The organism is Pseudoalteromonas sp. 2CM39R (assembly GCF_023161845.1).
Genome location: NZ_JALNTM010000031.1, coordinates 1 through 57,671 on the forward strand (window position 1 = coordinate 1; position 57,671 = coordinate 57,671).

The following is a 57,671-nucleotide window of genomic DNA, read 5'->3' on the forward strand; positions in this document are numbered from 1 at the left end:
TGTGAAAGTAGGACATTACCAGGCTCCAAATAAGAGAAAGCCCGATTCGAAAGAGTCGGGCTTTTTTACGTCTGCAGGAAAGTGAAAGTATTAGCCGTCAGCCGTCAGCCGTCAGCCGTCAGCTATCAGTTGCACTGCGTTAACCTGACCATCGTAGCGTGGGACGGATAAATGAACACGAAGAACACGACAGAGTATGAGAGCGTAGCATTTGTTATGTGGCTCTCTCCATCGCTGTGGGCACTAAGACATTCTTCTGCGTAGCGCACCGACTCCAATTAGTCGGTATTTACTTTGAGGTTTTTTATGATCATTAAAGCGAGCTTAATGGCGTTAGTGACTGAGAAAAATATAATTTTGCTTTGTTAGTGGCTTTGATTTAGGATCAAAACAGTTTAAAACCATGAATGATTTGCCTGTGTATAGATTATTAATTAGCGCCTTATCCATTTTCTTTTGTGTTTCTGTATCAGCAGTTGAAGTAACTGATCTATATCAAGATATTTTGGTCGTAGAAGATAAATCTCGTGATACTCGTTTAGACGCTAGCCGCAAAGCGTTGCTTAACGTATTAGTAAAAGTGAGTGGTGACAAAAGCGCAGATGAAAATCGAGTCGCTAAGCAACGCACTAAAGATATATCCGATTATATGCTGAAATTTGAATATGATGAGCGTATCCCCGGAGAGCTTAAATTATTAGTTAAGTTTGAAGCACGAAAAATCGATGCACTAATCAAAGAGCTTAATTTGCCATTATGGGGAATGCAACGACCACTGGTTGCAATCTGGTTAGGGATTGAAGATAACAGGCAACGAGAGCTAGTAACTCAAGAAAGTTACCCACAGTTAGAGCAGCTCATTTATGATAAGGCAAGCCGTCGTGGATTACCTGTCGTTGTACCTTTGCTTGATTTACAAGATAGACGCCTTGTTGGTGTCCCTGAGGTTTGGGGGAACTTTTCTGAACCAGTAGAAGAGGCATCTAAACGTTACAGTGCTGAGCGCAGTATTACTGCTAGAATGTATCAAGAGTTTAACTCCGATAATTGGGTATTAGATTGGCGTTTTACTAATGACGAAATGTTTGAATCTAACCGAATTATTGGCTATAGACAGCAAATCGTTGCGCAAATGATTGATGATTTAGCGCAAGGTTTAGCTGGCGAATATGCGATCGATCCGAATGCGTATTATGAGCAACGTACTGCCAATTTGACCTTAAAAGGGACAGATAATTTTGTGGATATAGAGTTGGCAAAGCGCCGTCTACTCAACTTAAGTGTTGTCACCCAAGCGGTTATTATACGTAAAACTCCCGATTCTGTTGAATTTAAGCTAGATCATACCGGCACTGTAAACGATCTTAAAAAAGCCCTTGGTCTTGATAATGCCTTTAAAGATTATGTCGACCCCCGTGCTTTTTATCACATAGTTGATAAGCAAAGCCTAGAGTATCAATGGGTTGAAAACTAATGCTAACTCAAGAGCCAATGCAAATGGCGCTACCGGTTACTTTACCGGATGATGAAACATTTGCCTCTTATTTTGGGGGAGAAGACTCATTAGAGGTTAACCACCTTAAAGATAGCTTTTCTAAGCTATCTCAAGCTTTTCAGTATACTTATTTGTGTGGCTTAGGAGACTCAGGTAAATCCCATTTGTTATACGCCACCTGTATTCAAGCCCAGGAGCGCGGCTTATCGAATATGCTGCTATCAATGCGAGAAGTTCTACATTTTGGCCCGATGGTTTTAGATGGTCTTGAGGCGCTAGATGTATTATGTATTGATGATGTTCACTTAGTAGCGGGTAATGATGCATGGGAAAAAGCGTTATTTAATTTCTTCAACCGCTTTAATGAGCCTAATAAAATGCTGGTAGTAACTGCTGATTTACTGCCAAATATGCTTAATATTAGCTTGCCAGATTTAGAATCACGCTTGAAGTGGGGTACCACCTTTCAAATTCGCTCCATGAGTGATGATGATAAAGCACAAGCGCTAGTAAAGCGGGCAAACATGCGCGGTCTTGAACTGAGTGACGAATGCGCGCGGTTTTTATTAACCCGTTTAAGTCGTGATATGCGCGCATTATTGGATGTATTAGACAAATTAGATCACGCATCCATGGCTGCACAGCGAAAATTAACTATTCCTTTCATAAAATCAACGCTAAAGCTGTAGTAGGTCTAGAATCTAGACCCCGCTTTCAGTTATCATTAGCTAACTAAATTGTAATCACCTTCTTTGAAAGATCAGGTATCGAATGAACTTAGAAAATATATTAGCGCAAGCACTTGAGGCAGTTGCCAGTGCCAGTGAAATCGCGCAACTAGAAGAGATCAGGGTTAACTACCTTGGTAAAAAAGGCGAGATCACCAGCTTACTTAAAACACTGGGTAAAATTGCTCCTGAAGAACGCAAAGAAGCAGGCCAGGTAATCAATCAAGCTAAGCAAGATGTGCAAAGCGCAATTAATGACAAGCGTGAGCTGTTAGCGAGTAAAGCACTTGAAGAAAAACTAGCTGCTGAAACTATCGATGTAACTTTACCAGGGCGCGTTATGCCTTCTGGTGGCCTTCACCCAGTAACACGTACAATTGAGCGTATTGAAAGCTTTTTTGGTGAACTAGGCTTTGAAGTTAAATCAGGCCCTGAAGTTGAAGATGATTTTCATAACTTTGATGCGCTAAATATTCCTGAGCACCATCCTGCTCGCGCCGACCACGATACCTTTTACTTTAATCCTAAGTTGGTGTTGCGTACTCAAACTAGTGGTGTGCAAATTCGTACCATGGAAACAGAGCAGCCACCGCTTCGTATAATTTCACCAGGGCGTGTATATCGTAATGACTACGACCAAACACATACACCTATGTTCCATCAGGTGGAAGGTTTAATGGTCGACACCGACGTTAGCTTTACTGAGCTAAAAGGTATTTTACATGACTTCTTACGTAACTTTTTTGAAGAAGATATGGAAATTCGTTTCCGTCCTTCATTCTTCCCTTTTACAGAGCCCTCAGCCGAAGTTGATGTAATGGGTAAAGATGGTAAATGGTTAGAGGTATTAGGCTGTGGCATGGTTCACCCTAACGTACTTAAGTCTGTTGGTATCGATCCTGAAAAATACACCGGTTTTGCCTTTGGTATGGGTGTAGAGCGCTTAACTATGTTGCGTTACGGCGTAAACGATTTACGTGCGTTTTTCGAAAACGACTTAAAATTCCTAAACCAGTTCCGTTAAGAGTGAAGAAATAAAATGAAATTTAGTGAAAAGTGGTTAAGAGAGTGGGTAAATCCTGCAATTGATACGCAAGCTCTTTCGGAACAGCTTTCAATGGCTGGTTTAGAAGTAGATGGCGTAGAGCCGGCAGCAGCCAAATTCAATGGTGTTGTTGTAGGTGAGGTGGTTGAATGTGGCCAGCACCCTGATGCAGATAAACTACGTGTAACAAAAATTAATGTTGGTGGTGATGAATTGCTTGATATTGTTTGTGGTGCACCAAATTGCCGCCAAGGTATTAAAGTTGCTGTTGCCACTGTTGGTGCAGTATTACCAGGCGATTTTAAAATTAAAAAGGCCAAACTTCGTGGTCAACCATCACACGGCATGTTGTGTGCGTTTGATGAGCTAGGCATTAGCGAAGAAGGCGATGGCATTATGGAATTGCCGCTTGACGCGCCGATTGGCACAGATTTACGCGAATACTTAGCGTTAGATGACAATATCATAGATGTAGATTTAACCCCTAACCGTGGTGACTGTTTAGGTATTAAAGGCCTAGCTCGTGAAGTTGGCGTACTGAACAGCATTGATGTTAATACATTAAGTATTCCTGCGGTAGCACCGACAATTGAAGATAAAGTATCAATAGAGTTGGTTAACGATGAAGCTTGTCCTCGTTATTTAGGGCGTGTTATCAAAGGCATTAACCTTAATACTGAAACACCTCTATGGATGGTTGAAAAGCTACGCCGTAGTGGTGTGCGTTCAATCGACCCGGTAGTTGATGTGACTAACTTTGTGTTATTAGAGCTTGGTCACCCAATGCATGCATTTGATTTAAATGCTATTGAGGGTGGAATTAAAGTACGTAGTGCAAACGCAGGTGAAGAATTAGTTTTACTTGATGGTAACACTGCAAAGTTAAATGAATCGACATTAGTGATTGCCGATCATCATAAAGCGCTAGCCATTGCTGGTATTTTTGGTGGTGAGCAATCTGGCGTTACTGAAAAAACAGCTGATATTCTGTTAGAAAGCGCATTCTTTAACCCTGTTGCCATTGCTGGTCAAGCACGTAGCTACGGTTTACACACCGATGCATCTCATCGCTATGAGCGTGGTGTAGACTTTGCTCTACAACATGATGCAATGGAGCGTGCTACAGCGTTACTGCTTGAAATTGTTGGTGGTGAAGCGGGTCCTGTTGTTGAAGCTGTGGCTGCTGATAAGTTACCAAAGGTAACTGAAGTAAGTTTACGTCGTTCACGTTTAGACCGCGTTATTGGTCATCATATTGAAGATGCGAAAGTAACCGATATTCTGACGCGTTTAGGACTTGATGTTAAATTTGACAATGATAGCTGGAGTGCTGATGTACCAAGCTACCGTTTTGATATTCGTATCGAAGAAGATTTAATTGAAGAAGTTGCACGTGTATACGGTTATAACAGCATTCCTAATGTTGCACCAACTGCAAAACTGAAAATGACCACGCATGATGAGTCAACTGTTGCCCTGAGCCGTTTTCGTAATGCCTTAGTAACACGTGGCTATCAAGAAGCCATTACTTACAGTTTTGTTGACCCTAAAGCGCAAGCTATTTTACACCCTGAGTGTAATGCATTGGTATTGCCGCACCCAATTTCAATTGAAATGTCAGCGATGCGTGTAAGTTTAATGCCAGGGTTGCTTTCATCTGTTGCGTATAACCAAAACCGCCAACAACCTCGTATTCGCTTATTTGAACACGCCCTTAAGTTTATCAGTGATGAAAATGCTGAAAATGGTGTATACCAAGTGCCTGTTATTGGTGGCGTTATTACTGGTTTGGTTCATGGTGAGCATTGGGTTGAAGAAAAACGTAACGTTGATTTTTATGACCTAAAAGGGGATGTTGAAGCATTACTTGCAATTACCAACGATGTTAGCCGCTTTGAAATTAAAGCTGAGCAATCGGATGGTCTTCACCCTGGCCAGTCTGCCGTTATTTATGTTGATGGTAAAAAAGTAGGTTTCTTTGGTGCATTACATCCTCAAGCGCAAAAATCGTTAGATATCAACAATGCTACTTTTGTGTTTGAAATTGAAATGTCGGCATTAGAAAAAAGAAATTTACCTCAAGCTGTAGGGGTGTCTAAATTCCCATCAAATCGCCGCGACATCGCGATTTTAGTACAAGACAGCGTTAAAATTGGTGATATTTTAAACGTCATCGGAAAAGTTGGCGGAAATCAATTGGTTGACCTAAACTTATTCGATGTGTATAAGGGCAAAGGTATTGAGCCAAATTATAAGAGTTTGGCGATTGCTCTAACACTGCAGGCGGTTGATAGAACACTCGAAGAGAAAGATATCAATCAGGTAGTTGATAACGTGGTGGCCGCACTGGCCGAACAGTTTAATGCATCGTTGAGGGACTAGATATGGCGCTTACTAAAGCCGACATAGCTGAACACCTATTTGAAAAGCTCGGGATCAATAAAAAAGATGCCAAAGATTTAGTTGAAGCGTTTTTTGAAGAAATCCGCTCAGCGCTTGAAAAAGGCGAGCAGATTAAGCTCTCTGGATTTGGTAACTTTGATCTTCGAGATAAGAAAGAAAGACCGGGACGTAATCCGAAAACGGGAGAAGATATTCCAATTTCAGCGCGTCGCGTAGTTACTTTTAGGCCGGGGCAAAAGTTAAAGACCCGTGTCGAAGTAGGCACAAGCAAAAAATAAACAAAAAGGCAGCGCAAGCTGCCTTTTTTGTATCTGTTGTATTATTTCCGGGGAGAAATAAATTTTCCTTGGTTTATTTGGTGTAATGTTTGCTCGGCGAGGGCATCTAAACTGTCTAAATTCTTTTCTTGTGCTATTAATTGCTGCTCAATTAATAATATATCGATATTTTTTATACCAGAGAGCTCTGCTATTTTGGCAAAAATGTACGCGTGCTTATATTGGTGGTGCTTATAGAAAAGGCTAATTAAAGAGGTGTATATTTCTGGATCAGGTATTTGCTTAGCTTGATTTAATGCCAATGTGTTGTATAAAAAATCAATTGCTTTTTGCTCATCAACTTTAATGTAATAAGACGCTAAATAAAATTGCATTTCAGCACTTGTTTCCACCTCGGGGGTATTTTCTAGAGCAAGTAGCCGGGTGAGTGCCGTTTCATCATTGTTTCTTGACCAATGGTAATAGAGTAGGCCAGGGTGAGTGGTTACTTGTGTTTGCTGATAAATACGTGCCATTTCTCTATTACTGGTGAGGTAGGCTCGTCGACGGGCAGTAGTTTTACCTTTTAGTTTTATATGCTGAATATTAGCGGCTAAGCCAATACATTGGTTGTAATGCTCAAACGCTTTGAGTAGTTGATATTTGTTCTCATCGGTTGGTTGTAAGGATTCGAGGTAGCGATAAAAGATTGTATGTTCTCGTTGTGCTTTACAGTTGCCATCTTGGTTAAGATCATTGCACATGGCGGGTGATTGCACACAAATATCTTCAACGGTAAAAGATTCTTCACATCCTGCAAGCAACAATACAAAAGTGAGGGTTATGTGCTTAAAAGCCATCCGAGTCTCTCAATTATCAATAAAGTATTATTCTAGCCTAAACTTTAGTCTCTAACAGTAGAGAATAAAATGAGATTAAATTAGAATAGGCCTGCCCGAAGGAATGTGTTGCTCTCAAAATTCGATACATTCTTAGGCTATCCGTTCAAAATTGTTTAATTAGGTAAAAAAAATGACCTCATCTCACGAGTTAGAATACACAAGTAGCTGGCAAGAACGTCAAGATTACGCTGAAAGCATGCAACCAATTATTGGTAAATTGTACCGTAATCGTGGTATTGAAATCGCTGTTTACGGCCGTCCATTAGTAAACTCAAGCACTATTGATATTATTAAGTCTCATAAATCAGTAGCCCAGTTTGAAGGAACTAAACTTCGCCTACGTGAAAGCTTCCCATTCTTAGAAGCTATCAGCAAAATGGAATTAAATTCTGCCCGTATCGATATTGGTAAATTAGCATACAGCTATTTATACACAGATGCTGCGAATGGCCGTTCAGTAGAAGAGTTTGTTAAAGACGAGCTAGCTGAAATTGTTAATTCTGAGCCTAAAGCGCCACGTGACGTAGTTCTTTACGGCTTTGGTCGTATCGGCCGCTTATTAGCACGTTTGCTAATTGAAAAGTCAGGCCCATACGCCGACTTAAACCTACGCGCTATTGTTGTGCGTGGTGGTAAAGATGGCGATTTAGAAAAACGTGCAAGCTTATTGCGTCGTGATTCTATCCATGGTCCGTTTAATGGTTCAATTACCATTGATAAAGAACGTAATGCTATTAAAGCTAATGGTAGCTACATTCAAGTTATCTACGCTAATTCGCCAAGCGAAGTTGATTACAGTGCCTACGGTATCGAAAACGCACTTGTTGTTGATAACACAGGTATTTGGAAAGATGAAGCTGGCCTTGGTCAACACTTAGAATCTAAAGGTGCTGCAAAAGTATTATTAACAGCGCCAGCTAAGGGCAACATTAAAAATATCGTTTACGGTGTAAATAACCAAGATATTTTACCTGAAGATAAAATTGTATGTGCTGCAAGTTGTACAACTAATGCAATAACACCAACATTGAAAGCATTAAACGATCAGTTTGGTATTAAGAATGGTCACGTTGAAACAGTTCACTCATACACTAATGACCAAAACTTAATTGATAACTACCACAAAGCAGAACGTCGTGGTCGTGCTGCGGCACTTAACATGGTTATCACTGAAACAGGTGCAGCTAAAGCGGTATCTAAAGCATTACCAGAGCTTGAAGGTAAACTAACAGGTAACGCAATCCGTGTACCTACACCAAACGTATCATTAGCTATCTTAAACTTGAATCTTGAAAAGAGCACGACGGTTGAAGAACTTAATGCGTTTTTACGTGAAACAGCACTTCACTCAGACCTACGTGATCAAATCGATTACACAGCATCAACTGAAATCGTGTCTACCGATTTAGTGGGTAGCCGTTACGCAGGTGTTGTTGATTCTCAAGCAACGATTGTTGATGAAAACCGTGTTGTACTTTACGTATGGTACGACAATGAGTTTGGTTATAGCTGTCAGGTAGTTCGCTGTATGCGCGATATGGCAGAAGTCTCATTCCCAAGTTTACCTCGATAAACACTTGAGCAATTAAAAAAAGCCAGCACTTGCTGGCTTTTTTAGGTCTGAAGATTTTTAAAGTGTAGTGGTTATGGTACGCTTTATTAAATTGAGTACGTAGTAATAACCGTTTAAAGTGCATTAATACGTACTTACCTCTTGGCTAAATCCTTTGGTCAAGACACACAGTTAACTAATAGGTTTGTTGTAATGAAAATCAGTAGCAATTTTGACAGTGGTAATATTAAAGTTATTGAAGCCACCGATCCGTTAAATATTCAGTTAGAAATTAATAAAGATCATCAGTCTGAGTTTTATCAGTGGTTTCACTTTCGTCTTGAAACAACGCCTTATCAATTACATCAGTTAAATATTAATAATCTTGATAAGTCTGCATACCCAGATGGTTGGGTAGACTACCAAGCTGTTGCCTCATACGACCGTCAAACATGGTTTCGTGTACCGTCTTCGTATGAAAATGGCACACTAACATTTGAGCTTGAGCCTGAGTGTAGCAGCGTTTACTTTGCCTATTTTGCTCCTTACAGCTACGACCGCCATTTAGACTTATTATCATGGGCACAAAGCCAAGAGCTTTGTCAGTTAGAGACGCTAGGTCAAACCCTTGATGGCCGTGATATGAGCGTGCTTAAAATTGGTCAGCCAAGTGCAGATAAAAAAATCATCTGGGTCACGGCTCGCCAACACCCGGGTGAAACTATGGCAGAGTGGTTTGTAGAAGGCTTATTACACAAGCTGCTTGACGATGAAGACCCACATGCAGCAGCCTTACTATCAAAAGCGGTATTCTATGTAGTGCCAAATATGAATCCAGATGGCAGTGCACGTGGTCACTTACGTACTAATGCTAAAGGGGTTAACTTAAACCGTGAATGGCAAACACCAAGCATGGAAAATAGTCCTGAAGTTTACTTAGTGCTTAATAAAATGCGAGAAGCAGGCTTAGATATGCACCTTGACATTCACGGGGATGAAGCCATTCCATATAACTTTGTTGCCGGTAGTGAAGGCATACCAAGTTATGATGCACGCCTAAAAGGCCTTGAAGACAGCTTTAAAGCCGCGCTTTTAACTATTACTCCAGAGTTTCAAGATACGCATGGCTACGATAAAGACGAACCAGGTCAAGCTAATTTAACAGTAGGTTCATCAGCGACCGCTGAAGAATTTAAAGCGCTTACTTACACCGTTGAAATGCCATTTAAAGATAATAATGACTTACCTGATCCAGATTACGGCTGGTCAGATCGTCGTTCATATCAATTTGGTCAAGATACCTTAGCAGCCATTGTTAATGTTGTAGACAACTTAAGATAAAACGCTTGTTTTAAAGGGTATCAATAATTTTGATACCCTTTTTATTTTAGGCTAAACCGGCCGTATCAAAAAATAAAAATCATTTCCCACCATAACACTAAAACGTTTCAATACACCTTCTCGACAGATTTAATGACCTATAATTTTAATCAATTCCCACTCAGTTAAACGTTGTCTTAGCAGGCTCAATATAAATAAACAATAAGTTGTTTTGAAAATTAACTGTTAACAAGGTTGAGTACTTAAGTTAATATCGATTGAACAATAAGAAAGACGATAAAGATTAACCCCTTATTTCGTAAAGCTTATGACAGGTATTCTGAGTAGCAGAGTATGGTAATTAATAATAATAAATATAACTGTGAGGATGTTCATGGAAGCTTTTGTAAGCGCCGTTAATGATGTTGTTTGGAGTAATGCACTCATCTATTTATGCCTAGGCGCAGGCTTATTTTACTCCGTACTAACTCGATTTGCTCAAGTTAGACATTTTAAAGAAATGTGTAAGCTACTATTTAGCCCTAATACCTCAGAAAAAGGGATCTCATCTTTTCAAGCTCTTGCTGTTTCATTGTCTGGCCGAGTAGGGGTTGGTAATATTGCCGGTGTTGCAGCCGCAATCGGTTTTGGTGGCCCTGGCGCTATTTTTTGGATGTGGGTTGTTGCTTTTTTAGGTGCAAGCACTGCATACGCTGAGTCAACATTAGGTCAAATTTATAAACTAGAAGAAGACGGGCAATACCGCGGTGGTCCAGCCTATTATTTTGACCGTTGTTTAGGGCAAAAGTGGCTGGCTGTTTTATTTGCTGTGTCGGCAATTATAGCCTGTGGAGTTTTTCTGCCGGGCGTGCAAGCAAATGCTGTGGGCAACGCATTCACTCAAGTATTTGGTGATGGCACTATGGTCTCTACAACTTTTGGTGACGTAGGCAGTTTTAAACTCGTTGCATTAGCCATTATTCTAATCGTTTTAGCGTTTATTATCTTTGGTGGTATAAAGCGCATTGCTAATTTTACCCAAATTGTAGTGCCATTTATGGCGCTTGGTTACATCGTATTGGCCTTAATTATCGTATTTTTAAACATAGACAAAGTACCAGGCATTTTCTCGCTTATTATTGGTGATGCATTTACAGCTCAAGCAGGCTTTGGCGCTGCAATTGGCTGGGGTGTTAAGCGTGGTATCTATTCTAATGAAGCCGGTCAAGGTACAGGTCCTCATGCAGCGGCGGCAGCAGAAGTTGATCACCCTGCACAGCAAGGTTTAGTGCAAGCTTTTTCTGTTTATGTTGATACACTTTTTGTATGTACAGCAACGGCATTAATGATCTTAATGACGCAGCAATACAATGTAGTCGGCACTTTGCCAGAAGGACAATTCATTATACAAAATGTTGATGCGGCAACTGAAGTGGGGTCAGCAGCATTTACCCAAATGGCGTTGTTTAGTGTATTTGGTAGCTTTGGAGAAGCGTTTGTAGGTATCGCTTTATTCTTCTTTGCTTTTACCACTATACTTGCTTATTACTTCATTGCTGAGACTAATATCGCGTACTTAAATCGCTACTTTAAAGGAAGTATTCCGCTTGTAGTGGTAAAACTTATGATTATGTTTATGGTAGCCTACGGCATGGTTAATAGCTCAGGTTATATTTGGACTATTGGCGACATAGGCGTTGGCTTAATGGCGTGGATAAACATATTGGGTATATTAGCTATTTTCTTTGTCGCTAAACCGGCCTTAACATGTTTGAGTGATTATGAAGACCAGAAGAAGAAAGGTGGAGAAATCACGTTTGATCCCGTTAAATTAGGGATTAAAAATGCTACCTTCTGGGAAAAGCGCCTTGAAAAGCAATCAAAAGACGCTGAATAAACAGACCCTAATAACCTAATATGAACTATTGGGTTAAATTCAAAAAAGACAAAGAGCAATAAAACAAGTACAATGAAAAGCGCCGAAAGGCGCTTTTTTTATGCGTAGTATGGAGAGAGATGTATGGCGATTATTCGTTGCCCCAAATGTGCAAAATCAATTTCAGATAAACATCCGCAGTGTCCACATTGCCAAAGTAACGTTGCTGAATTAAATGCCGAGCAAGTTCAACAACTTCAACGTGAGCAGCGAATTAAAAAGCAGCAAATGTTTATGAACCACTCCTTTTTAGCGCTGATCTTATTTTTAGGTGGCTTCTTTTGTTTGTACTTCCTACAACCTCAAGAAAAAACACTTCAGTGGTATGCGTATACCTCAGCTATAGGCATTGGCTGTATTTGGTACCTTATTAACCGTATTATTTTAGTGACTCTGAAAAAGAAAAAATGACATGAATATTGACAACTTAGTACAGAATATTACTCCAGAATTATTTGAGCGCCTACAATATGGTGCATCAACAGGAAAGTGGCCAGATGGCACACCTTTATCAGATGAACAAAAACAACAAACAGTGCAACTTGTGATGTTGTATCAAGCAAAAGTAGCACAATCAAACGAGCAGTTTACCATTGGTGCAGATGGAGAAATGATCCAAAAAACCAAAGCGCAACTACAAAAAGAATTTAAATCAGATAACGAAATAGCTAGGTTCAGTGAAAATGATCTTTAAACACCTTTTTACACCAAAATGGAAACACCCGAAGCAACAAGTTCGTTTAGATGCGATTGAAAAACTTGATGTAGCACGCGACGTAACAATTTTAAGCACCTTAGCGCTTGAAGACTCATCGGCTGAAATTCGTCGTAAAGCACTGCAAAAAGTAAACGATTTACCGCTTTGGTGGAAAGCTTACAAGCAAGATCAGGCATTAAAAGATGTGGCTGAGCAACAAATTTCGTCTGCTGTATTAAACAGTGAAAGTAGCTTATCGGCACAGATTAAAAATGAGTATATTGAACGCTTTGCACCGATTAAAACCCTTGAAAAACTAGCATTTGCAGAAAAAGAACTGCAAGTGAGAGTTAAGCTCTTAAAACGCCTAGCGAACCCTAAACTGATTGAAAAAGCCTTTAAAGAAGCCAATGAAGAGCTACAAAAGCAGTTAGTTGATTTAGTGATTACTCAGCAGTTAACTAAAGCTTTGTTAAAGCATGCTCAAGGTGAAGCTAAAGTAGCGCTTGAAAGTCATCTTGAAAACGAGCGTTTAGCACTTGAAATGCCATCGCAAGTTGAAAACGCAACCCGTGTTATTTTAGCCAAGCTTAATGCATTGCGTGATAAAAATGACTACGCCATTGTTGACCCACAAGCCGCAGAGCTCATGGCACAATGGCAAGCTCTAGAATTAAAATGGCTAAGTGAAGAACATGTAAAAACCCTTGATGCTAAGTATATTTTAATTACCGATAAGCTTGATGCTCACATTGCCATACTAAAAGCGCAGCACGAAGTAGAGCAGCAACGTTTAGCTCAGCAACAGCGCCAAGTGTTAGCGTTAGCTACGTTAGAAGCATTAAGTGAAGAAATTGAGAATGCATTACAGTTAGGGTTAGAAACGCCAGAGCAAATTCAGCAAGACTGGCTTAATGCAAAAGTAGCGCAAGCGAAAGACACGCTAGATAAAACGGAACTGGTGGCTGATCAGCAATCAAAACAAGTGATTAATAAGCTTGAGCAATTATTCTCACAAGTTGCTAAGTTGCCTGAGCTAACTGCGGCGATTAAAGAATATAAAATTGCCTACAATGCGCTTAGTGAAATAAAACCTGCAGAGCAACTTAGCGATTACGATCAACAGCTAACAGCATTCAATAATACCTTTAAAACTGCACGCAGCCACTTAAATTTACTTAGCGCTGATTTACAAACGTCATTTAAAGCTCAGCTTAATACGCATAAGAAGCAGTTCTTAGCTGCAATGAGCGAACTCACTAAGCCGCTAGAAAAAACTCAAAGCCAAGCTAAGCGAAAAGCGCGTGATGTTAAACGTTTAATTGAAGAAGGGCGTTTTAATGTTGCATTTGGTGTATTTAAAGGCTTCGAAGAGCTATTTAATGCCCTAACTGAGAAATACCAACAGCCGCTGGTTAACTTAAAAGCTGACCTAGAAGCGCAGCTAGCTGATGCTAAAGATTGGCAAAAGTATGCAGCGGCCCCTAAACGCACTGCACTTTTAGAAGAAGTAACACTGTTAGTTGATGAGCCTTGTAACGATCCGCAACAGCGTGCTGACCAAGTTAAAGTATTGCGTAAGCGTTGGAATGAACTAGGTCGCCTTGATACAGAGCAAGAAAAGCAGCAAGGAAATGAGTTTGATGAAAAAATTGAGCTATTGTTCGCACCTTGTCGTAGTTATTTCGCAGAGCAAGAAATCCAGCGTGAAGCGGCTAAAGTAGAGCGTGAGCAACTAATAGCGCAAATGCATGCACTGCATTTACAAGCGACAGAGGATGCTGATTTAGATTGGAAACAATTTGAAAGCCACTACAACCGATTACAAAAAGCATGGCGTAGTGTAGGTAAAGTTGATCCTAAAACATACCGAATTTTAAACGAGCGTTATAAGGCAGAACAGCAGCTAGTTGTATCTTCACTTAATGCGTTTCATAAAGGCAATGCCGCACTTAAAAATGAGCTCGTTGAGCAAGCGCAACAGCTATCTCAAAGTGAAAACCTAGCAGAGGCGTGTCAGCAGTTAAAGCAGTTACAGCAACAATGGCAGAGTATAGGGTTTGCAGGCTTAAAAGCTGAGAATGCACTATGGCAAAAATTCCGTGAGTTTAATGATGCAACATTCACTAAACGCAGCGAAGAGTTTGAGCAGCAAAAACGCGAGCAAGGTGAATCAGATAAGCTAGCAACAGCCGAACTAAATGAGCTCGAAGCGGCTTTAAATAGTGTTGAAGGTAAAGCCCAATTACTTGATCTGCAAACCAAAGTTAAAGGGTATATGTCATTTAAATCGTTAACGCCTAAAGTATCCGCTTTATTGTCAGCTATAGATGAAAAGCTAACCGGATTAGCTGCCAAAAACGAACAAGCTAACTTAAACGCATTATTTGTTGCGCTTGAGAATAATGAACCAGTGCCAAGTCAGTTCACTGGTGTGGTAAAAACGTCATTAAGTATCGAGCAGTTGCTAACGCGTATGGAAATACTAGCCAACGTGAGTTCGCATGGCTCAGCGCAAAGAATGGTTGAGCAAGTGGCAATGCTAGATGACAAGCACCGTGGAGACCACGCTGATTTAAACTATTATTTAAAGCAATTAATTGCACTCAGCGAAGGTTCAGTCACAACTGACACACTAGCAAGGTTAAAAGTTATTTTTGCTGTAAACTAACTTTTATCAACTAAAATAAAAAAACCGCTATTAAAGCGGTTTTTTATTATGGCTACTTACTGCCAATACGATTAATGAATAGGGTTTTGTATGAAAATTTTTGTTTTTATTTCACTATTATTTTTAACTGCCTGTAACAGCACTCAGGGTATTTCGGTTTATTCATTTACAAATTCAGAGGTTGAGTCGTTACTAAATAAAGAGTTACCTAAATTAAGTGAAAAAGTTAGCCTGATGGGCTTACCTGTGCAGTTTGATGTAAATGATTTAAGCGTTAATATTGGTCCCGACAACAGTGATTATGTTTTATTAGGTGCTGATTCGAGCGCCGAGATTAATGCCTTTGCATTAAAGTATCCTGTGCGTTTAAAGTTACAAATACAAGGCACGCCTTTTTATGATAGCGAGAAAAAAGCCGTATTTTTACGTAATGTTAAGTTACGCGATTCAAGTATCGATGCTGGGGGGTTTAAAGGTAATTTAGAAGTGTTGGATAACGAAGCGATGGATGTCATGAATGCATTTTTAGCGGTTAACCCTGTTTATAAGTTAAATATGAACGACCCTAAAATGGCACTGTTAAGTAATTTACCCTTAGATTTAAAAGTAGTCGAAGGCGCGATTAAGCTAGTACCTCGGTTATAATTTAGATCTAATAAGCGTAATAAAACGTATTAATTGACCTTATTATTAATAGATTAGGTTAATTATGGCTAATGAGCGATCCGTTCCCACCTCTCGACTTTCACGATTTGCAAAGTTAGGCTCATTGGCCACCGGCGTTGCCACAAATATGTTAGTGGGCGGTGCCAAAAGTGCGCTTAGTGGTAAAGGTTGGGATAATAAGAGCTTATTACTCCAGCCTAAAAATATTGAAAACTTAGCCACTCAGCTGTCGCATCTTCGCGGTGCGGCAATGAAGCTTGGGCAGTTACTTTCAATGGATGCTGGCGACTTATTAACTCCCGAGCTTGCGCAGTTACTGTCTTTGTTACGTGCCGATGCCAACCCAATGCCACATAAGCAATTAGTGAGCGTGCTAAAAGAGCAATGGGGGGATGACTGGTTATCGCGTTTTTCTCATATTGAACTAAGACCGTTTGCAGCTGCATCAATTGGGCAGGTTCATTTAGCTTATATAGAAAATGGTGATCAATTAGCCGTTAAAATTCAATATCCAGGTATTGCTAAAAGTGTGGTAAGCGATGTGGATAATGTGATCACTTTACTTACTTTATCGCGATTATTACCTAAAGAATTGGATATAAAACCCTTAGTTGAAGAAGCCAAGGCACAGCTATTAGCAGAGGCCGACTACACTCGAGAAGCTGAATATTTAGCATGTTACAAAAACCTGTTAGCAAATAACGCGCATTTCAAAGTCCCTAGCGTGTATCCTCAGCACAGTACTGCGCAAGTGCTAACCATGGAGTATGTAGATGCCAAGCCTATAGAGGGCATTACATATTTACCACAATCAGATCGAAGTCGGGTTGCTGAGCAATTAATTGATTTGTTTTTTAAAGAAATGTTTGAGTTTAAGTTAATTCAAACCGACCCTAACTTTGCTAATTACCATTACCAACCAGAATCACAAAAAATCGTGTTATTTGATTTTGGTGCCACCCGAGAAATTACAGCTACCCTAAGTGATGCCTATTTAGCCTTGTTTAAAGCCGGCAGTAATAATGATCGTGAAGGTGTGCTCAATGCCGCCACTGCAATTGGTTACTTTAAAGACGCTTTAAAAGATGGCTATAAAGAAAGAGTGATTGATTTATTTTTAATGGCTTGCGAGCCACTTCGCTATAATGGCGAGTTTGATTTTAAAAACAGTGAGCTTGCTAGCAACATCAAAGATGCCGGATTACAGTTAAGCGCACAGTCGCAGCAGTGGCATACTCCACCTGTGGATGCATTGTTTATTCATCGTAAATTAGCCGGCTTATATTTAATTGCAGCGCGCTTAGAAGCCAAAATAGATGTTAAGGCGTTATTTAGTCATTATTAGGTGTTAAAGCAGGAGAAAATTGGCATAATGATCGCGATATTTCGCGAGGTCGTATTATGATAAAAAACTTTTTAAACGATCCTACCTTATTGCTCAATGCGGTAGGTGAGGGTATATACGGATTTGATTTGTCCGGTAATGCGGTATTTGTAAATCCAGCCGCAGAGCGAATGACTGGATGGACGGCCGATGAATTATTAGGAAAAAAAATACATCAATATCATCATCATAGCCATGCCGATGGCACTCCTTACCCTGCCGATGAGTGCCAAATTTATTGCACTATGTTTGATGGCAAACGCCGCGAAGTAAAAAACGAAGTATTTTGGCGTAAAGACGGCAGTGCCTTTGCCGTTGAGTACACTTCCACCCCCGTTTATAAAAATAATCAGCTTATTGGTGCTGTGGCAGTATTTCGCGATATATCAGCACAACAGCAAACGCAAACCCAGTTGCACGAAGCGTTAGCTCAAGTAAAGCACCTAAGCGAGCAGCTAAAAGATGAGAATGATTACCTTATTGCCGAGCTTAATGAGGATTGGCAAGATTCAGGACTGGTTGGCCACAGTGCTGTATTCCAACGCATGTTAGATCAAATACAGTTAGTGAGTGAAACCGACAGCACCGTACTCATTCTTGGTGAAAATGGTACTGGCAAAGAGCTGGTGGCACGTAACTTACACCGTCTCAGTAAACGCAACGAACAAGCATTCATAAAAGTAAATTGTGCGGCATTCACTCCAAGTTTATTAGAGTCAGAACTTTTTGGGCATGAAAGGGGCTCGTTTACTGGCGCTAACGAGCGTCGTAAAGGACGTTTTGAACTTGCCGATCACGGCACTTTATTTTTAGATGAAGTCGCAGAGCTGCCGTTAGAGTCCCAAAGTAAGCTATTAAGGGTATTACAAGAGCGTGAGTTTGAACGTGTTGGCGGTAGTCAAACCCTAAAGGTTGATATTCGCATCATTGCTGCAACCAACCGTAACTTGTGGGAAATGGTACAAGCAGGTCAATTCAGAATGGACTTATATTACCGTTTAAATGTGTTTCCTATTCACGTGCCTGCACTTAAAGAACGAAAAGAAGACATTCCTTACTTGTGTCAAAACTTAATTGCACAAATAAACAAGCGCTTAGGTAAGCAATTGCAAGGGTTAAGTAAAAAAGCGATCAGGCAATTACAAGCCTATGACTGGCCAGGTAACATTAGAGAGCTACAAAATGTACTCGAACGAGAAGCTATTTTATCTAAACACTCTACATTACAGTTAAGTCAGTCGCTTACAGCGGGCGATGATAACGCTATAAACCCAACGCTTACACTTGATGAAGCACAAAAACAGCATATAAGCAGCGTATTAGCACTGTGTAATTGGAAAATTGCAGGTGAACAAGGCGCGGCAAATAAGTTGGGCTTACCAGAGAGTACCTTACGCTCAAAAATGCAAAAGTTAGGAATGCGTCGCCAGAGCTAATTCGTGATATATCGCGATAGTCGCTAAATATCGCGATGTTGTAGTCCGGTTTTATTATTAAAATCATTTAATATCAATGTTTTAAGTTATCTTTCAGTGTGGTCTGAAAGTTGCAAATACTTGCTTAATACCCGTCACTATGAAGTAAGTAGCATGAAGTTTGATATTAAAGAAGAAGACATGATCATTAAGCCCTATAAAGAAGAGGGGCCAATTTATATACGCGAGCAAAAAGGTTTTTTTCAACGTATACGTCGCAATTTAGGCTGGTTGTTAATGCTGAGTTTTATTGCCATTCCATGGATTCAATATAACGGTCAGCAAGCGGTTTTATTGGATGTGGCCACCCAAAAATTTACTATTTTTGGCCTTACCTTGCTCCCTCAAGACTTTATGATTTTAGCCATGCTGTTTATGGTGGGAGCGTTTGCCCTATTTTTTGTTACCAACTGGCTTGGCAGAGTATGGTGTGGTTATACCTGCCCACAAACCATTTGGATGTTAATGTTTTCTTGGGTTGAGCAACGTGTAGAGGGTACGCGTAACCAGCGTATTAAGCTTGATAAGAGCCCATGGGATATTACCAAATGGCGAAAAAAAATCACTAAGCACAGTGCTTGGCTGGTTATTTCGGTACTCACGGCGACCTCATTTTTAGCGTATTTTATCCCCGCTAAAACCTTGTATCTCGAAATGTTAAATTTAGAGTGGTCTGGGATCACCAGTTTTTGGGTATTTTTATTTGCGTTTTGTACATATGGAAATGCGGGCTTTTTACGTGAAAAAATGTGTACTGTGGCGTGTCCGTATTCGCGCTTTCAATCGGTGATGTTTGATAAAGATACGCTGGTGGTTACTTACGATAGCGAACGGGGTGAAAATCGCGGCCCACGTAAACGCAAAGCTGATCCTAAAGCGCTTAATTTAGGTGATTGCGTAGACTGTAACTTATGTGTGGAAGTATGCCCTGCAGGGATTGATATTCGCAATGGCTTGCAATATGAATGTATTAACTGTGGTTTATGTATTGACGCTTGTGACGACACCATGGATAAGTTTGGCTACGAAAAAGGCTTAATTAAATACGCCAGTGAAAAGCAAATGGCAGGGCAAAAAACGAATCCATTTAGGCTTAAACTTGTAGGCTATGGGGCGTTAACTGCGCTATTAATTTTATCTATGTTTGCATGGATGTTACAACGTACCCCTATAGAAGCCTCAGTACTTAGAGATAGAAACGCATTGTACCGGGTAAATTACGAAGGCTTAGTTGAAAATCCTTACACGCTCACTATTATCAATAAAACTCAGCAACCGCTGCATTATTCAATTTCAATTAGCGGTTTAGAGGGGGCTACATTGCAAAGCCCAAATGCTATATTGGTAGAGCCTGGGCTGATGAAAAGTGTGCCGGTAACGGTGACTGCAGACGGCTACGATTTAGCACGCAAAGTGAGCAAGCTGAGTTTTGTGATAACTTCGCAAGAAGACCCTGCAATTACTATTACCAAAGACAGCCAGTTTTATAAAAATTAATAAAGTATGAGTCCTAGCCAGTTAACAACCTGACTCGGCTAGGGCTAGCTGCTTAATTACAAATTTTTTGGCGCTTTGAAAATCAGCAAACAAGCATTCTTGCAAATGAGCATCACGGCCAGAGCTGTGCATAATCCGCTGCAATTGCCTTATAGCAATAGGCGAGGTGAGGACAAACGCACTGATCAAACAGTTATTAATCCCCATTGTTTGGCTTACATCTATCATGTTTTTTTCAGCATCGGGGGTAGCAGCAATCACCTCAGGAGAGTAGCTAATATAACCCCAAGACAAATGTTTAAATGGTTCAATGCTATTTAATAAAGCGGCTTTAAAATGATTTAATAACTGAGGGTTTAAGTTACCTTTAAACTGCCCAATAACTATATTACCTTCAACACGCAAGCTATAACTGCCGTAGTTATTTTCAAATTTCAATAGCCGCCCCTTTTATTCATTATCTACTGCATTGGTCACTTATTAATAATGTAGTCTAAGGCACCTGAAATTGCAGCAACTTGCGCTAATATACACTCTTCAGGGTTAGCCGTTGCACTGTCTGGATATACTTCAGTGGTGGTGACATACGCAGCTTCAGAAAATCCCATGCATAGGCCTAAATCACGGGCCGCGTAATTAATTACCCCAAATTGCGCTTGTGGTACACCAATTAATTGCTGATTTTCATCGCTAGGTGCAATATGCGTTACTTTTTCAACATGTTCAATAATTGCTTTTTGAAAAGCAGGCTCTGGTTTGTTGCTATCAGCCACTAAATAAAAGCCATCTGGAATATTCCAATTGGTGTTTACTTTGCCTTCACGAGCCGCGAGTGCTGGTCTAAATTCACTGTTATCAGAATTTGTTGTTTCATGTAAATCGATATGTGCAATTAAACGCGTATTTAACGATTGCGCATAGTTCATTACTGCCGCTGATTCTTGTGCTGGACTGCCCTGATAAAAAGAGCGGTTAGGGTCTACCGCATCTGGGTTCCAACGATTAATCGTTTCATAACCCCATGGGCTAATACAGGGGGTAATTACAATATTAAAGTGCTCAGCGTACTTATTTGCCAATGTTTTAGCGAATCTTAAAGCGCCATGAACACCACTGGTTTCGTAGCCATGTACGCCGCCAGTAATTAAAACAGTGGCTTTGTTTGTATCAAAATCAGTGGTTTTTAACGCGTACAAAGGGTAGCTACCTGCGGCATAATTAAGCTCACCGTATTGCTGTACTTCTAGAGTGCTTTTAAGTTCATCAATTAATGTTACGACTTCTTGTTGATAGCTTCGCTTGATACTTTGGCATGCCAGCCAATGCGCTTTATCCTCGTGATTCCATTGCTTGCCGGGTGTGCCAATAGGATAAGTAGAGTGAGTCATGTAAAATCCGATTTATTAAAATATTGCAGCAACTATACCTAAATTGCTAAAAAATACGAGTGCAAGTATCAAACTCGATTTTGCTATAAACGATGTTGTTAACGAAGAAACGCCCGATTAAAAAGTGCGCGCATCGAGGTTTAATTAACCATTAAAAGTAAGCCCTCTAAATAAAGTTCCCTAAAAAGAACCAAGCGCACAAAAAGTGAACGCTAGTTTTTGAGCGTTTTTAACATTATTGATTAAAAATAAAGCTTTTATATTTATATAATATTATCAAGAGGTTAATTTGGCTTGTTTTTTTTTATGGTGTTTACGTTAATGCTGGGTTCGTAAATCTATTTTTACAAAAAAAATCATTTTAAATTAGCGTGTTACCAATAATTATTCATAAAAAAAACATAAAAAACTTATCTTTAACATTTGACACATTATTGGCTGGTGAGACTCAACTTTATTCCTGTGTTAAAAATGCTGATAAATTACATTTGGTTACATTGTAAGGCATATATTTAACGTTCATGTAAATAATGGCTTAGCAAAAGTAACTTTTCCTCAGGCTAACTAGCAGAGATCACAAACTAAGTCACTCTGTAAAAAGAAAGGTGTTATGTTGAAAAAAATAAATCTTATCGCAGCAGCAGTTAATACAGTACTTGTAACAGGTGCTATTGGCGCATCGAGTGCATTCGCTCAGTCAACAGCAGATGCTAAACCAGTTGAACGCATTCAAGTGACTGGTTCAAAAATTAAGCGCTTTAACCTAACCTCGCCAACGCCTGTGACTGTGATCAGCGGCGTTGAGATGGAAAACCAAGGTATTACTAACGTTAATGATTTGCTTGCAGAAATGCCACAAGCGACGGTTGGCCTATCACCAGAAACAACGACTAACACTATTTATGCGTCAGGTCTTAACACAACCGATCTTCGTGGTTTGGGATCAGAGCGTACATTAGTGCTTGTTAATGGCCGTCGCTTTGTGCCTGGTTCTGTGGGTGACACTGCAGTTGATTTAAACAACATTCCTACCACAATGATTGAGCGTATCGAGATTGCTACAGGTGGTGCTGCAGCCGTTTACGGTGCAGATGCTGTAGCTGGTGTTGTAAATATCATTACTAAAAAATCAATGGATGGGATTGAACTTGATGTTTCTACTGTACGTCCAGAGCAAAGTGGCGGCGAGCAAAACAACTTCTCAATTACAGGTGGTATGGAAGGCGATAAACTCTCTTTTATTGCTTCATTTAATTACACAGAAAACAAAAGCTATGGCAAGCTGAGCCGTGATTTTTACCGTAACCCTGTGAACTCATTCGCAAACCCTGCAAATACAAGTGGTGACGACGGTATCCCTTCACGTGTTGTTTTAGGTCAACCAACTGGCCTTGCTTACTACTCAGAAGGTGGTGACTTTTTTACCAAAGACGCCTTTGTTGATAACGGCTATGACAATCACCACTACACTTTTGATGCAAATGGTAACCTAAAACCGTTTGACTATGGTTTAGGTCGTATTCCAAACCCAGGAGTTGGGCGAGACGCTACAGGCTACTTCCAAGATGGTCAAAATCAAGGCGATGGTGTTTTTGGCCACGGCTATAAAGAGTACTTTCAAACGCCACTAGAGCGTATGATTGCTTCAGCGTATGGTACTTATGAACTTAATGACGACCATGCACTTACTTTTGACTTTACTTATTCAAAAACTGATGCAACCACAGAGAGCTCTCCAGCCTTCTTCCGCCATACAATACGTCGCGACAATGCATTTATAAAAAGCGATATGGCTAAAGTAATGGACGACAATGGGCTGACATCAGTCACACTTCGCCAAGCTAACGAAAACTTATGGGGCGATCGTGCATATAACCAAGAGCGTGAAGTATTCCGTACTTCAATAGGCGCTGAAGGTATATTAAGTGATGACTGGGGCTACTCTGCTTACGCACAATTTGGTCGCATCGAGCAAGATACTCTTTGGACTGGCGAAGTATTAACGCAAAACTTGGCTAACTCTATTGATGCCGTTGAATACCAAGGCAATGTAGTATGTGCTAAGCGTAATGCAGACGGCGAAGTTATTGGGGCTATCTCTGGTTGTACACCATTTAACACAATGGGCGCGACTTCGGCAACACCAGCACAGTTAGACTATATAGCGACTGATGCAACGCGCTTTGCACAACACGATCAAGCCGTGTTTGCTGTTACTGTAGATGGCGCCTTATTTGAGCTACCTGCCGGTTATGTTGCAGCTGCATTTACCGCTGAGCACCGCCGTGAGTCAGCAACTATTACACCGTCTGAAAATATGCAAAAAGGCTTAATTTTTGGTAATTCAAGCCTTCCAATGGATGGTGAGATTGATGTAAATGAGCTCTCAGCTGAAATTTCAATTCCATTATTAGAAGAAACCTTCCTAACAACGGATTTAACCCTTGAAACAGCATTTCGTTACATGGATTACTCGGTAACGGGTGAAGATAATGCCTGGAAATTAGCCCTAAACTGGGGTGTAACTGATGAGTTACGTATACGCTTAAACCGTTCTAAATCAGTACGCGCTCCCAACCTAGGGGATTTATTCACGCCTAACTCAAAAACGTTTAGCTCAGGTCGTGCGGATGTATGTAGAGCTGACTCTATCGCTGAATCAGGCAGTAAATATAAAGATAATGTAATCAAAAACTGCCAAGCCGCAGGGCTTCCTGAAGGCTGGATGCCATCAGATGAATGGCTTTCAGGTGGGAGCTTACCAGGCTATATTCAAGGTAACCAAAACCTTGAAAATGAAACATCTAACGATTACACCATTGGCTTAATTTATACACCTGAGTTCGTGGAAGGGCTAGATATAACGCTTGATTACTGGTCATTCGAAGTAGAAGGCGCTATTGAATACTTTGGCCGTAACAGTGTTGAGCTTTGTTATGAGTCATCATCGTTAGATAACCCTTTCTGCAGTAACGTTGTGCGTAATAAAGAAACGGGTGAAATTGAAAACTTCTTTACTCGTCCTATAAATGCCGCTGTTATTAACAAAAAAGGCGTAGATGTTGAATCTGCATACCGCACTGAGTTGTTCTCTGGTGACTTAGCATTGAAACTAACAGCAACTTACCTAATAGAGGACAACAATAACTCTACAGGCCGTGCTGAAGATTTTAGAACTGATGTAGGCGAAACAGCTTCACCTCGCTGGAAGGGACGTTTTAATGCCGTTTATTCTCATGATGACTCAGCGTATGTGCTAACCATGAACTACCGTCATGCAACTGTTAATGATAATGACTGGACCATTGAAGACAACAACTACAATGATATCCCGTCTTACACTACGTTTGATTTCATGTACAAAACTTATCTAATGGATGAGCTACAGTTACGTATTGGTGTTAACAACATCCTAGACCGTGAGCCACCACGTAACCCGTTCACTTACGACGATGGAGAATTTTTCGATGTTAAAGGACGCCGCCTATCTTTAGGTGCAAAATATACTTTTTAATTTAAGCGTATAACACTAAAAACGCCTTAGTTTATTAAGCTAAGGCGTTTTTTTATAGGTAAAAGTAACTTTCAAAAACGAGTATTGTTAAAAACTGCGTTATTATTAGTCTAAATCAGATTGAGGCTTTGCTGTAATTGGGCCCATTTTTATTAAAAACATAATCGTTTCTGTAACGATATAATTAACTACTAATACAACGTAATTACTATTTTCTAAAATATGGCCTTAAGCTTTAAAGTCCTGAGTCATAATGGCGAAATTTAGCTGCCACTTTAATGCTGACTAAAATAGCGTGCAAGTATATGCGTTAGTCACTGCATTAGTTAATGGCTGAGCTTGAATGCGGATAGTGCCTTTGTTGCATAAAGTCTTCCAAAAACCATGCGGCAAACTCATGTCTGCCCTCTACATCCGCTTTACTATATATATCTGAAGCTTGTTGGCGTACTGTTTTTTCTTTAGTGCTTCTAAGCGCGCTAATTTCTTTAAAGCTAAGCCCTTTGAGTAATAGCATAGCTACTTCCTGCTCGCTACGAGTGAGTGTCCACTGAGAAAATTGAGTTTGTATAACACCACTATATTGATGGCGCGCGTCTTTCATTTCCTGCGATATATTGTTTAGCTGAGTCACAGAGTTGTTTAACTCGCGCTTGAGGTTATTAATTTTTTTGGTTCGTGCGTTAATATCTTTAATTAAATACAGAGCACCTAAGCCAGAAATAACCACAATTAAACTCTCAGTAAAAATATGCCACTGCGGCACTCCTAATTTTAAATCCATGATCACGTCAAAAAAATTTAACACCATGATCATCAATAGTGTTGCTGCAATTATTTTATCTCTCATTAAAGTCTCTATTATCAGTAAGTTAAATTTACAATGGACATATGTACTGTGATACAAAAATTAAGGTTTATTGGCATGTTAAGGCGTATGCCTGATGCGATAACCCCGTAAAAAGGGCATGGTTATTCTATAAAATTAATCACATGCGGACAAACCAAATGCAGTTAAATTATACAAAAATACGATGTAATTTTGTGCAACACTCTAACGCGTTATTATTTATTGCTGTGCTGACCTGTTTAACTATTAGCCGTGTGTCAGCCGCGCAAACGCTTGCTCCCATTCCGATTAGCGAGTTAAATGGATTTGATACTCAGTTTGCCAATATTCACGCCACCGATTTTATTAACGCTCAAAGTGTAATGGGGAAAGTGAGTTATAAGCCGGGTGTAAATTACACGGTATTGTTTGCATTTGATGTCGCGCAAATTAATTATTTGTACGCTAATGGGAGTCATGTAAAAAAAGGCGCTATTGTGGCAACTGTTCAAGGCAGTGATGTTCAGCACTTTTTAGACACTTATCAATCAGCAAAAGACATGCTTAATGTAGCTAAGAGCCATTATGATATAAACAAGGTGCACCTTAAAAATAAAATTATTAGGAGCTCTGAGTGGGTCACTATTACGCAAAGTTACTATGCAGCTAAACTGAGCTTTGAGCATTTAAATCACCAAATGCGCTATTTGCAGGTTGATGAGCAAGAAAACGTGAGCTTGACCAGCCCAAAAACAGGGATATTACAATTTCCTACTCAAGCGGCAAATCGTATGTTAGGCGAACGAGCATTCGACATTCTTGACCCTAATAGTATTGAGGTTAAGTTTACTGTTCCTATTAGCTTGGGCAAAGGGGTATCTTATTTTAGGGTTTCTGATCAATGCCAACTCAAAATTAAAAGCGTAGACAATATTGCTAATAAGTACCATCAAACTATTTGGGCATCACCAAGCTCTGCACAATGTAACTTAACCATTGGGCAGAGTATTAAAGCGGTTCCGGTTAAAAAAATAACGGGTTACAGCGTTGCCAAATCGGCATTATTTGAGTTTGAAAATACCAATTATATTGCCATTAAAGCTGACGAACATCTCGAGTTTGTGCCTGTACAGTTAATTGGTTCACGTAATCAAGATTTTATTTTTAGCGCCAATATCCCCTTAAATAACCGACAAGTATTAATTAGCTCAGTAAGTGCATTGCAGGGAATGCTGTTGCATTTAGGGAGAGAGTAAATGTTAAACCTGCTTATTAAGTTTTCACTAACGCAGCGATTGTTTGTTAGTATTTTTGCCATTATTGCTATGGTTATAGGGGCTCGCTCGTGGTTGAGTATTCCGGTGGATGCATTTCCTGAAATATCGCCTACCCAAGTAAAAATTGTTTATAAATTACCGGGTATGAACGCCCTTGAAATTGAATCCCAAGTAACGCGCATTATTGAAACCGAACTACTGGGCATTCCTGCTCAGCAAATGCTGCGCTCTACCACCAAGTATTCGATTACCGATATTACCATTGACTTTAAACAAGGTACTGACATTTACTGGGCGCGCCAGCAAGTAAACGAGCGGCTGTTAAATATTTTACCTAGCTTACCTACCAATATTAGTGGTGGTATGGCACCAATGAGTACGCCGCTGTCTGAAGTGTTTATGTTTACCATAGAAAGCCCTAACTTATCGCTGATTGAAAAAAGAGAGTTACTTGATTGGCAAATACGGCCATTACTAAGAACCGTGAGTGGCGTAGCCGATGTAAATAGCTTAGGCGGGTATGCAAAAACGTTTGCTATCGCCCCCAACAGCTTATTAATGCAGCAGCATCAAGTTAGCTTTTTACAACTGCGAGAGGCGATAGTGCAAACCAATCAAAATGGTGGCATAGGGCGCTTAGAAAAAGGCAACGATACGTTAATTTTGCGTACTGAGGGTAAATATAGCGATTTAGAGGCCATCAAAAATACAGTCGTTAAATCAACACAAAATAAAGTGATCCGCTTAAGCGATGTGGCCAATGTTGATGTCGGAAGTTTAACTCGTTATGGAGCAGTGACTAAAAATAGCGAAGAAGCTGTTCAAGGGCTAATTATTGCGCTTAAAAATAGTAACACAGCGCAAGTGGTGACAGAGGTAAAAAGTAAACTGCGCCAAATCGAAGCCTCACTGCCGCAAGGTACCAGCATTAATGTGTTTTACGATCGTTCTAATCTTATTAACACCGCAATTAGCACAATTACTGGCGCATTAGGCCAAGCTATCATTTTAGTAATTGTATTATTGGCGTTGTTTTTAGGGGATATTCGCTCCTCTTTAGTGGTGTCGTTATCATTACCTATGTCGGCGCTGTTAACTTTCATTATGATGAAACAGTTTAATTTATCAGCCAACCTAATGAGCTTAGGGGGCTTAGTGATAGCAATTGGTATGCTGGTGGATTCATCGGTTGTGATTGTTGAAAATATTTTAAATCGGCTGGCTAATAATCAACATTTACCTAGGCTACATGTTATTTATCGCGCCTGTAAAGAGGTTGCTGCACCGGTTTTTTCAGGCACTATCATTATTATTATTGTATTTTCACCACTGTTAATGCTCACCGGGCTTGAGGGGAAATTATTTACCCCTGTAGCGCTCACTATCGTATTTGCTATGTTAAGTGCGCTATTGTTATCGCTTACAGTTATTCCTATTTTAGCCTCGCTATTGTTGAAAAATGAACCCGTAAAACAGCCTAAGATGGTGATGTTGTTACAAGGCTTTTATAGTAAAACCCTTGCTGAGGCGATTAAAAAGCCAATGCTAATAAGTGTTACTTCAATAATGGTACTGATCCTCAGTGGCGTGTTATTTCAGGGACTTGGTAAAAGCTTTATGCCAGTGTTAGATGAAGGCGACATTATTGTTCAACTTGAAAAATCTCCCAGTATTTCACTACAGGCTTCCCTTGATATAGACAAGCAAATTGAAGCCACCTTATTAAAAAACACTCCTGAAATAGTGCAAATTGTCGCGCGTACTGGATCGGATGAACTGGGGCTTGATCCTATGGGATTAAACGAAACCGATGTGTTTATGGAGCTGGCACCAAAAGAGCAATGGCGCTTTGCTACAAAAGCGCAACTAATAGAGCATATTCGCCAAACGCTTGCGCAATTTCCAGGTGTTAATATTGGCTTTACTCAACCTATTCAAATGCGCGTATCAGAAATGCTAACGGGTGGCACTGGCGATATTTCAATTAAAGTGTTTGGTAACGACATTGCAACCTTGTCATCGCTTGCAGAAAAAATCACTGCGCTTGCAAATCGTATTGAGGGGGCAAGTGATGTGCAAATGGCGCTTATTGAAGGGGGCAAATACGTTAATATTAAGCTTAACCCTGAGGTTGCGAGTCAATTTGGTTTAACAACGCAAACATTAAGTGAGTATTTAAAGTCTCAGCTTGAAGGATTACAGGTGTCTACGCTGCAAGAGGGCAACCGTGTTATTCCTATTGTATTTAATAGTGCCACAGCTAAAAACCAATTAGTGGATTTATCTTCTATTCAAGCGCTAAAAGGCAGCCTTATTTTAATGCCAGATAATAGCCTAATGCCGCTTGAAGACGTTGCTAGTATTGGTTTTAAAACAGGTCCATTGTTAATAGATCGCGAAAAGGCTAAGCGCTTTGCCTCAGTTAGCGTCAACGTAGATAACCGCGATGTGGTGAGTTATGTGAATGAACTTGAAGCTAAAATTAGCAGCAATATAAAGTTACCCAGTGGGTTTACTTTATCTTTTGGTGGCGAGTTTGAAAGTCAGCAACGCGCAACGCAAAATTTATTAGTACTCATTCCTGTGGCGTTAATATTAATATTTATTATTTTATTTACTACCTTTAAATCACTATCTAAATCAATGCTGATTATTGCCAATATCCCGTTTGCGCTGATGGGCGGGGTGATTGCTTTGTATATTAGTAATGAATATTTATCGGTGCCTGCATCGGTAGGGTTTGTTGCCCTATTGGGGGTAGCCGTACTTAATGCGATTGTGATGATCAGCTATTTTGAACAAACTAAAATGTTTGCTGCAAATGTAACGCAGTGCATTTTAGATGGTGCTAGTAGGCGGCTACGCCCTGTATTAATGACCGCGACAACCGCTATGTTTGGTTTATTGCCGCTGGTGTTTGCAACAGGTCCAGGGGCTGAAATACAAAAGCCATTAGCTATTGTAGTTATTGGCGGGTTAATTACCTCCACTATTACAACACTTTATTTATTACCTATCTTTTATGGTTGGTTGGAGAAGAAACATGGCTGAACAGTTACTTTTTACCCTAAATGCACCCACAAATATAAAAGATGACGTAGTTGATATATTAATAGGCATAGACTGTATAACCGGCTTTAACTTAAAAAAAATTCAAGGCTATAGCAAAGAGCACAGCGAGTTTGATATTGCCGAGCAAGTAGAAGGGCATCGCAGTTTTTATCAATTTGAGGTGCATATTTTATTATCTGAACTTGCCATAGTAAAAACGGCGCTAAGTCCTGTTTGTAAGTACACGCCGTTAAAATATTGGGTAACCCCAATTTATGAAAGTGGGCACTTAGGATAACTCAATATCTAGCATTTTATGCTGCTGAGCATTCTCAGCAGCATTGCGTGTTACTCGAACACTCCTTTTATGACTGCATGGGTGTTTTGCACCATTAATGTGCCGTTAGCCCATACATACTCAGGGGTTAGGGTCTCTTTATCGAGGAGGACAACATCCGCGTCGCTTGTTGCTTTAAGACGGCCTTTATCAACTCCTAAAATATCGGCAGGATTACTGGTTATGCTCATTAAAGCGTGCTCAATAGGGACGTTATATTCTTTGACTGCTTGCTGAAACGAGGTTAATAAAGATGCCTCTTTGCCTACCTCTAACCCTAATAAGTTAAAGTCTTTATCAAAAATAGGTAAACTAGCATGGCCATCTGAGCTCATAGTGAGTTGATTTGGTGCTACGCCTTGTTCTAAGCAGTAGGCAAGGGCATGGGCTGCTGCATATTCACCATGGGCTAAATCGTAGTCGGTGGTGCTGGTGGTAAAGTCGATAGTACCGCCCTGATCACAAAAGTGAATACCGGCATCAAGAAGTGCTTTATTGCGGTTCATATGCGTAGGATAAAACTGTTTAAGCTTAATATCACTTTGCTGAGCCACATGATGCAAAATACTCAAGTGACTATCAACAGGGCCGACATGAATACTCACGGTGCCTTTTTTACCACTGAGCATACCGGCTACTTTGGCCTCGGCTGCCAATTCTGCTAATTGCTGGACCGTAGGTTGGCTACTGCGATGATCAGAAATAGCCACTTCGCCAACACCTATAAACTCCTCTATATACATGATGTCGTCAGTGATTGAGTGAGTAAGAGTTTTAGCGGGTAAATGATACGAACCGGTATGGCAAAATACATTCAGCCCTTGCTCTTTTAGGCCTTTTGCTTTGGCAACCAAATTGGTAAGCGTACGTGAGCTTGAGTCGGTACCCAGTGCGCCCACCACTGTGGTAGTGCCCGATAGGGTTGCATCGGTTAGGTTCATTTCAGGGGTGCGGCTGGCAAATCCAGCTTCGCCACCGCCACCGGTAATATGCACTAACGAGTCAACAAACCCCGGCGTAACAAGCTTATTTTTACCGTCAATTCGTTTGACGAGTACACTGCTGTCGAGGATTATATTTTCGTCAATAGCAATGATTTTACCACCGCCAATTAAAACATCTTGTGTGCCTAGGTAGGTAGGTGCATAAACGTTTGCACCTTGAATTAAAGTTAACATAACAAATTCTTTTTATTGATAATTAATAAAGTAAGCAAGAAATATAAAGCCGCTTGCTAATACAAAAAGTGCTAGAGCAAAGCGCCAAATAAACGCAGCCCATTCTCCCCAATCTAATTTCACGACCCCTAAACAACCAATTAAACTAGCTGAGGTGGGAATTAAAATATTGGTTAATCCATCACCTAATTGAAAGGCCAATACTACAATTTGCCTTGATACATTGAGCAAATCGCCAAGTGGAGACATCAGCGGCATAGTGATGGCAGCTTGGCCTGAACCCGATGAAACAAAAAAGTTAAATACACTTTGAAACACCAGCATTCCCCAAGCTGCAATGTAATCTGGCACACTGGCTATGCTGCTTGCACAGTAATAAAGCAGGGTGTTGAGGGTCGAGGGAGTGGTTAAATCACTACCCCCTAATAGTAATACAATGCCTTTAGCCAGTGCGACTAATAACGCCGCTGGCAATAATTCTTGTGCACCGTGTTTAAACGCATCCGCGCACTCATTCGCGGTTAGCTTTTTAAACACGATGGCAATTATTGCACTGATAAGGCCAATACAAAAAAACTGTGCAGCAAGCTCAGGAATATAATATTGGCGCGCCATCACCCCCCATACGACCCAAGCTATGCCCAATACAAACACTAATAATGTGAGTGCATCGGCTAGGCTGAGTTTAATCGTTGGCTGATCACCCGTTTTTTGGGATTGTGTTTTTATCCGTTTTGCATAGCGCATAGTAAACACAAGGCCTACAAGCGTAAAACAAGCCCACGCTAGCATACGAAAGCCCGCACCAGAAAACACTGGAATTTCAGCTATCGATTGCGCTATAGCAATGCTAAAAGGGTTCATCCATGAGGTGGCAAAGCCTATTTGCGTAGCCACATAAGTTGTAAGTACAGTGACTTTAGCGTCGTAGCCAAGTTGTTGCATAATAGGGAGCAGCACAATACAAAATGCAATAGCTTCTTCGCCCATCCCAAATACCGCGCCGCCTAACGAAAATAGTAAAAACAGTAAGGGAATAAACAGCCATTCAACCCGCTTGGTTTTATTAATAAGTGCCATAATGCCGTTATTAATCGCGCCGGTTTTCATAATAATGCCAAAGGCACCGCCAGTGATTAAAATAAACGCCATTACGCCAATAGCTGCACCATATTTATCACCCGACACTAAGCCTTCAAACAATACATTTGCTAAACCAATGTCGCCACCTTGTGCAAAAACAGGTGGTGATTGTTGGTCGTTAACGGCTTGATATTGTGAAAGCTGCACAGTGTGGCTACCAGATTCTGCATTAAATACCCCAGGGGTAATAAATACCGTGGCCATATAGGCAACCACTGCCACACACAGCAAAATGATGCTTGCATCTGGCATAGAAAATTGTTTTTGTTTCATAATTTCACTTTAATAAAAGGTCATTGTGTTGATGCGTAAATAAACGCTTAAACGTACTTTAGCACTTAATAGGCAGTGTCACTGTAGCCATGACCAGTAATAAAAGGAAGGCCGCAAAGCGTTTGCTTTGCGGCTAAGTGGTTAAAAACGGTAGCTAATACTTAATTTATAATTAGCACCTAGGGCATTATGATTAATTGAATCAAAGCCACGGCTTGAGCCATAAAGAGTGGGTGGCTCTTTATCAAAAATATTATTGATGCGCGCGCGCAAAGTCAGCGATTTATTAACATAAAAACCCGCTGATAAATCCCAAACGAGCCAGTCATCAACCTGATGCTCACCTTTTGAGTCTAATACGCCAAGCGAATCTAGCTCATCAATTTCACGACCACGCAGGCCTTCTATATCATCTTCGTAGCTGCTGGTGTAGTTTGCACCTAAGTTAAGGTAGTAATTTTGCGCTTCCCAATCTATTGACATACGCGCAACATTTTCAGGATAACGATAAGTTCCCACCAGCTTCTCTAACGAGTCAGACCCCGGTTTATTACGTTCAAACTCAAGGTAATGAGTCCCGTCAAACGCAAAGGTTAAATCGCCGCTTGGTAATACAAACCTATGGTCAAACTTAAAGTCTATGCCTGCTAATGTTTGTGTACCAGTGTTTTCAAGTGGGATAGCATGATCGCGAAACAACGGTAAAAATAGCTCGTCATCACGTGGGTTAAATTCATCTATATAACTGCTTAAAATTTCAGTTAAATTAGCGCCGTCTTGCTCTATGTTTAAACCACTGGTGTCGGTGACATCACATAATGCTTCATCGTACGATATGCCTTGCTCGCCCGGTGGTACAATGCCACAGTGACGAAGTGACGCATCAGTTATAGCGCGGTCGAGCACTGCGGTCATGTTGGTATCGATTACTTCTTCATGATCAAACTGCCAATAATCAATGGTTAAATTAGTATTAGCCGATGGACTCCATGCAAAGCCAACACTGATAGCCTCAGATTCTTCTGCATTTAGATTTGGGTTACCTAACTCTAACGAATTAACACTCACTTGGGTGCCATCACCCATACAGTAAAGATCAGACACCGCTTGGTTAGCACCACAATCGAAAGTGGATTGCGTGGTTCTTAATTTAACGCCAGCTTGAGTTAATGATGGTGCTCTAAACGAGGTTGACCATGAACCACGAACAACTAACGAATCAGTCGGGCGATAGCTCAAACCTATTTTAGGATTAAAGGTGCCACCAAAATCATCGTAATGATCGTATCGACCCGCTGCTTGTAGCTCTATTTGCTCACTCAGTGAAATACTTAATTCAGCAAAGGCGGCATATTGAGTGCGATCGGCTTCTGATAAACTAGAGCCAAATCCAAATACATCAACAAGGTAGTCTTTGTCTGCTTGAGCTTGTGAATTAAGCGAAGGAATGTCGCTTAGCTCTTCACGTCGTGCTTCTACCCCAAATGAGGCATAGGCTGGTAGGTCGTTAAAGGTAAATAGTTCACCATTAAAGTTAGCATCCCAGCCGTAAACAGTACTTTCTCCACTGCGTGTTGGGCGAGCTTGCGCTGTTGCCAAAACGGCATCATTAGCGGCGTCGCCTTGAAGGAAAGGGTTGTAAAAAGGTAGCAACTCCCCAGATGCACAATTTAAGTCAGTACCGTCATAACTTGCCAGCGTACCGTCTGAACATAGCTCGCCTGTAATCGCGCCATGGAACTTGTAGCGATTATAAACCCCTGCAATCGCTTCTTGCTCTGAACGTGAGCGAGAAAGAGTAACACCAGATTCCCAACCCCAATCACCAATTTCACCACTTAGGCTACTTACTAAGCGAAAGTTTTTCGTTTCTACTTCCACCGTTCTTGGGGCATTAAAGCGCGCATCAAATGCAAAACCATACACTTCTCGACCACTTTGGGTATCAAATGGGTCAATGTAGAGTTGATCTAATAAATCATTACTACCATCGGCATTATCGTAAATAAATAAGGCGTCTTCTAAAACATACGGGCCGTCGTCGTCATTAATTTGGTTAATAGGTGAGGGCGATGAATACGCTTTTGCCTTGGTCTGACTGTAAAAAAAATCAGTATGCCATTGTAGACCACCAAGCTCACTATTAAACATAAAGCCGGTTGAAAGGCTTTCAAATGGCGTTTCTAGGTAATCATCTTGATTAGGGTAGTAAGCACAAATTTGTTCATCAAGTTCAGTAGTAACTAACTCGGTTTTGCAGTTTGGTGATGGAAGTTCGTTACCATCTCGGCTGCTGAAATAATAAATATTAGGTGAGTTCTCCAGCTTAGGTAAATAGGAGTAACCATTCACTAAAGAGGGAGAGGCCGTGTAATTACGATCGGTCGCTTTAAAAGCGTTACGGTCGTATATATCTGCAAATACCGTTAAGTTACTCTCGCCTATTTTTGTACCATACACTAAGTTTAATTGTTTTTTACTTTCGTCATGTTGATCAAAGCTATCGGCAAACGAAGTATTGATTTCAGCGCCTTCAAAATCATCTTTTAAAATGTAGTTAATAACACCCGCTACAGCATCGGCACCATAAACGGCTGATGCACCGGTGGCTAAAATATCAATACGTTCAATGGCCGCTAGAGGAATAGAATTCACATCTACAAAGTTTTCAGTACCTGCAGCAAATGAACTAGGCGCAACTCTTCGCCCATTTATTAATGTCAGCGTTGCCGAAGGTCCCATGCCTCGTAAGCTCGCTGCTGATTGACCTGCTGGTGTAGAGGTAGACGTACCACCACTTTCAGAGGTTGAGAACGTACCGCTTCCGCCTTTAAATACAGATAAATCTTTGAGTAATTCATGAATGGTATTAGCACCAGAGCGTTTGATTGCATCTTGGTCTAAAACGGTTAGTGGAATAGTGCCTTCCAGATCAACGCCTTTTAAGCGAGATCCTGTTACTTCTACTCGTTCAATGTTGGTATCAGTTTGAGTTTCTTGTGCATACACACAAGTGACAGGGCTCAGTAAAGCGCTTACTGTGGCCGCAATAGTTAGTTGACGAAACATTGTAGTACCTTTTGTCTTTTTTAAGCGCGCAGAAATAGGTTTAATATTTCTTAAGGCTTTAATTATTATGGTTTTTAGACAGGGCAATGGTGAAATGACACGCTGAGCCCCTCACAGAAATTAGTGAGGTGGTGGGCTACTCGTCAAACCACTCCGAAAGGTAGTGTGGTGAGTAGAAATATGTTGTAAGCAATGTTGCTTTTTTAAACATAATTCTCTTTCCAAAAAGGTTTTTGACAAAGCTAGCAAATGGGTGCTAGCTTACTCGCGTTTTAAAGTTCCTTTTTTTTATAGCAAGTGAGAGACGCTCTCGCAAGTTATTTCTTATAATTTTTTACATGAGTGTAACATAATGGAACGAATAAATTTACCAAAAAAGCGACTAGTTAAATCGCGAACAATAACCGCTTTTTACTCAATTTTAATTGCTTTTTCGCTACAGTTAAGCGCAAAAGAGTCTAATCAAACTCTTGTTTTAGTGGGTGGAGCTCTCACAACGTGTGCCAGTTTAAGCTCTAAAAACTGTGAAAAAAATACTCAAATTTCGGGTAAAACGCATAATGTATTTGCGCTCTCTCACACTAAAATTAGCCAAATAAAGCAACAATGGCCCAGTAAAAATAGCCAAGCTAAAAATAACACTATTAAAAATTTAGCAACAATGCAGGCTAAGTCATCGCCCACATTATCGAAAAAAGAACTGTTATGGTTGTGGCGCGATATTGATAGCAAACAGCTCAATAGTTTATCGGATCAAGAATACAATTTTGTAATAGATATGCTTGAAGTAGCTCAAATAAAAAGCGACAACAAGCGACTAAAAGAGCAGGTAAATACTGCGCTTAATAGCGAATCGGCGGCGACAGAGATTTTGCAGTTTATATCGGGTAGTTTAAAAGTTAATAACTCCAACCCGAGTATGCTGGCCATTACCGCCTCAAGTAGAGACCCTTATGAATCTGCTGATTTTTACGAAGGATTACTAAGCTTCCCTAATGTAAATTCGCAATGGCTTGCATTAACCCCTGCGCTTGCTAAAGCAATAACCACCAACAAGTGTGATGATTTAACCACGCTTAGGCACTCCGAAATGGGGCTATATCAACGCGAACATATTTACCCTGATCGCACACAAGCTGAATATAAATTGTGTAAAAAAGGCACCGACGCTTTAGTAGAGCTAATAAAAAACAGTACCGGTGTGATGTTTAATGGTGGCGATCAAAGCCTAACTCGAAAAGTATTATTTGATGAAAATAACCAGCCTTACCCTTGGACAAAAGCATTACAGTCTCGCCCTGTTATTGTTGGAACAAGTGCAGGTACCGCGGTGCAAAGTGGTGGGCAAGCCCACGCCGGGAATGTGGTGATGATCACCAATGGCACTAGCTTGTCGGCATTGAAAGAAGGCGCACAAGCCATTGATGCCCCAAGTGAACGCTCAAACAGCGATAGTTTAACTTACAACCGCTTTGGGGGTTTAGGCACATTTAGTTACGGTGTACTCGATACACACTTTAGCGAGCGAAACCGTACATTAAGACTAGGCACTTTGCTCGACAGCTTCAGTGCAAATCAAGCTCAACCCGCATTCGGTTTTGGTGTAGACGAAACCACAGCCTTAGTGGTGATTAAATCTGAAGCTGGCAATTTAATGACCGTAATTGGTAAAAATGGTGTGGTGATGGTTAAATCAACAGAGCAAGCTCAGGCTGAAACTAAAACTAAAACCTACAGTTACTCTTACTGGCCTGTGGGCAGTGTGATTGATATTAAAAATAACGATTTTACCTTAAGTCAGCGCAGTATTAGCCAAGCATTGCCAGCAATTAAAATACCGCCTTTACCAGTTCAGCGTTTTGGCAGCATTTTAACGCAGGCCAAATTACGCTCTTTAACGCAAGCCATGTGCCTTAGCCAAGAACAAACGGCTGTTGGCCAGCAAGATGAGTTTATTATTAGTTTATCTGCCACGCCTGAGTCTGGATATCATCGTATTAGTGCTGCGCAGTATGGCTGTGCGGTGAGTAATTTAGAAATTGCAGTGAGTACCTTTTAATTTAATGCCACGCAAGCTAATTTAATTAAACACCCTGCTTAGTTGATTTTAGATTAAGCGGCCATACTATAGTTACAAGCGTGTTTATTAAATCACAACAAAAGGAAGGTTCATGAGTAAAGTAGCGGTTATTTATTTTTCGGGATATGGCCATACCAAAAAAGTGGCTGAATTTGTAGCTGATGGAGCAAACGCTCAGCTTATTGCAATCGATGAGAATGGCGACATAAAAGACACCGATTGGGATGCATTAAACAATGCAGATGCCATTATATTTGGCGCACCTACCTATATGGGCTCATATCCTTGGCAGTTTAAAAAGTTTGTTGATGCTACCTCTAAAGTTTGGTTTACCATGGGGTGGAAAGACAAAGTATTTGGCGGGTTTACCAATAGCGGCAGCCTAAATGGCGATAAACAAGTCACTCTAATTAGTATGCAAACATTGGCTTCGCAACATGGTGGAATTTGGGTAAGCCTAGGGTTACCACCGGCCAATAAATTGGAATCAACTCGTCAAGACATCAATAACTTAGGCGGTTCAGTTGGCGTATTAGTGCAATCACCTACTGATGCAGATGAATCTGCTATTCCATCAGGCGATTTAGAAACGGCCCGTTTATACGGCGAACGTGTAGCTGATGTAGCCAAACGCTTAAAGTAAAAGTCACTCGATAAAATAAGTTAAAAAAGCCACATTGTGTGGCTTTTTTAGTTTGATAATTCCAATTTTTGTTGTTTGTGCTCTAGCTGGTATAGGCTTGAAAATTGACGTTTATGAACTTCAAATAAATACGCTCTTAGCTGCTCTTTACCATAGTGAATGTGTTTAATTTTTGCTGCTATGCCACACTTACTCTGCCTAACCGGTTCTATATCTAATGATATCGCCGCTTCGTTGGGTAAAATAAATTGCATATTCTGCAACTCATCAAGTTCACTGTGTACTGATGTGGGTTTTAAAAATATTCCTGTGCTAGATATAGATTCAATGCAAAAACCTTGGCTTTGGATATTTAATTCGCTCAACCGCCAGCTGCGCTGAATACCTTTAGTGTCAATTACTTCGGGGGCTTCTAATACAGTACTGAAATGGCCTAATTCATCGGTTTTAAATTGAAGTGGGAACCATAGTTGGTAGTGGGCTACTTCTGCTAATAAGGTTAATTTAGCTTGACCAAGTAAATGCGCAATACCCTCTGGTATTGATGCTTGTACTGTTAACTTTGTTTCATTGATTAATGCACTACTTTGACTAGGTTCAAATAAGCCAGATAAAAAGTTAATTTCTTCGTCAGACAAATCCATGTATTTTCCTTAATACCTAAATTGTGGATTCTATTCCTCACAAGGTTACTGCCCAATGAATGAACAGTTTATTATTTTGTAAGCTCCGCATAGCGCGGCTAAATTTTTATACAATTAAAAATTTCAACCTTCCTGATTGAAATTTTAAATGGTTGATTTTAATTAGTTTTGTTTATTTTTAAACTCAGTGAGTTAAATAGTTGTATGCGTTTTTTACTATTTTAACCTTATTATCACCAATAAGTTAAGTAATAAAGTGTACAAAATTAAAACGCTTCGCGATGTTTTTATATCAACAATGCGTAAATGAGACTTAGGTCTAGCTTACGAAGCATAAGGAAATACTTAGAATAGCGCCAAATAAAAATGGGGTTTAAGGGGTTCCAAATGCAATTAGAACGAATTCGTCGTAGCGACTTACACAACAAAGTGATGTCTGCAGAGCAGGCCAGTTTATTTATTAAAGACGGCATGACCGTGGGTATGAGTGGTTTTACTCGTGCCGGTGAAGCGAAAGCTGTACCACGTGCGCTTGCAGAGCGAGTGCGTGAAAACCCAATGAAAATTAACCTAATGACGGGCGCGTCATTAGGAAACGACTTAGATAAGCTACTAACTGAATCAGGTGCGTTAGCGCGTCGTATGCCATTTCAAGTAGACAGCACATTACGTAAAGCGATTAACAACGGTGAGGTCATGTTTATTGACCAGCATTTATCTGAAACCGTTGAACAGCTACGTAATCATCAGTTAACGATGCCTGATGTAGCGGTCATTGAAGCCGTAGCTATTACTGAAGAAGGCCACATAGTACCTACAACATCAGTGGGCAATTCAGCCAGCTTTGCTATTTTTGCCAAACAGGTAATTGTAGAAATTAATATGTTACACCAGCCAGAGCTTGAAGGGCTTCACGACATTTATATTCCATCTTATCGTCCAACACGTACGCCATTGCCATTAGTGAAAGTAGATGACCGTATTGGTAGCACTGCTATTCCAATTGATCCGGCTAAAATTGTGGGTATTGTATTTACCAATCAAAGTGACTCATTTTCAACTGTTACCGACCCAGATGCAGACACAGCCTCTATTGCACGTCACTTAGTGAACTTTTTTAAAGAAGAAGTAGCACAACAGCGTATGCCTGAAAACCTAGGCCCATTACAAGCCGGTATTGGTAACATTGCCAACGCAGTAATGATGGGTTTATTAGACTCTGATTTTAAAGGCCTCACTATGTATTCAGAGGTACTACAAGATTCTACCTTTGATTTAATTGATGCGGGTAAACTTAATTTTGCATCAGGGTGTTCAATTATTTTATCAGAGCGTTGTAACTCACAAGTATTTAATAACCTTGAAAAGTATCGTGATAAGCTAGTACTTCGACCACAAGAAATGTCTAATCACCCTGAAATTGTGCGTCGTTTAGGTATTATTGCAATTAACACTGCACTTGAGTTTGATATATATGGCAACGTTAACTCAACCCATGTGTGTGGTACTAAAATGATGAACGGTATTGGTGGTTCAGGCGACTTTGCACGTAATGCCCATGTATCGGTGTTTGTAACTAAATCAATTGCCAAAGGTGGCGCTATTTCAAGTGTTGTGCCTATGGTAAGCCATGTTGATCATACCGAGCACGATGTTGATATTTTAGTAACCGAGCAAGGCCTTGCTGATTTACGCGGTTTAGCACCACGCGAACGTGCAATTGAAGTCATTAAGCACTGTGTACACCCAGATTATCGCAACGCCATGCTTGACTACTACGAGCGTGCATGTGTTCGTGGCGGTCATACGCCTCATATTTTAGAAGAGGCATTCAGCTGGCATACCCGCCTTGAGCAACAAGGCACAATGAAGCAAAGCTAATACATAAAACCCCGCATCTGCGGGGTTTTTATTTTTAATTAGTCTAAAATATTAGACTCAGACCAAACCCTAAGATCGTGAAGAATTCCTAGTGCAGAGCGCCCAAACTCAGTGAGCTCGTAGGTGACAGCAATAGGTCTAGTGCTGATCACCGTCCTTAAAACCATCTTATTGGCCTCTAACTCTTTTAAACGTTGATCTATCATTTTTTTGCTCGCTCCACCTAACATTCGAGTTAGATCATTAAAGCGAACAGGTTCATCTTTTAAGTGATAAATAATAGAACTTGTCCACTTCCCGCCAATTAAGCGCATTCCTTTTTCAATAGCACAAGGTTCTAAGCAGGCATTTAAAACTTTTTTTCTTCCCTTACTATCTGTTTCTATAGAGCTTTCCAAAATTTAACCTCTAAAATAGGGTGGTTACTAAAAGTATACTAATTGAATCTATTCTTCAGGTAACTATTATATACCACATTAAAGTAAAGACCAATTTTTGTACTATTTTTGGAGAGATCACATGAGCAAGGTACTCATTATAAATGCACACCAATATTATTCTTTTTCAGAGGGCAAATTAAATGCCACCCTAGTTGATGTAGCATCATCGATACTGATAGAAAAAGGCCATGAAGTTAAAACCGTAACTATGACAGATAGTATTGATGTAGAGGCACAATTAGCACTCCATCAATGGGCTGACGTTGTCTTACTGCAATCACCTATTAACTGGATGGGCGTGCCATTTTCGTTTAAAAGATATATGGACGAGGTGTATACAGCCGGTATGGGTGGCGCCATGTGTAATGGCGATGGTCGTCACCAGGACGACCCAAAAAGCGGTTATGGCACAGGTGGCACACTTAAAGATACTAAATATATGATGTCACTCACATTTAACGCACCAGAGGAGTCATTTAACAATTCAGAAGAATTTTTTAATGGTAAAAGTGTTGACGACTTAATGTTCCCAATGCATATGAACTTTAAGTTTTTTGGTATGACAGCAATGCCTACCATTGCTTGTTTTGATGTTATGAAAAACGCCGATATAGATACTGACTTAGCGCGCTTTAAAGCACATATAAGTACACACTTTTGAGAGGAAACACAATGACTAATGCATCACAGTATACAAATAAACTTCTTCCGGGGAGTCGTTTCCCAAAGATTAATTGCCCTGTACTAAATAGTAACGAAGTAGAGTTAGGGCGTGTCCAGCAAGACGCTGCTTGGCAAATGGTGGTTGTGTATCGTGGCCAGCATTGTCCTATGTGTACGCAGTATCTAAATCAGTTAGAAGAAATTAAACAGTCATTACAAGACATTGGAGTTTCTTTAATTGCTGTATCGGCCGACAGCGAAGCGCAGTTGTTAACACATAAAGAGAAGTTATCAGTGAGTTACCCCATTGCGTTTGAATTAAAGCCTGAACAAATGAATGCGTTAGGGCTGTATGTTTCTCAACCTCGCAACGCTCAAGAAACAGACCATTTATTTGCTGAGCCTGCTGTGTATGTAGTGAATGAACACGGTACAGTACAAGTTGTTGATATCTCAAATAATCCATTTGTAAGACCAGATCTGTCTACTTTATTGCGAGGTATAACTTGGATTAAAAACCCTGATAATAATTACCCTATTCGTGGAATGCATAAAGGTTAATGTTTGATGGTTTAAGTTTGCCACTATGATCTGTAAAATAACTGCATATTATTTACAGACTCGCTATGGCGAGCAACACAGAGTAACCTTAATGGAAAACAAACTAACTGCAATCGATACACTCGCTGAACTTGAAAGTTTTTTACTGCAAGTTGAAAACGGCGGCCTAGGTTTAACCGGCGTAGCAGGCGTGGGTATGGCAACTAACAATGCTGACGGCAGCCGTTTTGTAGCCGTGTTTGATGACAAGCAACAACTTTTATTAGCACGTGAAATTACCGAAGAGATCTTCCAAAGCGGACAAGACATGGTGCGCAACGGCGTAGGGCGTAAGCACTAGTACCTTACTACTAATTTAAAAAGCGCCAAATGGCGCTTTTTTTGTGGTTTTATTTTAAACAGGTGTTAAATATAAAATAAATTTACACAAATGGCACGCTATGTAATGGTTTCACTAGTTTTATTATGTAAAAGCGAAATAGCTCAGGTGAAATCATCAATATTCAACCGTTATTAGGTGTTAGTTAGTATGGACTTTATTGCTACCGCATTTTTCTTTTTAGTTCTTCTAATCGCTTTATCTATTGTTTGGAGCACGCTAAAAACGGGAATTTCACCGATGATGAGCTCAAGCAAAGCGCGCCAAACTATGCTTGCTGCAATAAGCATGGATGAAAAAGGCGCATTAATTGATTTAGGTTCAGGTTGGGGAACGCTTGTTATAGCGGTTGCCAAAAGGCATCCTAATAAACAGGTTATTGGCTATGAGTTATCGTGGTTTCCTTGGTTAATTTCAATGCTTTTTAAATATAGTTTAGGTTTAAATAACCTTACCCTCTATCGTAAAGACTTTAAAAATGCCGATCTCAGTTCTGCGTCTACTTTGGTGTGTTACTTGTTTCCTGATGGTATGGTAGCGCTTGAAGAAAAGTTAAAACATGATGTGTTTAAAAACATCACTATTGTGAGTAACACCTTCGCTTTGCCATCATATAAACCAACTAACGTTATCAAGCTTAAAGATTTTTACCAAACACCGATTTATGTGTATCACTGGCAACCCAAATAGAGGGATATTATTTAGGGTCAGTGCTTAGTTGATGTCATATTTTTTATCCATAAGTTCATCTTCTCTGCAGACATTGGTTTGGCAATATAATAACCTTGCCCATGATAGCAACCCATGCCTATAAGTACTTTTTCGAGCTCTTGTGACTCTATCCCCTCTGCAACTAGGTTATACCCAAATGCTTTACTTAGCGCCACGATACACGTAACTATGGACTTGTCTTCATGGTCTGATAGGAGCTTTTTAACAAAGCTTTGATCTATTTTTAATGTATCTAAAGGTAATTTTTTTAAGTAACTCAACGAAGCGTAACCTGTACCAAAGTCGTCTAGCGCAATACTTACCCCTAAATTCCGACAACCATTGAGAACGTCGACTGCCTGTTCAACGTTTCCAATTGTAGTGCTCTCTAAAATTTCCAATTCGAGGGTTTTTGGTTTTATATTATTAGTGCTGATGAGTAACTCTCTTAGGTTTTCAACAAAGCCCTCACTAAGTAAATGAGCTGGAGAGATGTTTACACTCATAGAAAGATGATTTCTTGTCCAAATTTTATGTTGTTTTAAGGCCTCAGCAAGTACCCATTCACCAATTAATATACCAATGTGTGGGTGCTCTAATGCCTCTGAAAAGTGACCAGGGTAAAGTAAACCCAAAGTAGGGTGATTCCAGCGTATTAAGGCTTCAACGCCAATCAACTGGTGATCCATTAAATTTACCTTTGGTTGATAATGTAGAATAAACTCTTTACGAGCAATGCCTTTTTCAGCAGCCAATAACAAATCATGTCTTGCATGCCTTAGGCTTTCTTCCTCTGGATCAAAAAACAGAATCCGGTTTGTTCCTGATCTTTTTGCTTGGTACATAGTTTGATCGGCTCTTCGTAAAATGTCATCACAAGTTAAGCCATCATCACTGGGAAGTGCAACGCCGATGCTGACTGAAATTTGAACGGAGCACGAAAACTCTGCTAATTTTATAGGGTCGTTTACCTCAATCAGCACGTCTTGTAACCGAATCTCATATTCTTGTATTGTGTGCGCAGCCCCTCTTAATAAAAGGATAAACTCATCTCCACCAATACGCGCTAGTGTATCTTCCTTGCGTAATGTGTTTTGTAGCCTTTGGGCAATGGTTTTCAACACGAAATCACCGGTTTCATGACCATATTTGTCATTAATGGGTTTAAAGTTATCTAAATCTAAATAGGCAACGGCGAGCTTTTGCTGAGATGTAATGGCCTGTTGAAGTTGATCAATTAAAATTGGGCGGCTTGCTAAGCCTGTTAGGCTATCGTAATGTGCCATGTTATGAAGTTTTTTTTCTAAGCTTGCGCGTTGAATGGAACTAGATATAGAGTGTATCAACTGATCGCTTTTTAATTGGTTTTTAAGTAAATAATCGCTTGCCCCTAGGCGCATAGCTTCTGCTGCTATTTTTTCATCCCCTAAGCCCGTGATCATAATCACAGCACAGTGGTTATTTACAGACTTTCTAATATTATCCAGCAGAGTAAGCCCCGATCCGATACCTAATCGGTAATCAACTATGACGCAATCAAATTCCCTATGCTCAAGGTAAGACATAGAGCTTTCAATAGAAGATGCTTCTGAAATTTTAGCCTGTATATTAGAGCGAGATATCATACGGCGTATTTGTTCTCTATCAACCGCATCGTCATCAACAATGAGTAGTTTAATACTGTCGCAGGTTTCAAAATTATCTATTGAAGTTATCATATCCATATCTCTTGCAAAATGGCTTATTCAAGCTCAACGGCATGTATATAAGCATCCATAAGTGTCGCTAATTTGGCAAACTGCGGGCCAATTGCATGTTTAACCATGTAACCTGCTACGTTATTATGGTACGCGCGAGTACGATCGTTATCCTCATTGGAGGTCGTGAGTATAAATACAACGGTATCGTTTAATTTTTCATCTTTACGAATATGCTCTAAAAATTCAAAGCCATTCATCACTGGCATATTCAGGTCTAGCAATACTAAGTAGGGCTCTGATATTTCTTTTTGTTGCGCTTTTTCTCGTAACGCATCTAGTGCCAGCTTTCCGTTTTGTTTCCAAATTATTTTAATTTTAGGATCCACTTTTTTTAGGCTTCTTGTAACGGCTTCCGCGGCAACATCGTCGTCCTCAACAAGCAGTATAGATAGATTTTTGATCATAAATTTTCTTTCCTTGCAAAGCGAGGCCACCACACATGAAATGTAGACCCTTTTTGCGGTTCATTTGAGCTTACTGAAATGCGCCCACCATGAGCTTGTGCCAAACGCCGACTAATAGACAGCCCAATACCTGAGCCCGACTTATCATCAGAGGTTGTTTGAAACAAACTAAAAATACGCTCGTAAGCCTCTGTCGGGATACCGGGGCCATCATCAGTCACAGTGATATGGCAAAGCGTATTTTCTGCTACACAACGAATCTCTATAGTTCCCTCTTTACTGTCGTGGTGTTTAATAGCGTTACTTAATAAATTGCGGACCACGGTTTCAAGTGGCGTCCATGCAGTGACGATGGTATCTAATTGAATGTCTTTATGAAGCTTCATTCCAGCCGGTAAATCTAACAGTTCGGTAACGTTAGAAATTAACTTATGCATATCGATTACTTGAGTATCTAGAGTGGCTTTGCCTGCTCTTGCATAGGCCAATAAATTATCTATTAACGTCTCCATTTTATGAATACGATCATCAATACGTGTTAAGTTATATTCTACTTCAGGCGTGGTAGTGCCTAAATCTTCTTTTATCCATTCAATTAAGTTTGAAATCCCCCGCAATGGAGAGCGTAAATCATGAGAAGCTACATAGGTAAACTCCTTCAAACTTGTGTTATTTTCTTTTAACTCGGTTTCCATTCGTTTTCGTTCTGTTATATCTAACAACGACACAAATACCATGTCTTCGTCATTGGTGTTTATAAAAGGACTCAGGCCCACTTCAACTGGGAATTCTTTTCCGTCTTTGTGTAAGGCGGTTAAATCTCTGCCTACTCCCATACTTCTGACACTGGGTTCACGATGAAATGAATGGCGAAGTGCTGAATGGTGCCCTTGATAGCGATGCGGTAATAGCATTTCCATTTTTTTATCGAGTAATTCTATTTCACTGTAGCCAAAAGATTTACATAACGATTGATTAACCGCTTGAATAATGCCCGCTTGGTCTACTATTAACACACCATGAGGTGCAGCTTGAATAGAGCGTTGAAACATATTGTTAGCGCGCAGCCTTTGCGATATATCAACCAGTGTGGCTAAAACTAACTCTTGTTGTCCTTGTATCGGGTTTAAACCTATTTCGATTGGGATTTGCTTACCATTTTTTTGACTCGCAAATAACTCACGGCCTTCACCCATTAATCGTTTTCGAGGGTTAGCAAAAAACTGACTCATCAAGTGGGTATGGTTCGCTTTAAATTGCGCTGGAAGTAAACTATCTATATTCATCCCTATTAGTTCTGAGTCCTCATAGCCCAGTATTTCAGATAGTTGACTATTGGCAAAAAGGATCTGAGCATTGGTATTGACTACCATTGCCCCCATGGGTAAACAACTAACTAGTTGAGTTAAAAAGGCTTCGTCCATATTTACATTTGAACTAGGTGAATTAGATTTTTTATTTACTTTTTTAAGGTCCATCAAGCATCCCGCAAGTAAATGTAGTTCCTATAATATAGTAATAGTCGAACAAGTATTGAACAGCAAATTCAGAGGAAGATCATGTTATTTAAATGCTCATTTTAATAGTTTCTTCTTATATTTTAGCGAGTCATTATGGTTGAAAAAGGTGCATTGATTTATTTAGTTTTGGGTGGGGAGTATTAACTTTAGTGCTTACTAAATATAGTTAGTGTTTAAATAATCTTACTCTCTATTGCAAAGACTTCAAAAATGCTGATTTCGTACTGTGTCTACGCTAGTGTGTTACTTGTTTCCAGGCGCTATGGTAGCGCTTGAAGAAAAGTTAAAACAAAACGTGCTCAAAAACATCACCATTGTGAGTAACATCTTCGCTTTGCTTTTATATAAACCAACTAAAGTGATCAAGCTTAAAGGGTTCTACCAAACACCTATTTATGTGTACCACTGGCAACCAAAATAAACTTTGCTTTAAGTCTTAATACAAACAGCAGCAGCTTTGTCGCGATTTTTAATTGCGATACTTATTGGCGCAATAAGCTAATGTAGTGGTTTTTAAAAATGCTAATTTTATATAAGTTTCGAAGATAGTTAAGAGTGATAACAGTGCTATGAATTTAAGATTGAATCCCTTTATTTTTCTATTTTGGAGAGTAGGCTATAGTGTGAAATTAAAAGCTAATTAATTCAATGAAATGGAGCATGTTAGTCTATTTAGTTAAATGTAGGGTTAAAAAGTTAGTGAGTTAAAAATGAGTGTTTGTACCCCTTTTGTTGATTTTTATTTTAAATATATTTACCTTAAACTTTAAAGTAGTACAGATTAAGGACAATAAATGAAAAAGGTAATTTTCGCATCTCTTCTATGTATCTTTTCTAGTTCAACGATAGCTAATGAACAATCTTTAACAACAGAGTGTTCAACTTGTTTTTCTTATGAGCAGTTTAAAAATTCAGCGAAGTCAAATGCTCAGCTTGATAAAACCCGCGATGTTTACGTAATGAATCTAGAAGCATTAACTATTAAAAAGTTCGAAGTTTCAAAAAGGTTTAGCGGTTACAAAACCCTTACTGGGACTGGTGGTGAACCCGATGGGCGTGGAGGGAAGATGAAAGGTATAAAAGTACCTACATATTCAGTCACTGTTAAAGACCATAATGTAGAACAAAGTGTTTTAAATAATTTCTACAATTTATCTGATGCTAAGAAGCAAGTAATGATGTCTGTACAATCACTTAAGGCTGATGAAGTGCCGTCTGAAATCGCAGGAAGCGTATGGGATTTAGTTGGTTCAAGCTCTATTCAAAATAAAGTTGCAAGACATTATAATGGAAATACTAATCTCAGGAATGATCTTACTAATTTTGCAAACGCAACAGACAAAGTCTCAGGATTGTTAAATGTAGACAAGATTATGGTGCAAGTTAGTTTTAGTGATGGAAGTACCGCAATTTTTTCTCTATATGCAGTGGTTAATGGGGATTTAATTTGGGATTTTGAACGTGGTACCGACGTCGATTTAAATAAAGTAAAGCCTAATTTCGATACTAAAAACGCTGAATCTTATGATTTTGACAATGGTGGAGCTGATGTATTTGTAGATTTCTATAATGCGGCAAAACGAGCTGGAGTGTCTTTTACTTCAACTTCTAGTGAGGGTGCTCAGACTGGAGGGAGAGTCACTTGTGCAACCAAAAATCTTGATAAATATATTTGTACATACACTAGATAAAATTTACTTACAAATTACAGAACGATCTAGCCCTTAGGTCGTTTTTTTAACAGAATTGTTCTTTAACTTAATAGAGTAAAAGAGTTAAGCCTAAACTTCAGACATTACGGCTACTTAGCATCTACTCATAACTGCATATCAACGAGCTCAAGCCAATACATCAAAAATTAAAAGTAGGTATGTGCTTCTTTATTATTTGAAAAGTATTTAACTGTGGCGTCACATAATCTAAATACCTCTGAAATCAAAAAGCAGGAATAATTTTAATAGATTAGTTAGTGCGATAAATGTGCGATATTTTTTTGTATTAAATTAGGTAGTACGAAAGGAAAGCAGTTTTTATTGAATAAATAGAATTATGAAAGGATTTAAATGGTCGGTATGGAGAGATTCGAACTCTCGACCCCTGCCACCCCATGACAGTGCGCTACCAAGCTGCGCCACATACCGACTTCGATAGCAATAGTACGTGTATTTATAAAAAAATCAATAAGCTTTTGTTTGTTTGGATGTTTATTGCGCAAGCGCTTAGTTTTAAGCGCTTGCGCAGGAGATTTTTTACGGCCCTAGTCTTTATTTAACCACTGGTTGATCGTGTTATACATTTCATCTCGTAGTATTGGTTGGGCAGTTTTGTTAGGGTGTAAGTTATCGTTTTGCATTAGCTCGTTTTTTCCTGCTACTTTAAGCACAAAAAACGGCATTAAATGCGAGTTAGTGGCTTCACTAACACTGGTAAAGCTATCGGTGAACATTTTACTGTAACGTGGGCCATAGTTAGGTGGAATATATATTTCCATAAGTGCGGTTTGTGCATCTGCAGCTTGGCTTTTTTCAATTAAAGCGGTTAAGTTAGTTTGCATTTTAGTGATTGGAAAACCGCGCAGGCCGTCATTAGCACCGAGCTCAATAAGTACGTGAGTTGGTTGATATTGCTCAAGTAGCGCGTCTAATCTGCGCAATGCACCGCCGGTGGTTTCGCCGCTAATACTTGCATTAACTAAGTTGATATTGCGTTGCTCGTCATCGTATTTATCTTGTAACAATTGCACCCAGCCTTGTTCTTGTTTTAAGCCATAGGCTGCGCTTAAACTGTCACCAAGTATTAAAATCGTGTTGTTAGCAGCCGCGTGTAGCGGGTTAATAACTAAAAATAAAATGAATACACAACGTAGGATTGAATGAGTCATATGTCAGCGCTTTCTCAATTAAATATAATTCAAGTAAATGGTTTGTCTAAAGTGGTTTCCACCTTTGAAGGTGAGTTGTCCATCCTCAGCGACATCAGCTTTAATGTCAAGCATGGCGAGTCTGTTGCCGTAGTGGGCACGTCGGGCTCTGGTAAGTCTACATTATTGAGCTTGCTAGCAGGGCTTGATACCGCCAGCAGTGGCGAGGTAATGTTAGATGGTGAGCCTTTGCACAAGTTAGATGAAGAAGCGCGTGCAGCACTGAGAGCCGCTAAAGTCGGTTTTGTATTTCAGTCTTTTATGTTGGTGCAAAGTTTAACCGCACTTGAGAATGTGATGCTGCCTGCTGAGCTTGCTGGCGAACACGACGCTAAAGAGCAGGCGCTCGCGTTACTTGAAAAAGTTGGCTTGAGCCATCGCATTGATCATTACCCGTCGCAGTTATCTGGTGGTGAGCAACAACGAGTTGCGATTGCTCGTGCATTTGTGGGTTCGCCTAAAATACTGTTTGCCGACGAGCCATCAGCTAACCTAGATAGCAAAAATGGCCATATGATTGAGTCGTTATTATTTGATTTAAATAAGCAAAATGGCACAACGCTTATCTTAGTAACCCACGATGAAGCACTGGCGCAAAAGTGTGAACGTATTATTCAGATTGAAGCTGGTGAGCTGGTACATAATTCAACTGAGGAAATGGCAAATGTGGGCTAAATTAGCACTTAAACTATTTTCTCGAGAGTTTCGCCGTGGCGAACTAACCGTTATAAGTGCAGCCATTGCTTTAGCGGTGTTAACGGTGCTTACTTTATCTATGGTGACCGAGCGAATTGCACAAAGTATTGCGCAAAAAAGTAGTGCCTTTATTGCGGCCGATAGGGTGTTGGCCAGCAACCATGCCATAGATACCGCTTATATTACTCAAGCCAAACAGCAAAACCTCAAAACAGCGCAAATGGTGTATTTTGACACTATGCTGTTTGCAAACGATGAAATGCAATTTAGCTCAGTAAAAGCTGCGTCAAACAGTTACCCGCTTAAAGGCCAGTTAAAGGTTAAGTCGGGCTTAAACGCCGAAACAGAAGTTGCCCCGGGTGCACCAACCCCCGGTAACGTGTGGTTAAGTGAATCGGTTTTTTACAGTTTAAATATTAACGTAGGCGACCAAGTTGAGCTGGGTGCTGCGTTATTCAATGTGGAAAAGGTGATTGTTGAAGAACCCGATGCGCCGTTTAATGTGCTCTCTAGCAGCCGCAGGGTACTTATTAATATTGACGACGTACCAAAAACTGAAGTAATACAGCCCGGTAGCCGTGTATTTTATCGCCAGTTGTATGCAGGTGATGAAACCGACATAAATAGTTTTTACGATTGGCTAAAACCGCAACTCAAAGAAAACCAAAATTGGTATGGTGTTAAAGACCGCCAATCGCCTATTTCAAATAGCTTAAATAGAGCTGAAAGCTTTTTGTTATTAGCCGGTTTGCTAGGGATTATTTTAGCCGCGGTTGCTATTGCAGTATCGGCTAAGCGCTATTGTGAGCGTCAATACGACCCAGTCGCAATGATGAAAACTTTAGGTGGCAGTCGCGATATGATCCGTAAAATTTACCTTATGCACTTATTAATGGTATGTACCATGGCGGTGGTTGTTGGCCTAGCTATTGGTTATGGTTTGCAAGAGATGGCTACCGGTTATTTAGCTAAAAGTATGGGTACCGAACTGCCCATGGCTGGTTTTAAACCTTGGCTGGTGGCAATTAGCACCGGGGTTATTTGTGCGGTTATGTTCTCTATTAAGCCACTTTTAGATTTATTTGATATTCCACCGCTTAGAGTACTTCGTCGTAACTTAGGTGATCGTCTTGCGGTAAGTAAAATTCATTTAGGGCTGAGTGCACTCACCGTGTTTTTATTAATGTGGTTATTTAGTAATAACATAAAAATTACGCTTATTTTGTTTGTCTCAACGCTTGCGCTTATTTTGGTGTTATTTTTAATCTCTAAGTTAATATTTGGCGGTGGCCGCAAGCTTGGCTTAAAGCCTGGTAACAGCTGGTCTTTGGCTATTGCGTCTATTCAAAAACGCGCCAATGTTAATGCAGTGCAGTTAATTAGTTTTTCGTTAGCGATTAAATTACTGTTATTTTTAATTGTGCTTAAAAACGATATTATTTCTGATTGGCAGTCACAGTTGCCAAGCGATGCGCCTAACGCTTTTTTAGTTAACATCACGCAAAATGAACTGAACCCAGTGAATGAATATTTAGCACAAAAGGGCATTCAGGTGTCGGAGTTTTACCCGACTATTCGTGGTCGCGTAAATGCCGTCAACGGTGAAGCGGTTGCGCGTGAAGTGTCACTGCAAGATAACGAGAAAAAAGACGAAGAAGCCCGCTCAGGCATTGGGCGCGAGCTCAATTTAACCTGGCTTGACGAAGTCCCTTCGCAAAATGACATTATCGATGGTCAGTGGTTTAGCAATGACGCCGTTGCCGAGGCCTCACTGGAAGAGTCAATGATGCAGCGCCTCGATGTTAAACTAGGCGATACTCTTACATTTTTAATTGGTGCGCAGTCGTTCGATGCTAAAATAACCAGTGTGCGAAAGGTAAATTGGGCCACCCTCAAGCCTAACTTTTTTATTATTTTAAGCCCAGATGTACTTAGCGACTTTCCGGCAACCTATATTTCATCGGTACGCATTGAACCTGAGCAAAAGCGCGACTTTAGCCAGTTATTACGTACATACCCCACCATTACAGCAATTGATGTAGATAATTTTGTTAAGCAAATACAATCGACTATTGAGCAAGTGTCGTTAGCCATTGGTTTTGTATTGGCTATTGTGGTGTTATGTGGTGCGTTGGTACTAATATCGCAGGTGCAAGCAAGCTTAGGTGAGCGCATGCAAGAAATCGTAATATTGCGTACATTAGGCGCTAAAAGTCGATTAATAAAAAATGCTACTTTATATGAGTTTTTATTGCTTGGCGGTTTAGCCGGACTGGTCGCTGCATTTTTCAGTGATATTGCACTGTTAATAGTGCAGCAGCAAATGTTTGATTTGGCGGGTAAGCTGCATCCAAATATTTGGATTATTGGCCCCGTTGCTGGTGGCGTGTTTGTAGCAGGTTTAGGTTATTTTATGATTGCCCGTACGCTCAAACAAAACACCCAAGGCTTAGTGCGCGCATTGGCGTAAACTTTTTGGCCAAATAGAGTTTAAATGCCTACTTTTTAAGTAGGCATTTTTGTTTTGGCTTGGTACTGGTAATTTATACAGTGCTCTGGCATTATTAGCATTATTAATAAATAACAATAATGAGAGTGCTGTTTGGCCATTATTTTAGGGATCGATCCGGGCTCGCGTTTAACGGGTTACGGTGTGGTTGCGCACCAAGGTGCTAAGTTTACATACTTAGGCAGTGGCTGTATTAAATTAGCCGATCATGACTTTCCCACCCGACTTAAAATGATATACCAAGGTATTACGCAGCTTATAGAGCAGTTTTCGCCTGAAACCTTTGCCATAGAAAAAGTATTTATGGCACATAACCCCGATTCTGCTTTAAAGCTTGGGCAAGCCCGTGGTGCTGCCATTGTGGGGGCCTCTATGGCCGACTTACCGGTGTTTGAATACTCTGCACGGCAAATAAAGCAAGCTGTGGTGGGTAACGGTGGAGCAGATAAATCGCAAGTACAACATATGGTTAAAAATATACTTAAACTGCCAGGTACGCCGCAAGCCGATGCAGCAGATGCACTCGCGATTGCAATTTGCCATGCTCACTCTGAACAAAATTTAATAAAACTAGCGGGTAGCGCAAGCAAAACCGTTAGAGGACGTCTAAGGAAATAACAATGATAGGTCGCTTAAACGGCGTGTTAGTTGAAAAACAGCCCCCAGAAATATTATTAGAAGTGAGTGGCGTTGGCTACGAAGTACAAATGCCAATGACCTGTTTTTATGATTTACCCAAAGTGGGCGACAACGCCATTGTGTACACTCACTTTGTAGTACGCGAAGACGCACAGTTATTGTTTGGCTTTAATAATAAAACCGAACGAGCCTTATTTCGAGAGCTGTTAAAAGCCAATGGCGTAGGACCTAAATTGGGTTTAGCTATTTTGTCGGGTATGTCGGCGCAGCAGTTTGTAAGTTGCGTAAATAATGAAGACGCTACCGCTTTGGTTAAATTGCCAGGGGTAGGTAAAAAAACCGCCGAGCGTTTAGTGCTCGAAATGAAAGACCGATTAAAAAATTGGGGCAACGACTTATTTACCCCATTTAGCGACAGCGCCGTAATAGAGCCTGCGAGCGATGCAACTATAGCTAATAATGCGGCCGATGATGCGGTTTCGGCGTTAGTGGCGCTCGGTTATAAATTGCCACAAGCGCAAAAAGCAGTAAAATCAGTAAGCAAACCCGATATGTCGACTGAGGTTCTAATTAAAGAATCTTTGAAATCAATGCTGTGAGTAAATTATGATCGAAGCTGATCGCTTAATAGATGCTGCTGAAAAAACCAATGAAGACACCATAGATCGTGCTATTAGGCCTAAGTTACTGGCCGATTATCGTGGTCAGCCGCATGTTAAGCAACAAATGGAAATATTTATTGAAGCTGCGCGTAGCCGCAGTGAAGCGTTGGATCATTTATTAATATTTGGCCCGCCAGGCTTAGGTAAAACCACGCTTGCTAATATTGTAGCCAACGAATTAAATGTAAACATTAAAACCACCTCTGGCCCTGTGCTTGAAAAAGCTGGCGATTTAGCTGCATTGCTTACTAATCTTGAAGAAGGTGATGTACTGTTTATTGATGAAATTCACCGCTTAAGCCCACAAGTAGAAGAAATACTTTACCCTGCAATGGAAGATTACCAGCTCGATATAATGATAGGTGAGGGGCCTGCAGCACGCTCTATTAAGCTTGATTTACCTGCATTTACTTTAATTGGCGCAACCACGCGTGCGGGCTCATTAACCTCACCACTGCGTGACCGCTTTGGTATTGTACAGCGTTTAGAGTTTTATTCTGTTGAGGATTTGTCGCACATAGTGGGGCGCTCAGCGCATTACCTTGATTTAGAAATGTGTGACGATGGCGCAGCTGAAATTGCCAAGCGCTCTCGTGGCACACCACGTATTGCAAACCGTTTATTGCGCCGTGTGCGCGATTACACCCAAGTTAAATCAGATGGTACAGTTAATGCCGAGGTAGCTCAGCAAGCCCTCGATATGATTGATGTTGATAAAAGCGGCTTTGATTACATGGACCGCAAATATTTACTCGCCATTATTGAAAAATTTATGGGTGGCCCGGTTGGCCTTGACAACCTAGCCGCTGCCATAGGCGAAGAAAAAGAAACCATAGAAGATGTGATTGAACCGTTTTTAATTCAACAAGGGTTTATTCAGCGCACGCCTCGCGGACGAATAGTGTCGGATAATGCGTATCATCATTTTGGTTTACTTCCCAAGCAAGACTAATTAGCAGCTTGAGATAGATTTATTATCCAGAGTTTAGGTTAAATACTAAAGCCATTGTCTTTTAACGACAGTGGCTTTTTTTATGCGCAAACATTACGTATTTTACTTTGCCAATAATTCACTGAGCGTTAAGACATATCAGGCTATTGTTCGACTGCTTATTTAGCCCGAGTTGAGATGGTTTGATGAATTGTAGGCAAAAAAAAGCCCGCAAAAAATGCGGGCAAACAACAAGTTTAAGGAAGTAATCTAGGGAACTACGTTTTACTTATTGAGGTCATACCCCAAGAAGTAAAAAAGTAATACGAAATAAATCATATTACGAGGAACTGGATTCAATGAAATAGCTTTCATTTAATGCGCTAGCTCGGTATGGGAGAATAATACCGAAGCGACACAATTTGTTCAAACTAGAAAATTTATATTTTCAGATTAAAAAAACTAATAGCAGCGGTTTTTTGTTTTTGCTTATTGTTGCATGTTAATTAATCATTAATTCTATAAGTTAATGAAATGCTTTGTTTATGTATATTAACATATTAACGTTCGGTATTAGTTTTACTATTACGTTAAGGTAAGTATATGCTGGTTATGAGTGCTTATGCATTAATTTTGAATAAACAGCGCATTTTTGTCACTCTTTAGTGAAACTAAGCGTGCTTCCATAAAGCTTTGTTGTTATTTATTTATACAGTAGAACAAGAGTTAAGTAGTAAATATTGAGTAAAGCTGTTTTTTTAACGTTTTTTGTTGTCTATTCACAGCAATATCGTTGTCAGCAGTAAATACACTAGATACACTAGCAAAACTTTAATGGTGGCTAATGTATTGCTAAGTTACCTTACTCAAATAAATCAATTTGATGTTTTTAATTATTTAGGAGTTTAACGTGGGATCAGGGCTTAATTTTTTAGATCTAATTCTAGAAGCCAGTTTGCTTGTGCAATTAGTAATGCTAGCGTTGGTTGCTATGTCGGTTATGTCATGGGCTATTATTTTTCAACGTAAAAAAGCCATCTCTGACGCCTTAGCAAATGCCAAAAAATTTGAGCAACGTTTTTGGTCTGGTGTTGACCTAAGTAAACTATATAACGAAATTTCTTCTCGCGGTGGCCAGTCTGCTGGTATTGAGGCTTTATTTACCTCAGGCTTTAAAGAGTTTGCACGTCATAAAAAAAATACCTTTCAAAGTGCGGGCATTGTAATGGAAGGCACACACCGTTCAATGCGGGTTGCGCTTTCTCGCGAAATTGAAAAACTAGAATCAAGCTTATCGTTTTTAGCAACCGTTGGTTCAATTAGCCCTTACATCGGCTTATTCGGAACTGTTTGGGGTATTATGAATGCCTTTATTGCCCTAGGTGAAGTAAAACAAGCAACCTTACAAATGGTTGCTCCTGGTATAGCAGAGGCGTTAATTGCTACAGCAATGGGTTTATTTGCTGCAATTCCTGCTGTTATTGCTTATAACCGATTTGCTAATAAAGTTGAAAAGTTAGAATCTCACTACATTAACTTTA

Annotated in this window: 46 protein-coding genes and 1 tRNA gene (1 of these 47 running past the window's edge); 33 read left to right on the plus strand and 14 right to left on the minus strand. The window is 40.1% G+C overall.

Features of this window, described 5'->3' with window-relative positions; translation table 11 throughout:
* Window positions 1-418: 418 nt before the first annotated feature.
* The 5 genes from MTF66_RS34920 to ihfA all read left to right on the plus strand — a co-directional run bounded on the left by MTF66_RS34920 (window position 419) and on the right by ihfA (window position 5,949).
* Window positions 419-1,474 (plus strand): DUF2066 domain-containing protein, encoded by a 1,056-nt coding sequence (locus MTF66_RS34920; RefSeq protein WP_054201186.1) that lies wholly within the window; start codon window positions 419-421, stop codon window positions 1,472-1,474.
* Entirely contained in the window at window positions 1,474-2,184 is a 711-nt protein-coding gene (gene hda / locus MTF66_RS34925; RefSeq protein WP_010392888.1) for a DnaA inactivator Hda, read from the plus strand. The genes MTF66_RS34920 and hda overlap by 1 nt, the downstream gene beginning before the upstream one ends.
* A gap of 82 nt (window positions 2,185-2,266) precedes the next feature.
* Window positions 2,267-3,247: a phenylalanine--tRNA ligase subunit alpha gene (gene pheS, locus MTF66_RS34930; RefSeq protein WP_008468473.1), complete on the plus strand. Its 981-nt coding sequence runs from the start codon at window positions 2,267-2,269 to the stop codon at window positions 3,245-3,247.
* A gap of 15 nt (window positions 3,248-3,262) precedes the next feature.
* Window positions 3,263-5,650, plus strand: a complete 2,388-nt coding sequence (gene pheT, locus MTF66_RS34935; protein ID WP_248530062.1) for a phenylalanine--tRNA ligase subunit beta — start codon at window positions 3,263-3,265, stop codon at window positions 5,648-5,650.
* A gap of 2 nt (window positions 5,651-5,652) precedes the next feature.
* Complete coding sequence (gene ihfA, locus MTF66_RS34940; protein ID WP_008114070.1) at window positions 5,653-5,949, plus strand: integration host factor subunit alpha; 297 nt, start codon at window positions 5,653-5,655, stop codon at window positions 5,947-5,949.
* A 41-nt stretch (window positions 5,950-5,990) separates the two neighbouring features.
* Here the strand turns inward: ihfA and MTF66_RS34945 are convergent, their stop codons facing one another.
* The gene (locus tag MTF66_RS34945; RefSeq protein WP_138623242.1) at window positions 5,991-6,788 is read right to left on the minus strand and encodes a DUF2989 domain-containing protein; all 798 of its coding nucleotides are present in this window, start codon (window positions 6,786-6,788) and stop codon (window positions 5,991-5,993) included.
* A gap of 172 nt (window positions 6,789-6,960) precedes the next feature.
* Here MTF66_RS34945 and MTF66_RS34950 point away from each other — a divergent pair, with 172 nt between their 5' ends.
* The 10 genes from MTF66_RS34950 (at window position 6,961) to ccoG (ending at window position 20,028) form a co-directional block, all read left to right on the plus strand.
* Window positions 6,961-8,403 carry a glyceraldehyde-3-phosphate dehydrogenase gene (locus MTF66_RS34950; RefSeq protein WP_010392881.1) on the plus strand — a complete coding sequence of 481 codons (1,443 nt, stop codon included), beginning with the start codon at window positions 6,961-6,963 and terminating at the stop codon, window positions 8,401-8,403.
* A gap of 192 nt (window positions 8,404-8,595) precedes the next feature.
* Entirely contained in the window at window positions 8,596-9,723 is a 1,128-nt protein-coding gene (locus MTF66_RS34955; RefSeq protein WP_054200633.1) for a M14-type cytosolic carboxypeptidase, read from the plus strand.
* A 373-nt stretch (window positions 9,724-10,096) separates the two neighbouring features.
* Window positions 10,097-11,599 carry a sodium:alanine symporter family protein gene (locus MTF66_RS34960; protein ID WP_248530063.1) on the plus strand — a complete coding sequence of 501 codons (1,503 nt, stop codon included), beginning with the start codon at window positions 10,097-10,099 and terminating at the stop codon, window positions 11,597-11,599.
* 123 nt (window positions 11,600-11,722) lie between these two features.
* Window positions 11,723-12,049 (plus strand): hypothetical protein, encoded by a 327-nt coding sequence (locus MTF66_RS34965; RefSeq protein ID WP_008114079.1) that lies wholly within the window; start codon window positions 11,723-11,725, stop codon window positions 12,047-12,049.
* Window position 12,050: 1 nt separating this feature from the next.
* Entirely contained in the window at window positions 12,051-12,332 is a 282-nt protein-coding gene (locus MTF66_RS34970; RefSeq protein ID WP_008114080.1) for a YeaC family protein, read from the plus strand.
* Window positions 12,322-15,006 (plus strand): DUF349 domain-containing protein, encoded by a 2,685-nt coding sequence (locus MTF66_RS34975; RefSeq protein WP_248530064.1) that lies wholly within the window; start codon window positions 12,322-12,324, stop codon window positions 15,004-15,006. Before MTF66_RS34970 ends, MTF66_RS34975 begins: the two co-directional genes overlap by 11 nt.
* A 90-nt stretch (window positions 15,007-15,096) precedes the next feature.
* Complete coding sequence (locus MTF66_RS34980; protein WP_010392868.1) at window positions 15,097-15,651, plus strand: DUF1439 domain-containing protein; 555 nt, start codon at window positions 15,097-15,099, stop codon at window positions 15,649-15,651.
* 64 nt (window positions 15,652-15,715) lie between these two features.
* Entirely contained in the window at window positions 15,716-17,017 is a 1,302-nt protein-coding gene (locus MTF66_RS34985) for an AarF/ABC1/UbiB kinase family protein (RefSeq protein ID WP_248530065.1), read from the plus strand.
* A gap of 56 nt (window positions 17,018-17,073) precedes the next feature.
* Entirely contained in the window at window positions 17,074-18,492 is a 1,419-nt protein-coding gene (locus MTF66_RS34990) for a sigma-54-dependent Fis family transcriptional regulator (protein WP_248530066.1), read from the plus strand.
* Window positions 18,493-18,645: 153 nt separating this feature from the next.
* The gene (gene ccoG / locus MTF66_RS34995) at window positions 18,646-20,028 is read left to right on the plus strand and encodes a cytochrome c oxidase accessory protein CcoG (RefSeq protein ID WP_248530067.1); all 1,383 of its coding nucleotides are present in this window, start codon (window positions 18,646-18,648) and stop codon (window positions 20,026-20,028) included.
* Window positions 20,029-20,049: 21 nt separating this feature from the next.
* On the opposite strand, the gene MTF66_RS35000 is transcribed toward ccoG, so the two are convergent.
* Both MTF66_RS35000 and MTF66_RS35005 read right to left on the minus strand, forming a co-directional pair.
* Window positions 20,050-20,466 (minus strand): hypothetical protein, encoded by a 417-nt coding sequence (locus MTF66_RS35000; protein ID WP_248530068.1) that lies wholly within the window; start codon window positions 20,464-20,466, stop codon window positions 20,050-20,052.
* A 35-nt stretch (window positions 20,467-20,501) separates the two neighbouring features.
* A complete protein-coding gene (locus MTF66_RS35005) occupies window positions 20,502-21,416 on the minus strand; it encodes a M14 family metallocarboxypeptidase (RefSeq protein WP_248530069.1) in 915 nt (304 codons plus the stop codon).
* A gap of 610 nt (window positions 21,417-22,026) precedes the next feature.
* Here MTF66_RS35005 and MTF66_RS35010 point away from each other — a divergent pair.
* Entirely contained in the window at window positions 22,027-24,930 is a 2,904-nt protein-coding gene (locus MTF66_RS35010; RefSeq protein WP_138623228.1) for a TonB-dependent siderophore receptor, read from the plus strand.
* A gap of 322 nt (window positions 24,931-25,252) precedes the next feature.
* On the opposite strand, the gene MTF66_RS35015 is transcribed toward MTF66_RS35010, so the two are convergent.
* Complete coding sequence (locus MTF66_RS35015) at window positions 25,253-25,780, minus strand: LuxR C-terminal-related transcriptional regulator (RefSeq protein ID WP_054200642.1); 528 nt, start codon at window positions 25,778-25,780, stop codon at window positions 25,253-25,255.
* A gap of 194 nt (window positions 25,781-25,974) precedes the next feature.
* Between MTF66_RS35015 and MTF66_RS35020 the strand changes: the two genes are divergently transcribed.
* Genes MTF66_RS35020 through MTF66_RS35030 form a run of 3 tightly spaced genes read left to right on the plus strand, consistent with a single transcriptional unit; the run spans window position 25,975 to window position 30,385 of the window.
* Window positions 25,975-27,015, plus strand: coding sequence for a hypothetical protein (locus MTF66_RS35020; protein WP_248530070.1), 1,041 nt, complete (start codon window positions 25,975-25,977; stop codon window positions 27,013-27,015).
* The gene (locus tag MTF66_RS35025; RefSeq protein WP_248530071.1) at window positions 27,016-30,087 is read left to right on the plus strand and encodes an efflux RND transporter permease subunit; all 3,072 of its coding nucleotides are present in this window, start codon (window positions 27,016-27,018) and stop codon (window positions 30,085-30,087) included.
* A complete protein-coding gene (locus MTF66_RS35030) occupies window positions 30,080-30,385 on the plus strand; it encodes a DUF3240 family protein (protein WP_010392847.1) in 306 nt (101 codons plus the stop codon). The genes MTF66_RS35025 and MTF66_RS35030 overlap by 8 nt, the downstream gene beginning before the upstream one ends.
* Window positions 30,386-30,435: 50 nt before the next feature.
* On the opposite strand, the gene iadA is transcribed toward MTF66_RS35030, so the two are convergent.
* The 3 genes from iadA to MTF66_RS35045 all read right to left on the minus strand — a co-directional run bounded on the left by iadA (window position 30,436) and on the right by MTF66_RS35045 (window position 36,087).
* Window positions 30,436-31,602, minus strand: a complete 1,167-nt coding sequence (iadA, locus tag MTF66_RS35035) for a beta-aspartyl-peptidase (protein WP_248530072.1) — start codon at window positions 31,600-31,602, stop codon at window positions 30,436-30,438.
* A 12-nt stretch (window positions 31,603-31,614) separates the two neighbouring features.
* Window positions 31,615-33,018: a putative basic amino acid antiporter YfcC gene (yfcC, locus tag MTF66_RS35040; RefSeq protein WP_055013126.1), complete on the minus strand. Its 1,404-nt coding sequence runs from the start codon at window positions 33,016-33,018 to the stop codon at window positions 31,615-31,617.
* 141 nt (window positions 33,019-33,159) lie between these two features.
* Window positions 33,160-36,087, minus strand: a complete 2,928-nt coding sequence (locus MTF66_RS35045; RefSeq protein ID WP_138623221.1) for a TonB-dependent receptor domain-containing protein — start codon at window positions 36,085-36,087, stop codon at window positions 33,160-33,162.
* Between the two features lie 352 nt (window positions 36,088-36,439).
* On the opposite strand from MTF66_RS35045, the gene MTF66_RS35050 reads away from it, so the two are divergent.
* Both MTF66_RS35050 and MTF66_RS35055 read left to right on the plus strand, forming a co-directional pair.
* Window positions 36,440-38,146 carry a cyanophycinase gene (locus MTF66_RS35050; protein ID WP_248530073.1) on the plus strand — a complete coding sequence of 569 codons (1,707 nt, stop codon included), beginning with the start codon at window positions 36,440-36,442 and terminating at the stop codon, window positions 38,144-38,146.
* Window positions 38,147-38,258: 112 nt separating this feature from the next.
* Window positions 38,259-38,810: a flavodoxin family protein gene (locus tag MTF66_RS35055; RefSeq protein ID WP_131690813.1), complete on the plus strand. Its 552-nt coding sequence runs from the start codon at window positions 38,259-38,261 to the stop codon at window positions 38,808-38,810.
* 47 nt (window positions 38,811-38,857) lie between these two features.
* Here MTF66_RS35055 and MTF66_RS35060 read toward each other — a convergent pair whose 3' ends face one another.
* A complete protein-coding gene (locus MTF66_RS35060; RefSeq protein WP_138623216.1) occupies window positions 38,858-39,454 on the minus strand; it encodes a hypothetical protein in 597 nt (198 codons plus the stop codon).
* Between the two features lie 387 nt (window positions 39,455-39,841).
* Here MTF66_RS35060 and MTF66_RS35065 point away from each other — a divergent pair, with 387 nt between their 5' ends.
* Window positions 39,842-41,335 (plus strand): acetyl-CoA hydrolase/transferase family protein, encoded by a 1,494-nt coding sequence (locus tag MTF66_RS35065; RefSeq protein WP_138623214.1) that lies wholly within the window; start codon window positions 39,842-39,844, stop codon window positions 41,333-41,335.
* Between the two features lie 38 nt (window positions 41,336-41,373).
* On the opposite strand, the gene MTF66_RS35070 is transcribed toward MTF66_RS35065, so the two are convergent.
* Window positions 41,374-41,733 carry a helix-turn-helix domain-containing protein gene (locus tag MTF66_RS35070; protein ID WP_010392830.1) on the minus strand — a complete coding sequence of 120 codons (360 nt, stop codon included), beginning with the start codon at window positions 41,731-41,733 and terminating at the stop codon, window positions 41,374-41,376.
* Between the two features lie 121 nt (window positions 41,734-41,854).
* On the opposite strand from MTF66_RS35070, the gene MTF66_RS35075 reads away from it, so the two are divergent.
* From MTF66_RS35075 to MTF66_RS35090, 4 genes are all read left to right on the plus strand, one after another.
* Entirely contained in the window at window positions 41,855-42,436 is a 582-nt protein-coding gene (locus MTF66_RS35075; protein ID WP_109874855.1) for an NAD(P)H-dependent oxidoreductase, read from the plus strand.
* 11 nt (window positions 42,437-42,447) lie between these two features.
* A complete protein-coding gene (locus tag MTF66_RS35080) occupies window positions 42,448-42,999 on the plus strand; it encodes a redoxin domain-containing protein (RefSeq protein ID WP_010392826.1) in 552 nt (183 codons plus the stop codon).
* 91 nt (window positions 43,000-43,090) lie between these two features.
* Window positions 43,091-43,339, plus strand: a complete 249-nt coding sequence (locus tag MTF66_RS35085) for a hypothetical protein (protein ID WP_008114111.1) — start codon at window positions 43,091-43,093, stop codon at window positions 43,337-43,339.
* A gap of 189 nt (window positions 43,340-43,528) precedes the next feature.
* A complete protein-coding gene (locus MTF66_RS35090) occupies window positions 43,529-44,068 on the plus strand; it encodes a methyltransferase (RefSeq protein WP_138623212.1) in 540 nt (179 codons plus the stop codon).
* Window positions 44,069-44,085: 17 nt separating this feature from the next.
* On the opposite strand, the gene MTF66_RS35095 is transcribed toward MTF66_RS35090, so the two are convergent.
* From MTF66_RS35095 to MTF66_RS35105, 3 genes are read right to left on the minus strand one after another with little or no spacing between them, the layout of a single operon-like run.
* Window positions 44,086-45,807, minus strand: coding sequence for a GGDEF domain-containing response regulator (locus MTF66_RS35095; protein WP_248530074.1), 1,722 nt, complete (start codon window positions 45,805-45,807; stop codon window positions 44,086-44,088).
* Between the two features lie 23 nt (window positions 45,808-45,830).
* A complete protein-coding gene (locus MTF66_RS35100) occupies window positions 45,831-46,253 on the minus strand; it encodes a response regulator (RefSeq protein WP_010392817.1) in 423 nt (140 codons plus the stop codon).
* Window positions 46,250-47,731, minus strand: a complete 1,482-nt coding sequence (locus tag MTF66_RS35105; protein WP_138623208.1) for a PAS domain-containing sensor histidine kinase — start codon at window positions 47,729-47,731, stop codon at window positions 46,250-46,252. Before MTF66_RS35105 ends, MTF66_RS35100 begins: the two co-directional genes overlap by 4 nt.
* A gap of 836 nt (window positions 47,732-48,567) precedes the next feature.
* Here MTF66_RS35105 and MTF66_RS35110 point away from each other — a divergent pair.
* Window positions 48,568-49,464: a hypothetical protein gene (locus MTF66_RS35110; protein WP_138623206.1), complete on the plus strand. Its 897-nt coding sequence runs from the start codon at window positions 48,568-48,570 to the stop codon at window positions 49,462-49,464.
* A 373-nt stretch (window positions 49,465-49,837) separates the two neighbouring features.
* On the opposite strand, the gene MTF66_RS35115 is transcribed toward MTF66_RS35110, so the two are convergent.
* A tRNA-Pro gene (locus tag MTF66_RS35115) sits at window positions 49,838-49,914 on the minus strand.
* 116 nt (window positions 49,915-50,030) lie between these two features.
* Window positions 50,031-50,654, minus strand: a complete 624-nt coding sequence (locus MTF66_RS35120; protein WP_109874852.1) for an arylesterase — start codon at window positions 50,652-50,654, stop codon at window positions 50,031-50,033.
* On the opposite strand from MTF66_RS35120, the gene MTF66_RS35125 reads away from it, so the two are divergent.
* The 6 genes from MTF66_RS35125 to tolQ form a co-directional block, all read left to right on the plus strand.
* Window positions 50,655-51,368: an ABC transporter ATP-binding protein gene (locus MTF66_RS35125; RefSeq protein ID WP_010392805.1), complete on the plus strand. Its 714-nt coding sequence runs from the start codon at window positions 50,655-50,657 to the stop codon at window positions 51,366-51,368.
* Window positions 51,358-53,859: an ABC transporter permease gene (locus tag MTF66_RS35130; RefSeq protein ID WP_248530075.1), complete on the plus strand. Its 2,502-nt coding sequence runs from the start codon at window positions 51,358-51,360 to the stop codon at window positions 53,857-53,859. Before MTF66_RS35125 ends, MTF66_RS35130 begins: the two co-directional genes overlap by 11 nt.
* Before the next feature lie 132 nt (window positions 53,860-53,991).
* The gene (gene ruvC / locus MTF66_RS35135) at window positions 53,992-54,516 is read left to right on the plus strand and encodes a crossover junction endodeoxyribonuclease RuvC (RefSeq protein ID WP_008114131.1); all 525 of its coding nucleotides are present in this window, start codon (window positions 53,992-53,994) and stop codon (window positions 54,514-54,516) included.
* Window positions 54,517-54,518: 2 nt separating this feature from the next.
* Window positions 54,519-55,136, plus strand: a complete 618-nt coding sequence (gene ruvA, locus MTF66_RS35140) for a Holliday junction branch migration protein RuvA (RefSeq protein ID WP_008114133.1) — start codon at window positions 54,519-54,521, stop codon at window positions 55,134-55,136.
* 7 nt (window positions 55,137-55,143) lie between these two features.
* Window positions 55,144-56,151 (plus strand): Holliday junction branch migration DNA helicase RuvB, encoded by a 1,008-nt coding sequence (ruvB, locus tag MTF66_RS35145; RefSeq protein ID WP_075169409.1) that lies wholly within the window; start codon window positions 55,144-55,146, stop codon window positions 56,149-56,151.
* Between the two features lie 889 nt (window positions 56,152-57,040).
* Window positions 57,041-57,671, plus strand: the 5' portion of a protein-coding gene (gene tolQ / locus MTF66_RS35150; RefSeq protein ID WP_010392797.1) for a protein TolQ. Its footprint extends 74 nt past the window's final position; only the first 631 of its 705 coding nucleotides appear in the window; the start codon lies at window positions 57,041-57,043; its stop codon lies off the right edge, out of view.

What these genes read in the sequence shown, in the direction of transcription:
- hda (WP_010392888.1), top strand. Translation starts at nt 1,474, where the DNA reads ATGCTAACTCAAGAGCCAATGCAAATGGCGCTACCGGTTACTTTACCG.
- pheS (WP_008468473.1), top strand. Translation starts at nt 2,267, where the DNA reads ATGAACTTAGAAAATATATTAGCGCAAGCACTTGAGGCAGTTGCCAGT.
- pheT (WP_248530062.1), top strand. Translation starts at nt 3,263, where the DNA reads ATGAAATTTAGTGAAAAGTGGTTAAGAGAGTGGGTAAATCCTGCAATT.
- ihfA (WP_008114070.1), top strand. Translation starts at nt 5,653, where the DNA reads ATGGCGCTTACTAAAGCCGACATAGCTGAACACCTATTTGAAAAGCTC.
- MTF66_RS34945 (WP_138623242.1), bottom strand. Translation starts at nt 6,788, where the DNA reads ATGGCTTTTAAGCACATAACCCTCACTTTTGTATTGTTGCTTGCAGGA.
- MTF66_RS34950 (WP_010392881.1), top strand. Translation starts at nt 6,961, where the DNA reads ATGACCTCATCTCACGAGTTAGAATACACAAGTAGCTGGCAAGAACGT.
- MTF66_RS34955 (WP_054200633.1), top strand. Translation starts at nt 8,596, where the DNA reads ATGAAAATCAGTAGCAATTTTGACAGTGGTAATATTAAAGTTATTGAA.
- MTF66_RS34960 (WP_248530063.1), top strand. Translation starts at nt 10,097, where the DNA reads ATGGAAGCTTTTGTAAGCGCCGTTAATGATGTTGTTTGGAGTAATGCA.
- MTF66_RS34965 (WP_008114079.1), top strand. Translation starts at nt 11,723, where the DNA reads ATGGCGATTATTCGTTGCCCCAAATGTGCAAAATCAATTTCAGATAAA.
- MTF66_RS34970 (WP_008114080.1), top strand. Translation starts at nt 12,051, where the DNA reads ATGAATATTGACAACTTAGTACAGAATATTACTCCAGAATTATTTGAG.
- MTF66_RS34975 (WP_248530064.1), top strand. Translation starts at nt 12,322, where the DNA reads ATGATCTTTAAACACCTTTTTACACCAAAATGGAAACACCCGAAGCAA.
- MTF66_RS34980 (WP_010392868.1), top strand. Translation starts at nt 15,097, where the DNA reads ATGAAAATTTTTGTTTTTATTTCACTATTATTTTTAACTGCCTGTAAC.
- MTF66_RS34985 (WP_248530065.1), top strand. Translation starts at nt 15,716, where the DNA reads ATGGCTAATGAGCGATCCGTTCCCACCTCTCGACTTTCACGATTTGCA.
- MTF66_RS34990 (WP_248530066.1), top strand. Translation starts at nt 17,074, where the DNA reads ATGATAAAAAACTTTTTAAACGATCCTACCTTATTGCTCAATGCGGTA.
- ccoG (WP_248530067.1), top strand. Translation starts at nt 18,646, where the DNA reads ATGAAGTTTGATATTAAAGAAGAAGACATGATCATTAAGCCCTATAAA.
- MTF66_RS35005 (WP_248530069.1), bottom strand. Translation starts at nt 21,416, where the DNA reads ATGACTCACTCTACTTATCCTATTGGCACACCCGGCAAGCAATGGAAT.
- MTF66_RS35010 (WP_138623228.1), top strand. Translation starts at nt 22,027, where the DNA reads ATGTTGAAAAAAATAAATCTTATCGCAGCAGCAGTTAATACAGTACTT.
- MTF66_RS35015 (WP_054200642.1), bottom strand. Translation starts at nt 25,780, where the DNA reads ATGAGAGATAAAATAATTGCAGCAACACTATTGATGATCATGGTGTTA.
- MTF66_RS35025 (WP_248530071.1), top strand. Translation starts at nt 27,016, where the DNA reads ATGTTAAACCTGCTTATTAAGTTTTCACTAACGCAGCGATTGTTTGTT.
- MTF66_RS35030 (WP_010392847.1), top strand. Translation starts at nt 30,080, where the DNA reads ATGGCTGAACAGTTACTTTTTACCCTAAATGCACCCACAAATATAAAA.
- iadA (WP_248530072.1), bottom strand. Translation starts at nt 31,602, where the DNA reads ATGTTAACTTTAATTCAAGGTGCAAACGTTTATGCACCTACCTACCTA.
- yfcC (WP_055013126.1), bottom strand. Translation starts at nt 33,018, where the DNA reads ATGAAACAAAAACAATTTTCTATGCCAGATGCAAGCATCATTTTGCTG.
- MTF66_RS35045 (WP_138623221.1), bottom strand. Translation starts at nt 36,087, where the DNA reads ATGTTTCGTCAACTAACTATTGCGGCCACAGTAAGCGCTTTACTGAGC.
- MTF66_RS35050 (WP_248530073.1), top strand. Translation starts at nt 36,440, where the DNA reads ATGGAACGAATAAATTTACCAAAAAAGCGACTAGTTAAATCGCGAACA.
- MTF66_RS35055 (WP_131690813.1), top strand. Translation starts at nt 38,259, where the DNA reads ATGAGTAAAGTAGCGGTTATTTATTTTTCGGGATATGGCCATACCAAA.
- MTF66_RS35060 (WP_138623216.1), bottom strand. Translation starts at nt 39,454, where the DNA reads ATGGATTTGTCTGACGAAGAAATTAACTTTTTATCTGGCTTATTTGAA.
- MTF66_RS35065 (WP_138623214.1), top strand. Translation starts at nt 39,842, where the DNA reads ATGCAATTAGAACGAATTCGTCGTAGCGACTTACACAACAAAGTGATG.
- MTF66_RS35075 (WP_109874855.1), top strand. Translation starts at nt 41,855, where the DNA reads ATGAGCAAGGTACTCATTATAAATGCACACCAATATTATTCTTTTTCA.
- MTF66_RS35080 (WP_010392826.1), top strand. Translation starts at nt 42,448, where the DNA reads ATGACTAATGCATCACAGTATACAAATAAACTTCTTCCGGGGAGTCGT.
- MTF66_RS35085 (WP_008114111.1), top strand. Translation starts at nt 43,091, where the DNA reads ATGGAAAACAAACTAACTGCAATCGATACACTCGCTGAACTTGAAAGT.
- MTF66_RS35090 (WP_138623212.1), top strand. Translation starts at nt 43,529, where the DNA reads ATGGACTTTATTGCTACCGCATTTTTCTTTTTAGTTCTTCTAATCGCT.
- MTF66_RS35095 (WP_248530074.1), bottom strand. Translation starts at nt 45,807, where the DNA reads ATGATAACTTCAATAGATAATTTTGAAACCTGCGACAGTATTAAACTA.
- MTF66_RS35100 (WP_010392817.1), bottom strand. Translation starts at nt 46,253, where the DNA reads ATGATCAAAAATCTATCTATACTGCTTGTTGAGGACGACGATGTTGCC.
- MTF66_RS35105 (WP_138623208.1), bottom strand. Translation starts at nt 47,731, where the DNA reads ATGGACCTTAAAAAAGTAAATAAAAAATCTAATTCACCTAGTTCAAAT.
- MTF66_RS35110 (WP_138623206.1), top strand. Translation starts at nt 48,568, where the DNA reads ATGAAAAAGGTAATTTTCGCATCTCTTCTATGTATCTTTTCTAGTTCA.
- MTF66_RS35120 (WP_109874852.1), bottom strand. Translation starts at nt 50,654, where the DNA reads ATGACTCATTCAATCCTACGTTGTGTATTCATTTTATTTTTAGTTATT.
- MTF66_RS35125 (WP_010392805.1), top strand. Translation starts at nt 50,655, where the DNA reads ATGTCAGCGCTTTCTCAATTAAATATAATTCAAGTAAATGGTTTGTCT.
- MTF66_RS35130 (WP_248530075.1), top strand. Translation starts at nt 51,358, where the DNA reads ATGTGGGCTAAATTAGCACTTAAACTATTTTCTCGAGAGTTTCGCCGT.
- ruvA (WP_008114133.1), top strand. Translation starts at nt 54,519, where the DNA reads ATGATAGGTCGCTTAAACGGCGTGTTAGTTGAAAAACAGCCCCCAGAA.
- ruvB (WP_075169409.1), top strand. Translation starts at nt 55,144, where the DNA reads ATGATCGAAGCTGATCGCTTAATAGATGCTGCTGAAAAAACCAATGAA.